We start from the raw sequence: 57,671 nt of genomic DNA, 5'->3' as shown, positions 1-57,671 counted from the left end.
CCACCAGCAGGATCGCCAGGCCGATACCGAAGCAGATCAGCATCAGGGCGATACCTGACAGCAGCAGCATCACGAACAAGCGTTCGCGTTCCTCCTCGAGCTCCAGCACGGCGAGACGCAGACGCGTCTCGCCACTCTCCACCAGGCTCGCGGTCAGACGACGGATGGCGCCAAGTACGCGTTCAACCGGCCCTTGCTCCTGCATCAGCGACGGCCAAGCAGCATGCCGATGACGACACCGGCGGCAGCGCCGATACCGACACTGGTCCACGGGTTGTCGTGCACGTAGCGGTCAGCGCAGTCCGCGGATTCACGCGCGCTGGCGGCCAGACGGTCACCCTGGGCACTCAGTCGGGCACGAGTGGCTTCCAGGCGGGTCTGGGCGCGGGCACGCGCTTCCTTCATGCTCTCGCGGGAATCCTCGGCCGAGGCGTGCAGCAGTTCCTCGACGGTCTGGGAGAGATGACGCAGGTCTTCCTTCAGCTGCTCGGTGTTGGCACCGGTGGCTGAATTGGCTGTGGTCGTATGATCACCGATTTTCTGCATGGCCATGTTGTGTCTCCTTCCCGTGTGTCGAATCAGATTTCGTGAATTGTGAGCGCCAGAGGGCGCGCATGACTCTCGAACTCAGTCTTCCCTGGGGCGCCGCTGGCGGCAGGGCATGACCTTTTCAGGTCGCAGCGATTCCTGCCTGGCTGCGTCTTTTCTGGTCATGAACAAATCCTTGGGGCCACCGGGAACAAACACAAGGGCTGGCAATGCCTGGATGATGATATCGGGGGGAGCCGAGGCGCATTCGTTGATCTGGATCAGGGAGGATGAATCCTGTCTGCACGGCCTGAAACGACGCAACGGGCAGCCTGGGCTGCCCGTTGCGTGGCGAGGGGATCATGGCTCGGCGGCCCGTGAGAGGCGCGCTGGCCGAAGATCAGGTCTCTGGCAGGCCGGCGAAGAAGGTGTTGATCGAGAAGCCCAGCCCCAGGCGATTCACGCTGTGGTCGTAGTCGATGAGGCTCTCGCCATAGCCGTGGTAGTACTGCACGTAGCCGCGCACCTTGCCGAACAGCGGGAAGGAGTAATCCAGCTGGTTGCCGAAATTGCCCTTGGAGGGGTTGCCGCGCACCATCCAGGTGAACTCGTGCTGATCCGCGGTATAGCCCACGGTGATGTCGCCGTAGCCGATGTAGTTGTAGAGGTCCGGATTGTCGTCCTCATCGGACTCCTCCGGCACGCGCCAATGCGGCGTGATCGCCACGGCCCAGTCGCCATTCTGGAACATCATGTCGGCATAGACCCGGTTCCAGCTGCGCGACAGCGGGTCGGAACGCCCGTTGGACTGATGGGCGAAACCGATGCGATTGCGCGTGTTGGTCCAGCCCAGCAGTTCATAGCGATTGTCGAACTGAAGGAAGGCTTCCGGCTCGTAGTTGGTCTCGCGGAACGGCGCCGAGGCATCGGAGTTGTAGGCCTGCCACCAGCTGCGCTGGGTATAGGCGAAGTACAGGTCGCCATTGTCATCGAAGATGTCATTCACCAGCCCGACCTTAAGACTGAGCTGGTACTTCACCTCGGTGTTGTCCACCTCGCCTTCGCGGGTCACCTGGGCGAAGCTGCTCTCATTCGGGGTCGAGTTGTAGGCCCAGGGCAGCAGATAGTTGCGCTTGTAGGCGGTGATGGCCAGGGGATTGCTCTCGGCATCGTCCTCGAGCACCACCCGCTCCTCGGCACGTTTCTGAGCCAGGCTGTCCTGCCCCTGACTCTCCTGACCTTCCACGGAGGCAGGGGCGTCATCACTCGCCGCCAGCTCTGCGCCGCCACGTGCGGGCTGCGTATAGATCGGCGTGCGACGTGGATCGCTCTTGCGTGCCCCTGCACGCGCCTGGGCCGGAGTCATCCCCAGTTCTCGGGGCGTGAAGCGCTGGCCATTGGCCAGTACCACGCGGCCCTGGCTGTCCATGGTGTAGGGCACGTCTGCGCTGGCCAGTGGGGCGCAGGTCAGCAGCGCTGACGCCAGCATTCCGGACAGGCATGCCGCGACTGGCCGAGAGCCGGTGGAGGTAGGGCAGAGAAGCATGGAAATATCCTGTCTGTAACACCGCAAGAGACGAGCAGCGCATTATGGGGCAACGATCATGACAAGTCTGCCATTCTACTGGCTGGCGGGCGTGGGGTGCCAGCTGGCAACCGACGACACCTCTGTCGCCTGCCGCTCACATCCCCATGGTGCGCTTGGCGGGGAGGTGTCGGAGCGATTGCGCCTGACTGAGGCTCAGTTGACAATGCAGGCATCGTGGACCCCGAGAGGTCTGCCTCTGGTAACGATGCGGGTGAGGAGATGGATGTGTCAGGCATGAATTCCTTGAGAGCGACGACGCGATGGATCGTGATGATGCTTGTCGTGCTGCTGTGCGCCTTGCCCGGCATGGCACAGGCCGTCGTGGAGCGCAGCGATGTGCAGGGCCAGCTGGAGGACCTGCAGAGCGTCGAGAAGCCTGACGCGGAGACACGCCAGCGGATCGCGGATCTCAAGGAAACCCTGACGGTACTCGATGATCTCGGTGAGGCCAACAGCAACCTCAAGGATATCAAGGCCGAGGTGAAGACGGCGCCGGGTGATCTGGCCGAGGCCCAGGCAGCGCTGGCGAGCCTGCCTCGCGACAGCACCAGTCAGCTCGACGAAGCGAGTCTCGCCGAGGAATCGGTGGAGGCATTGGATGCGCGCATGACGCGTATCCTGGACGAGCTCCAGAGCCTGCAGGACAAGCTCGCGAGTACCAATCGGCGCCTCATCAATGCCCAGAGTCTGCCGGAGCGCTCTCGTTCGACCCTGGCGGATGCCCAGCAGCAGGTGCAGCGCCTGCAGACCCAGCTCTCCGGCAGCGACAGCCAGGCACTGACCGGCACGGGGCGAGACCTGCTGGAGGCGCGTCTGGCCCTGGCCGAGGCACGTGGCGAGCTCAGTCACACCGAGCTCAACTCCAGTTCGCAGCTGCGAGAGCTGGCGCAGGTACGCAAGACGCTCTACAGCCGGCGTATCGAGACTCTCGAGCAGGACCTCAAGGTGGTGCAGAGCCTGGTCAACGCCAAGCGGCGAGACCAGTCCGAGCAGACCATCGCGGAGGCCACCAGCGGCGAGAATGCCGAGCTGGCCAGCAACCCCATCTTCCAGCAGGTCCTGAGTCGCAACCGTGAACTCAGCAGCCAGCTGCTGGCGATCACGGATCGCGTCAACGCCGTGATCCGCGATGGTCTCGAGGTGCGCACCCAGCTGGACCGCGTCACCCAGGTCGAGCGCACCATGAGCGAGCAGATCGAGGCCATCAAGGGCAGCGTGCTGCTGGCCCGTATCCTGCGTGAGCAACAGAGTCATCTGCCCAAGGTTGACGTGCGTCAGGACCTGAAGGAAGAGATCGCCGATCTGCGCCTCAAGCAGTTCGAACTCAACAAGGTGCGCGAACAGCTCGCGGACATTCCGCACTATCTGCAAAGCGAAGTGCTGAGCGAAAGCGCCGCGCTGGAGCGCCCCGGCGGCAACGCCGATGCCCAGACGGTCAGCTCCGAGCTGCGTCAGGCGCTGACTCGCCAGCTGGAGGCCCGCAAGGAGCTGGTCGACAAGCTCGACAAGGAATATGACAGCCTGCTGGCGCGCGCCATTGATCTGCAGCTCAACCAGCAGCAGTTGCTCGAAGTCTCCGGACGTCTGCGCCAGACCATCGAGGAGCAGCTCTTCTGGGTCGCCAACGGCAAGCCACTGGACCTGGACTGGCTGTCGCGTACTCCACAAATGCTGGCGGACGAGCTCAAGCCCACCGTATGGCGTGGCGTGGTGGCGGGGCTGTCCAAGGGCTTCCAGCTCAATGATCTGTGGGTGGCGCTGCCGGGGCTGCTGTTGCTGATCTTCATCACCTGGAAGCGCTCGCACATCCGATCGCGCCTGGCGGACCTGCATGCCCAGATAGGCCGCCTCAAGCAGGACACCCAGCTGCACACTCCGCGGGCGATCCTGCTCAACGTGATGCTGGCGATCCCCGGTGCACTCGCGCTGGCACTGATCGGCAGCGTGCTGTCGCTGGGGGAGGGCGTCATGCTGTGGGCGCTGGGCCAGGCACTGCTCAAGCTGGCGCTGGCATGGGGGATCTTCGCCATCTTCCGGCGCCTGCTGGTCAAGGATGGCGTGGCCGAGCGTCACTTCCAGTGGCCCGCCAACTACGTGGCCGAGCTGCGCCGCCATCTGTGGTGGCTGGGTTGCGCGCTGCTGCCGGTCATCCTGACTACCAACATCATCAGCGAGGCGGATCTCAATCTGCTGGAGCGCCCGCTGGGTCTGCTGATCCTGTTCTCGGGGCTATGCGCGATGAGCTTCTGTCTCTCGCGGTTGATCCTGGCGCATGTGCCGTTCTTCGGTCTCAAGCTGTTTCGCCTGATTCTGGGGCTGGCCATGGCCATGGTGCCGGTGGCGCTGGGCGTGCTGATCTGCCTGGGGTATGAGTACACGGCACTGCGCCTCAGTGGACGCTTCATCACCACGCTGTTCCTGTTCGGTGCCTGGATTCTGGTCGAGGCCACCGTGGTGCGCGGGCTGGCAGTCGCGGCGCGCCGTCTGGCGTATCGACGTGCCGTGGCGCGTCGGCGAGCCCAGGTGCAGGAAGGCGCGGAGGGCGGCGTCGAGGTGGTCGAGGAGCCGCCGCTGGACATGGAGCAGGTCAATTCCCAGTCGCTGCGCCTGTCGAAGCTGATTCTGGTCATCAGCTTCATGTTCATCTTCTATCTGGTCTGGGCGGATCTGCTCAATGTGCTCAGCTACCTGGACAGCGTCGTGGTCTGGGAGATCGCCGCCTCGGCCGAGGGAGATTCCGCGACCCCCATCTCGCTGGCGGACCTGATCGCGGCGCTGGTCACTCTCGGGGTCGCGGTGATGATGGCGCGCAACCTGCCGGGCCTGCTGGAGGTCTCGATCCTGTCGCGGCTCGAACTCAAGCAGGGGTCGAGCTATGCGATCACCTCGCTGCTGTCCTACGTGATCATGGCGACGGGCTTCGTGATGACACTGGGCAGCATGGGCGTCAGCTGGGACAAGCTGCAGTGGCTGGTGGCGGCGTTGAGTGTCGGCCTGGGCTTCGGTCTGCAGGAGATCTTCGCCAACTTCATCTCGGGCCTGATCATCCTGTTCGAGCGCCCGGTACGCATCGGCGACACCATCACCATCGGCAATCTGCACGGGACGGTCAGTCGTATCCGTATCCGTGCCACCACGGTGACGGATTTCGACCGCAAGGAGATCATCATTCCCAACAAGGTGTTCGTGACCGACCAGCTGATCAACTGGTCACTCTCGGACAACGTGACGCGGGTGGTGCTCAACTTCGGCGTCGCCCATGGCAGTGATCTGGATCTGGCGCACCGCCTGCTGATGCAGGCCGCCCAGGAGAACAGGCGGGTGCTCAAGGACCCGGAGCCTCTGGTGTTCTGTCTGAGCTACAACAAGGACAACTTCGGCTTCGAGCTGCGCATCTACGTCAACGACCTTACCGACCGCCTGTATGCGACAGACGAGATCAATCGCTGGGTCGATGCACGCTTCCGCGAGAACGGTCTCAAGGTGGCCTTCCAGCAGATGGATGTCTGGCTGCATCGTCAGGATGGCACCGAGCGTCTCATCGAGCAGCGAGCGGCCACGGGCGAGCCGCTCAGAGCGGCCAGCGGCTCGCCGGAAAGCGTTGGAGCCGAGACGGGAGACGCACCGTCAAGCAGCGAGCACCGTGAGGGTGGCGCCTTGATCGCTCGTCGCAAGCCGACCACCGGCGTGGGCGGCCGTGAAGATGCCGGGTTGCGCGAATCCGCGCCCGACGCGACGGACGGCGACGGGGGAGATGGCGGCGGCCGTTAGTCGTCGAGCGTGGCCGGTGAGGCCGGTGTTGCTTGAGTCTCAGGTGCAGGCCTGGTTTCAGACTCAGAGTCAGACTCAGACTCAGACGCAGGCTCAGAGCCAGACCTGGGCCCGGGCGCCGGGGCCCGAAACTCCAGCGCCCAGCGGCTCAGGAAGCTGGCCTGCTTGAGCCTGTCGAGGGTGGCGAGCAGGCCGGGGCCTATCTCGATGGGGCGCAGCGCGTTGCCGAGACGTTCACGCAGATCACGCGCGCTGCCGTCACCGCTCACATCGGGATGCAATGCGCCCAGATCGCTGTCATTGGCCACCGCCTGTTGGCCCTCAAGACTCAACCACCAGTCCAGAAATGCCTCGCCGGCATCACCATGCGGTGCCTGGCGCGGCACGAACGCCAGTCGGCGCTGAATCAGCACGTAGTCTTCCGGCACGATCACCAGCAGCTCAGGGTGCGCGCGGGCAAAGGAGATGGCATAGGGCCCGACCAGGTTGTAGGCGATATCCACCTCGCCGTTGGCCAGTGCCTCGAGCATGGCGCCGGTGGTGGTCACCAGCCGTGCATCGGCCTGACCCATGGCGCGCACCAGTGTCCAGTAGCGAGGCGACTGACGGGCATCGGAGACGGCATAGGTGAAGCCGGAGCCGCTGCGACGCGGGTCGTAGGTGATCACGCGACCGCGCAGCAGCTCCCGGCGTGTCTCCAGCAGATGCCAGAGATCCCGATGACTGCGCAGGGCATCGCGAGGGTCGCGCAGTCCTTCGCTGTCGGCCAGACGCTTCAGCGCATCGCGGCGCGCCACCATCACGATGGGCTCGAAGCTCATGGCGAACAGCTCATTGCGCCAGCGTGAGCTCTCGGGCCAGCCTGTCAGGTTCGCGGCTTGCAGCGGGCGTGCATGGCCGCCATTGGCCAGACGGTACTGCAGGCCCATGGCCGAGGAGATCATCAGGTCGGCCCGAGGTGTCAGGGGGGCGGCCAGATAGCGGGCTTCCAGCGCCAGCGCGGAGCGATTGACGTAATGCAGCAGCATCCCGGGGTGTTCGCGGCTGTAACGTTGCAGCAGCGGACGAATCTCGGGCAGATCCAGCGCCGCATGGATCACCAGATCCGCCTCTTCCCCGGACTGGACGGCCTGCGCGGCCACGGGCTCTCCTGCCTTGAGCCAGAGTGCCTGATGCTCATCGAGTTGCGGGTCGAAGCTCGCGGTGTCCTGTGCCGAGCACAACGACGCGACGGCCAGCCCGACGACGGTGAGCACGGCGGCCCAGCAGCGGTGCGTTCTCAACATGCATCCCCCTTGGGGCCGGTCGATGCCTCGCGTGAGGCTGGTGCAGTGGCGGTCACGGGAGGCGGGCAGGGCAGCAGGTGAAAGCTCACGCGCAGTCCCGGCCGAGCGCCATCAGCGGGGGCAGGGTCGGAGGCCTCCAATGACAGCCGGGCATCGTGGTGGCGGGCAATGCCATCGACGATGGCAAGCCCGAGCCCTGCGCCACTCTGCTCGGGTGTCTGGCCGCCTGAGGCATCGGACATCGGCTGGGCGGCCGGGTGCTGGTCTGCCCGGGCATGGCGATGAAAGGGGCGCAGCACCAGCAGACGCCGCTCCGGCGTGATGCCCGGGCCATCATCCTCGACGCTCAGGCGCAGACGGCCTGGCGTGGCCGAGTCACGTGCCGCGTCTTCTCCGCTGGCGGGTATCGCGTGCTCGCGGCTCAGCGTCACGGTCACTACCCGCGCGCCATGCTTGCAGGCGTTGTCGATCAGGTTGGCCAGCGCCTCCTGCAGTTGCCAGTCCACACCCGGCGTCCAGGCGACATGGTCGATGTCCGGCGCGATCTCGAGGCCGAGATCCACACCGGCGCGATCACAGCGCAGGAAATGACGGCTGACCGTGTCGCGCACCAGGCTCGAGAGCTCCAGCGGCACCCGAGGAGGTTGCACTTCCGGATTGTTGAGACGTGTCAGTGACAGCAGCTGATTGGCCAAGTGGGCGGTGTGGCTGGCGGTGGCCTGCATCTGTGCCAGTGCCGCGTGCCAGGCGCTCGGGTCCTGCTGGCGCAGGGCCAGCTCGGCATGCGCGGAGAGACCGGCCAGGGGCGTGCGCAACTGATGGGAGGCATCGCCGATGAAGCGCTCCTGATTGGCACGGACCCGGCGCATGCGGGACAGCAGCTCATTGAGGGCATGCTTGAGTTCCTCAAGCTCGCGCGGCAGCGTCAGCTGCAAGGCCGCCAGGCTGCGCGGGTCGCGTTCGCGGATGGCTCGCCGCAGCCGCGTGAGGGGCGCAAGCGCCATGCGCACGCCCACCAGCACCACCATCAGGGCCAGAATGGCCATGCCTGCCAGGCGCACCAGCGAGCCACGGTACAGCTCCTGGGTCAGCGCATCGCGCCCTTCGCGGGTATGGGCGACACGAATGCTGAAGCGTTGGCCATGACGCGGGTCATCACCCCAGCCACCGAGGCGGGTATCGAGCGTGCCCAGGCGCAGTGCCTGCCCCTGCCAGGCGATGTCGCGAAAGGCCAGTTCGCCACTGCGTCCCGCCATCTCGTCCCGCGTGCCATGTGTGCCGGCCTCGCTTCGTGCATCGGGCAGCCGCGTGTTGCCCGTGACCTGCTCGCCATCGGCGTCCACCAGGCTGTAGAAGACCCGCTCCTGGGCATCGGTGGCCAGCATTTCCAGGGCTGCCGGCGGCAGGTCGAGCCATAGCTGACCATCCTGCCATTTGACCTGCTCGGCGATGGTCACCAGCGAGGCTTCCAGCAGACGATCATAGGCGCGGTCCGCGGCTTCACGCGCGGACAGGAAGGCCTGCACCAGCAACAGGGTACCCAGGGCCAGCAGCGGGATCAGCAGCCAGCTCAGCAGACGACGATAGAGACTGACGGGCTGTTGGGCATCGCGTGGTGGCTGTGGGGATGCCGTGGTCTGGTGAGAGTCGAGCGCGCTCAAGGAGTCCGGCTCTCCGCCGGGGCCTGTTCCAGCAGATAGCCGAGGCCGCGAATGGTGCGCAGACTGACGTCGCTGCCGTCCAGGCGCTTGCGCAGGCGGTGGACATAGACCTCGATGGCGTTGTCGCCGACCGCCTCCTGCTCGCCGAAGGCCTCGCGGGTCAGGCGGGCCTTGTCCACCGGCTCACCGGCGTGCTGGATCAGGCAGCCAAGCAGACGCTGCTCGCGCGGGGGCAGTGACAGCGGTGCCTCGGCCAGCAGGAAGCGACCATTCAGCGGCTCGAAGGCCAGACTGCCCACCACCAGTCGCTGTTCGAGCGCCCGGCCCTGATGCGTGGCCTGGCTGGCCTGATGATTGGCATGACGACGCAGCAGAGCACGCACGCGGGCTTCCAGTTCATCGAGCACGAAGGGTTTGGCGAGGTAGTCGTCGGCACCGAGATCCAGTCCGCGTACGCGATCCTCGATGGCGCCGCGGGCGGTGAGAATCAGGACCGGGGTATGGCGATCGTGCTCACGCAGGGCGGCCAGTATCTCGAGCCCCGAGGCGCCGGGCAGGTTGAGATCCAGCACGACCAGCGCGAAGCCGTGCGGCTGTCCTGGCGAGAGTCGCGCCAGCGCCGCGCTGCCATCGGCCAGGTGCGTGACGTCGAGCCCCTCGCTGATGAAGACACTGTGCAGGGTACTGGAGAGCAGTGCGTCGTCCTCCACCAGCAGCAGTGACGGCGTCTGTCGGGAAGGGGTGGAAGGTGTCGATTGCGTGGGGGTCATCCGGGCTCCGGGAGATGCACGGTATTCCCGTTCAGGTGGCTGCCGAAGGCACCACGATTCACGGTAGGATCATCAGGGCAACAAGCCATGTGGCTAGCGTACCATCACAGGCTCCCCTCGTGCCGCTGACAAGGATGTCGGAATGTCACTCATCTCGTTCGCGCGCGCTGTCAGACAGCGCTTCAGGACTCCATCCGTGGATAACGATCAGTGGAAATCGCTGGCGGTCTCGCTGGCGCTGGGCGTGGCGGGAGGCAGCCTCTTCCAGCTGACCGGCATGCCGCTGGCGTGGATGCTGGGGCCGCTGGTCGCCAATCTGCTCGGTGCCATGGCCGGGCTGACACTCGCCGTGCCGGAGCGATTGCGCAGCCTGTTTCTTGGGGTGCTGGGTCTGACGTTGGGAGCGCGAGTGTCGCCGGAGCTGGTCTCGCACCTTGCCAGCTGGTGGCTGTCGGGGACATTGCTGTTGCTCGGCGTGCTGGCCTCGACACTGGCCTGTGCCGCCTGGTATCGACGCTGCGGCTTCGATGCCACCAGTGCCTGGTTCGCCTCGGTGCCCGGGGTGCTGACGGCGATGGTGATCATCGGGGAGCGCAGTGGCGGCGATGCCCAGCGTATCGCGGTGGCCCAGTCGCTGCGCGTGCTGCTGGTGATACTCATCCTGCCGCCGCTCTACTGGCTGCTGGAGGGAGGCGGTGGAGCGGACGGGGCAGGCGACCCGCCGGTGAGCGGGCTGTGGCTGGTACTGACGCTGCCGTTGCTGTTGCCTCTGGGCAGGCGCCTGCGCTTGCCGAATGCCGCGTTGCTGGGGCCATTGCTGGTGGCGATGGCGTTGTCATTGGCCGAGGTGGTGCGCTTTGCGCCCCCGATATGGGGGACGGATGTGATGCAGCTGGTGCTGGGCTGCGCCATCGGGGCACGTTTCAAGGGGCTGTCGCCCGCTAGACTGGCGGGGCTGATGGGGCAATCGGGTGTCGCGACACTGATCGCGCTTGCGGTACTGGGTGGCTTCGCCGAAGTGATCCATCAGGCAATGGGCGTGCCGCGCGATGTGGCCTTTCTGGCACTGGCACCGGGCGGTATCGGCGAGATGGCACTGCTGGCGGTGGCGCTGGATCTCGATCCCGTCTTCGTCGCCTTTCATCACCTTCTGCGCATGATCGTACTGATGCTGGCGCTACCGCTGATGGTGCGCCATTTCCGGAGGCGTGCGCCGGTACCTGACGGCGAGGCGTGCGATGAGAGGAAGGGGGAGTGAGGCGCTGCGACATCCCCTCTTGTGAGGGCGGCAACACGCTGTTATAGTGTGCGCCTTGATCACGCCAAGTGCTTGAAGTTCAAGCGATTGGCTCGGTAGTTCACCGATTGATCATGTCTGTGGTGGCCCTGTTGGTCCTCCCGCAATGCTAGGCTGCAAACCCCGCCAGGCCCGGAAGGGAGCAACGGTAGTGGCTGACGCGTGTGCCGGGATGTGGCTGATGGGGCCGCCTCCATTTCAGGGCAGCAAAGATCCGCATGCCTGAAATGCCACGTCTACGTGTTCCCCCGCAAGTCCCCTGATCGACTCCTTCGTATGTTGCCATGCCCTGTCGGGCGTCTTGTCGTGTCCGTCTTGTGCCTTTGGCTTCCCTGTTCGGCGCTTATGTTCAATATCCGCGTCCAGCACCCGCGTTCGGCGCTTATGTTCAACACCCGCGTTCGGCATCTATGACCAACACCCGTGTGCGATCCTCATGCTTGATCATCATGTTCGACTGTCATGTTCCGCCGTCGGGCCCGTCATGCGGGCCTGGAGACAGCAATCCCGTTGCACAAGTGGTTACGTGCTTTGAAGCCACTCGGCAAGTCGCTAGAATGAGCGCATTCTCAGCGAGGCCGCGTCATCGGTCTCCGTCTGTCGACTGTCGGTGGTGACGCTTATCCGGGTCGTGCAGGCTTTCCGCTCATGTTTCAGATCACCCAAGGAATGCCTCGCTCAATGAGCTATCAGGTATTGGCGCGCAAGTGGCGCCCGCGCAATTTTCACGAACTGATCGGTCAGGAGCATGTCAGCCGTGCGCTGGTCAATGCCCTCGATCAGGGGCGCCTGCACCATGCCTATCTGTTCACCGGGACTCGCGGTGTCGGCAAGACGACGCTGGCGCGCATTCTCGCCAAGTGTCTGAACTGCGAGGAGGGTGTCAGCTCCAGACCCTGCGGCGTGTGTGGCACCTGTCGCGAGATCGACGAGGGGCGCTTCGTCGACCTGATCGAAGTCGACGCCGCCTCGCGGACCAAGGTCGAGGACACGCGTGAGCTTTTGGACAACGTCCAGTACGCCCCGACCCAGGGACGCTACAAGGTGTACCTCATCGATGAGGTGCACATGCTGTCGACCCACAGTTTCAATGCGCTGCTCAAGACGCTGGAAGAGCCGCCGCCCCACGTGAAATTCCTGCTCGCGACCACCGACCCGCAGAAGCTGCCGGTCACCATCCTGTCGCGCTGTCTGCAGTTCACGCTCAAGAACATGCCGCCGGTCCGCGTGGTCGAGCACCTCACCGACATTCTCGGGCGTGAGGAAGTCAGCTTCGAGGAAGACGCGCTGTGGTTGCTCGGCAAGGCTGCCGATGGCTCGATGCGTGACGCCATGAGTCTGACGGACCAGGCGATCGCCTTTGGGCATGGTCAGGTGCGGCGCGAAGATGTCGCCGCCATGCTGGGCACCCTGGATCACCGTCATGTGCTGGCGCTGCTGGAATGTCTGGCGGATTTGAACGCCGCGAGTCTGCTGGCGGAGGTCGCGACGCTGGCCGAGCAGGGCCCGGATTACGGCGGTGTGCTGGATGACATGGCCTCCGTCTTCCATCGCCTGGCGATCGCCCAGATGGTGCCGAGCGCGCTGGACAACGGCCATGGTGACCGTGATGCACTGCTGGCGCTGGCCAGCCGCTTCACTGGCGAAGACGTGCAGCTCTATTACCAGATCGCCCTGCAGGGGCGCGCCGACATGGCCAGTGCGCCGGATGCCCGCACCGCGCTGGAGATGACGTTGCTGCGCATGCTGGCCTTCCGCCCGCAGGGCGTGCCGCGTCCGGCGCAGACGCCGCTGCCGATGACCGGCCAGCCGGAGGGCGCCGCTCAAGCCCCGGCACCACAGGTGTCCGCGCCGCAGGCTCCTGTTCAACAAGCTCCGGTTCAGCAGGCTCCTGTTCAAGAAGCACCGGTGCAGCAGGCCCCGGCTGCCTCTGTGGCTCCCGCCGCGGCGCAGTCTGCCGCACCGGTGACTGAAGTACAGCCGCCGATGGCCGATGAGCCGCCCCCCTGGGCGACGGAGGACGTTCCTCATGACGCCCGGGATGCCGGCTTTCGCGACCTGACACAAGATGAGCCCCAGACATCGGCCGCGACAGGGTCAGCGCCGGCTGCCGAGTCAGCTCCGGCGATGTCTGCCACGGGGGCGCAAGCGCCGCAGCCGTCGGAGCCGGTGGCTGCGCCCGCACTGGCAGCCGCTGCGCCCAGCTCGGCGATGTCACGCCTGAGCGCCGCCTTTGGTTCGGCGCAACCGGAACCGGAGCCGAAACCGGAGCCGGAACCGGAACCCGCTGAAGCATCAGTACCGGAGCCTGCTGAAACAGCAGCGCTGACGTCTGCTGAATTGTCAGCGCCAGCACAACCAGAGCCTGCTGCGCCGGTCGTGTCTGAGCCGGTCATGCCCAAGCCTGTCGAGGCAGCGGAACCGATGCCGGCAGCGGCTCCCGCGCCGGTTCAGGCATCAGCGCCTGCGCCATCCGATGCGCCGAGTGGTGATGGCCGCTTGAATCACGCGGAGTGGCTGGAGCTATTCCCGGCGCTGGGGCTTGGCGGCATCACACGCAACATCGGTGCGCACTGTCTGGTCGAGCACGATGATGGCACGCACCTCAAGCTGAGGCTGGACCCTGCCCAGTCCGCGATGATGGCGGATGTCCACCGGGAGCGCATTCACAAGGCGCTGGCAGGGCAGGGCGTGGTGCGGGAACTCGAGATCAATGTCGGCCCGCTGCCGGAGGGTCTCGAGACACCTCACAGCCGACGCATTCGACTGCTGGGCGAGCGTCAGCTGCGGGCGGTTGAAGCCTTGCGTGCTGACCCGCATATCCAGTCATTGGAGCAGCAATTGGGCGCGCGCTTGATCGAGGAAAGCGTCAACTCCTTCGAGCCGGACAATTTCTGATCGAGCGTCATCGGTCACCGCGACCGGTGACGCTCCCGGATTCCGGGGGGACGTGCTTGCGGGCATGTGCCTCCACGCCAGCCGTGCCAGATGGCGCGGCTGGCAGACAGCATTTATCGTTAGTTCATGTACAACACGTCATTGATGAGGTGAGCCATGTTTGGTGGAAAAGGCGGTATGGGCAACATCATGAAGCAGGCGCAGGAAATGCAGGAGCGCATGCAGAAGGTCCAGGAAGAAGCGGCCAAGGCCGAAGTCCAGGGCGAAGCCGGTGCCGGCATGGTCAAGATCACCATGAACGGGCGCCATGACGTCTCGCGCGTCGAGGTTGACCCGAGCCTGATGGAAGAGGACAAGGAACTGCTGGAAGACCTGCTGGCCGCTGCCGTCAACGACGCGGTGCGCAAGGTCGAGGTCAATTCCAAGAAGCAGATGGAAGAGGCGACTGCGGGTCTCAACCTTCCGGCCGGCTTCAAGATGCCGTTCTGATGGGATTCTCGCCGCTGGTCGATCAGCTGCTGGATGCCCTGCGCGTGCTGCCGGGCGTCGGTCCGCGTACCGCACAGCGCATGGCGCTGCATCTGCTGGAGCGTGATCGCATGGGGGCCGACCGGCTGGTCGGTGTACTCGGCGAGGCGCTGGAGCGTGTCGGCTATTGCGCGCGCTGCCGGACGCTGACGGAAGAAGAGATCTGTCAGCTGTGCCTGAGTCCTCGGCGTGATGAGCGAGTGCTGTGCGTGGTGGAGTCCCCCGCGGACCAGCTTGCCATCGAAGGGGCGGGTGGCTACGTGGGACGTTACTTCGTGCTGCATGGCCACCTGTCACCGCTGGACGGCATCGGGCCTGAGGACATCGGCCTGGATGCGCTGGAAACCCGCGTGCGCGAGAGTCAGATCGAAGAGCTGGTGCTGGCCACCAACCCGACGGTCGAGGGTGAAGCCACCGCGCACTACATCGCCGAGCAGCTTCGCGATGTGGCGCATGGCGGGCAGCCCCTCAAGCTGACACGGCTGGCCTATGGCGTGCCGATGGGTGGCGAGCTGGAATATGTCGATGGTGGTACGCTGAGTCGTGCCTTCAGCGGCCGATTGCCCTTTACCCTCGGCGAGATCTGAACGTGTCGGGTTCGCCCGGTCGCGTTTCGCCAGCGGCATGTCCTTGACGCAGAGCGTCCGAAAGGCAACAACAGCAGCACGTCTGCGGGCGTGGTGGTCAGGAACCACCACGCCCGCCGTCGTTTCCGCCCGGTGTCTGGCGAGTGCCCGTCACCCTTCATTTATCGCTTGCCCGGGCAAGCCAGTCACCATGAGATATTCTTGCAGATGAGTGATCAATCCGCCGCCACCGCACTGCTGTCAGAGCTAGACTTCGACGCCATCTGGGTCGAGACCCCCGAAGCGCTGGCCGCTGCCTGTGCCGAACTTGAGGGCGCCGACTGGTTGGCGCTGGACACCGAGTTCATCCGTGAGTCCACCTTCTTCCCGATTCCGGCACTGGTGCAGCTGATGGCGGCCCGCGATGGTGAGCTGCCCGGTGCGGATGGCAAGACGCCGCGCATCTTCCTGATCGACCCCACGGTGGTGCCGGCCAGTGACGCGCTCAAGCGTCTGCTGGGTCCTGAGGGGCCGCTCAAGCTGCTGCATGCCTGCGGCGAGGACATGGAAGTCTTCCTGCGCTGGGCGGGCGTGGCGCCGGCACCGCTGATCGATACCCAGATCGCCGAAGGGCTCACGGGTGGCGAGGCCTCCATGGGCTATCAGCGTCTGGTCGAACGTGTGGCCGGCATCACGGTGCCCAAGGAAGAGACGCGCTCCAACTGGCTCAAGCGTCCGCTGAGTCAGGCGCAGTGTGACTATGCCGCTCTGGACGTGCTGTTCCTGCCGCAGGTCTGGGCACAGCAGCGTGAGGCCCTGAATCAGCTGGGTCGCATGGCCTGGCTGGAAGAGGACTGCAGTGCCCCGGGCAGCAGCGGGGGTGCCACGCCGGACCCGGAGTACTGGAAGCGCCATCGCAGCCTGTGGAAGCTCACGCCGCGTGGGCTGGCCGCCTGGCAGTCCCTGTGCGAGTGGCGTGAGGCCCAGATTCGTCTGCGTGACGTGCCGCGCTCGCGCCTGCTGGCGGATGCCCAGCTGTTCGCCATCTGCGAGCGTCTGCCGGTCAATCGTTTCGAACTGGCCAAGGTCGAGGGGCTCCACCCGCCGCAGATCAAGCGCATCGGCGACAGCGTGCTGGAAATTCTCAAGGACGTGGCGATGATCGATGACAGCCAGTTGCCGCGCGTGCCGCCGTCGCCGTTGGCGCCGGAATGGAAGGCGCGCATGAAGCGCCTCAAGCGTGAGGTCAACGCGGTCGCCGAGGCCCAGGACCTCAAGCCGGAGATTCTCGGCAAGCGTCGCGACATGGAAGCGCTGGTGATCGCCGACTACGAAGGTGAGCCGCTGCCGTTGCCGGGTGGCTGGCGCGGCGCGCTGCTGGCCGAGCGCCTCGCCAAGGCGTTCCAGCCGGAATGAGTCAAGGATTGCCTCCGGCATGGCCGGGGGCGATCAGGTAACCAATGTGAGACGTCGTGCGCTCGTGTCCCGTGCGCACGCTGATGCGCGCATGCGCTGCAAGATGACGTGATGGGTGGTCCCGATGACTGATGACAAGATGATCTGCGAGATCTACAAGAGCGCCCGCAAGGACGAGATGTATCTGTACGTCGAGAAGACGCGAGGTCTCAAGGATGTGCCGGAGTCCCTGCTGGAGATCTTCGGCAGGCCTGCGCCGTTGATGACGCTGTTGATCCGTGCCGACAAGCCGCTGGCGCGTGTGGCCAGTACCACGGTGCTGGAGAAGATCCGGGAGCAGGGCTTCTACCTGCAGATGCCGCCGGTCAAGGAAAATCTCCTCAAGGAGATTGGCGTGACGCCGCCGGAAACGCACTACTGACGACTGCCCGTCGTCAGACGAGACCGACTGGACCGACCCTGCTGCCCGGCAGGGCGAGGAGAGCAAGATGAGTGATGTTCCGCAACCTGACGGCGGAAAACGTGAGCGTTTCTGGGAGCGGCATGCGCTTTCGGAGCTGAACACGGCCGAGTGGGAGGCACTGTGTGATGGCTGTGGCCAATGCTGCCTGCTGAAATTCGAGGATGAAGACAGTGGCGACATCGCGGTACTGGATGTCGCCTGTCGCCTGCTGGATGTGCGCAAGGTCAGCTGCCGTGATTACCCCAATCGCGCCACACGCGTGCCGGGCTGCATCCCGCTGGATGTCGAGACGGTAGGCAAGCTGCGCTGGCTGCCGGAAACCTGTGGTTATCGCCGCCTGAATGAAGGCTGTGAGCTGCCAGAATGGCATCCGCTGCTGACCGGGGATGCCAGAAGCGTCAAGCGTGCCGGTGTCGCGGTGTCACGCTTCGCCGTCTCCGAGGCCTCGGTGCGCCAGCAGGATCTGGAAGACCATATCATTGCGATCATCGACCCGGAGAGCTGAGGCGCTGACGTTTTCGCGTCTCCCTGTCTGCCCGTCTTGATCGTGCAAGCGCAGCTCCTTGAGCTGCGCTTTTTCTTTGCCTGTTTTTCTTTGCCTGTTTTTCCTTGTCCGTTTTTCCTTGCCTGGTCTGAGGCAGGTGGGGCCTGGTGGTGTCTGCGTCAGAGCCGCCGTCTGCATGGCAAGGCGGGGGCCGGCTGGCGCAATGGCTGGTTGTAAATAAATGAACGTTCATTTATTTTGTGTGGATTCTCATCCTGAGCAGATCCAGAGGCAGACAGGCCATGCGCCATCGTGATGAACACAAGCAGCAGGCGCTGCTGGAAGCCACTCTGCATGAGGTGGCCGAGCATGGTTTTGCCGTGACCTCCGTGGCACGCATCGCGCGTGCTGCCGGCATGTCCCCCGGAACGCTCTATCTTTACTATCGCGACAAGGACGACTTGCTGGAGGCCACCTTCAGCGAGGTCAGCCGCCGCATCATCGAGGTGGCGCTTGATGCCTTCGAGGCCGAGCCGGACGCGCAGGTATCACGGGGCACATCGCCCGAGATGTCCCCCGCGGCCTGGCAGCTCAAGTCAGCGCTGTGTCGGGTGTGGCACGCCCTGGTGATGCTGGGGCGCCGCCAGCCCGCCTTGTTCCGCTTTCATGATCAGTTTCTTCACTCCTCGCATATGCGGGACGCCTTGAAGGTGGCCAACCAGGAGCGGGCCGCGCCCTTGCTGGAAGCCTTCGCGCAGGGCCAGCGGACTGGCATTCTGAAACAGATCGACATCGCTCTCATCGAGGTGTTCATGTTTCGTTCGATCTACAGCCTGCTGCAGGGCTCGGGCTGTCAGGTGCCGGCCATCAGTGATGCATGCTTCGACCAGGCCTTCGAGATGGCCTGGGACGCGATAGCGCTTCGTCATCCAGCACCGTGAGCCACGGCCGTACGCATTGCCGGACAGATGACAGATCTTCGTTTTGTGCTTTTCCATTCCAATGACTCAAGGGCCTGCTGATGAAACTTCGACCTGGTGCCAAGCCACACCTGCGTACTCCCGCCGCCTGGCGCGGAGGCCTTGCCCTGCAGTTGTTTGCCGGTCTGCTGCTGGCCCTCGGGCTTTCGGCCTGCAGCGAGGCCGAGGCGCCGCTGAAGAAGCAGAAGGTGCATCCGGTCAAGTTGCTGTCATTGTCGGATGAGGGGGGCGGTGTCATACAGCGCTATCCCGGCGTGGTCGAGGCCTCCGAGCGTTCCAATCTCTCGTTCCGGATCGGCGGTGAGCTGCGTGAGCTCAACGTGCAGGCCGGCCAGGAGGTCACGCAGGGTGAGCTGATCGCGCAGCTGGATGATCGTGATGCCCGCAGTCAGCTCAACAACGCCCGTTCCAGCTTCAATCTCGCCCAGGCGACCTACAAGCGCATGAAGTACTCGGTGGAGAAGGGCGCCATCAGCCGTGCACGCTTCGATGAGGCGCAGGCGGAATTCCAGTCGGCACAGGCCCAGTACTCCCAGGCGCAGGACCAGCTCAGCTATACCGAGTTGAAAGCCCCCTATGACGGGGTGATCGCCCGAGTGCCGGTGGACAACTATCAGGTGGTCACGGCGCAGGAAACCATCGCGGTGCTCCAGCAGCCCGGTCAGATCGATGTGACCTTCAATCTGCCGGAACGCCAGGTGCGCGCCATCGACCGTGAGCGTGCCATGGCCGGGCGTCAGGAGGATGCAGCGCTGGCCTGGGTACGCTTCGGGCGCGGTGAACAGCGCTATCCGGCGCGCTACAAGGAGCATGACACCAGCGCCAGTGAGGGCTCGCTGAGCTATCAGGTCACCCTGACCCTGCCGGAGCCTCAGGACATCACCGTGCTGTCCGGCATGAGCGCGACGGTCGAGCTGGACATGCAGCAGCTGACGGGGGCCACCGGGGGGCAATGGCGTGTGCCGGTGGAAGCGGTGGTGATGCGCGATGCCGACCCGCAGCAGGCCGTAGTGTGGCGTTATGTGGAAGACGGCTCTGCTGCCGCCGAGACGTCTCCGGACGTCGAGGACAAGGACAAGGCAGGGCAGGGGATGGTGGAAGCCGTGCCCGTCGAGGTGCTTCAGGCCACGGGCGAGGGGCTGGTGATCACGGGGGAGTTGAATGCCGGTGATCGTCTGGTGACCGCGGGTGCCAGCCGCATGCAAGCCGGGGAGCCTGTGCGCCCCTGGGTCAAGGAAGCGGGGCTCTGATCCATGGTCGATTACTTCCTGAGACACAAGGTCATCAGCTGGATGGTCACGCTGTTGCTGTCGGTGGGCGGCGTGGTGTCATTCTTCAATCTTGGCCAGCTGGAGTTTCCCGAGTTCACCATCCGCAATGCGGTGGTGATCACCCAATATCCGGGCGCCACCCCCAAGCAGGTGGAGGAGGAGGTCACGCTGCCGCTGGAGAAGGCCATCCAGCAGATTCCCAATCTCAAGCGTGTCAGTTCGGTCAACAGTTCAGGCCTTTCGCAGATCACGCTGGAACTCGAGAGCAGCGTGCGCGCAGGCGAGATGCAGCAGTACTGGGATCTGTTGCGGCGCAAGATCAATGATGCCCAGTCGAGCCTGCCACCCGGCAGCTCCTCCTCGGTGGTCAATGATGACTTCGGTGACGTGTTCGGTCTGCTCTACAACCTGAGTGGCGAGGGCTACTCGGCGCATGATCTCGAGGATCAGGCCGATTTCCTGCAACGCGAACTGACGCTGGTGGAGGGCGTGAAGAAGGTCTCCATCGTCGGCGCGCGCAGCGAGCAGGTGATCGTGGCGCTGGACCGTGATCGCATGCAGGCGCTGAACATCTCGCCGGACCAGCTCTCCAATCTGCTCAATGCCCAGAACGTGGTCGGCAATGCCGGTCGTATCCGTCAGAACGGCCTGTCGCTGGAATTGCAGCCGGGCGGGGAGTTCCAGAGCGTGCAGGATCTGGAGCGCCTCGTGGTCGGTCGCCCCGGCAATGGCGGCCTGATCCGCCTCGGGGATATCGCCTCCGTCAGCCGCGAGTACACCGAATCGCCATCACGTCTCTATCACACCGATGGCGAGACCGCTCTGTCGCTGGGGATCTCGTTTGCCTCCGGCGTCAATGTGGTGGAGGTCGGCGAGCGAGTCGACCAGCGTCTGGGGGAGCTTGAATCGCGCATGCCGTTGGGCATGGAGCTGACCACCGTCTATCACCAGCCGCAGGTGGTGGATGAGGCGGTCTCCGGCTTCCTGCTCAATCTGGCCGAGGCCGTCGGTATCGTGATCCTGGTGCTGCTGCTGTTCATGGGCGTCAAGAGCGGGGTGCTGATGGGGCTGGTGCTGCTGATCACCATCCTCGGCACCTTCGTGATGATGTCGATCCATGGCATCGAGCTGCAGAAGATCTCGCTGGGCGCGCTGATCATCGCGCTGGGCATGCTGGTGGACAACGCCATCGTGGTCACGGAAGGCATGCTGATCGGCCTCAAGCGTGGCAAGACCAAGCGTCAGGCTGCCTTCGAGGTGGTCAACCAGAATCGCCTGCCGCTGCTGGGGGCCACGGTGATCGCGATCACCGCCTTCGCGCCCATCGGTCTGTCGCCGGATGCGACCGGGGAATTCGTCGGCTCGCTGTTCTGGGTGCTGTGTTACTCGTTGCTGTTGAGCTGGATCACCGCCCTGACGCTGACCCCGTTCTTCTTCGACATGTTCTTCCGCGAAGCGCGTGAGACATCGGGCAACGACAAGGACGGCACCGAGCATGAAGACCCTTACCGGGGCGTGGTCTTCCGTGGCTTCCGTACCCTGCTGGGCTGGGCGATCCGTCTGCGCTGGCTGACCCTGGGCGGGGCGCTGGCACTGCTGGTCGTGGCCGTGATGAGCTTTGGCCAGATCAAGAATGCCTTCTTCCCGGATGCCTCGACACCGCTGTTCTTCGTTGATGTCTGGATGCCGGAAGGCACCGATGTGCTGGAGACCGAACGGCATGTCTCGCGTCTGGAGCAGCAGGTGCTGAAGATGGAGCGCGTCAACCATGTCACCAGCGTGACCGGGGGTGGTGCCCAGCGCTTCACCCTGACCTACTCGCCGGAAGACAGCTACGCGAGCTTCGGTCAGCTGATCGTCGAGACCGAGGACCGCGACAGCCGCGAAGCGCGCATGGAGGAGGTGATACGCCTGTTGCGCGCCGAGTATCCGCAGGTGGAATACAAGGTGCAGGCCTTGCAGGTCGGCCCGTCCGCCAAGGCCAGTCTCGAGGCGCGCCTCTACGGCGAGGACCCGGCGGTACTGCGCCAGCTGGCCGCCGAAGTGCGTGACGTCTTCGAGCAGGAGCCGCTGGCAGACAGCATTCGCCTGTCGTGGCGCAATCGCGTCAATCGCATCGAACCCGAGTTCCTGGATGATCAGGCGCGGCGTGTCGGCGTGACGCGAGATGCATTGCATGAGGCATTGCTGATCAACAGTGATGGCGAGAGCGTCGGCGTCTATCGCGAGGGCTCCGAACTGATCCCGATCCTGTTGCGCGGTGAGGAGCGCCAGCGCTTTGATCTCGACACCCTGGCCAGTCTCAACGTCTGGAGCGACGAACAGGAAACCTACGTGCCGGCGGGAGCGGTGATGGGCCCGCTCAAGGCCGAACTGCGCGACCCCCTGATCAAGCGGCGCAATCGCGAGCGCATGCTGGCGGTCTACGCGGAGCCGATGCCACTGTCCGGCGAGACGGCCGCCAGTGTATTGAGTCGCATCCGACCCAAGGTCGAGGCCATCGAGCTGCCGGAGGGATATCATCTGGAGTGGGGCGGTGAATACGAGACGTCCACCGATGCGCAGAAGGCGCTGTTCTCCTCGCTGCCGATGGGGCTGTTGGGGATGTTCGTGATCACGGTGCTGCTGTTCTCCAACCTGCGCCAGGCGCTGGCCATCTGGTCCATCGTGCCGCTGACGCTGATCGGTATCGTCAGCGGGTTGATCGTGTTCGGGGCGCCGTTCACCTTCATGGCACTGCTGGGCACCCTGAGCCTGGTCGGCATGGTGCTCAAGAACGCCATCGTGCTGGTGGAGGAGATCAACGTGCAGCTGACCGAACAGGAGGACCGCTTCCAGGCGGTGATGCTGGCGGCGGTCAGCCGCGTGCGGCCGGTTTCGATGGCGGCGATCACGACCATGCTGGGCATGATTCCGCTGTTCTCGGATGCCTTCTTCTCGAGCATGGCGGTGGCGATCGTCTTCGGTCTGGGCGTCGCGACGCTGCTGACGCTGGTCGTGCTGCCGGTGGCCTACTGTGCACTGTTCCGTATTCCGGCAGGCAAGCACGAGGCGGCGTAGTCTCGCCCCCCATGGCCATCCTCCCGGGAGGGTGCCATGCCGTGATGCCAAGCACTGATGGCAAGCACTGATGCCAAGCACTGATGGCAAGCACTGAGGCATGCCGTGCGCCCGATGACAGCGCCTGTCGTCGGGCGCACTGCCGTTGGCGAGTCAGCGGTGTTCTCACGCGTCATCGCGTTGCAGTCGATCCCGCATGGGGGCATCGCCAACAGCGCCTTTCCGTTACACTATGCGCCGCCAGTGGTGTGTTTAGGGTCCGCTGCTGGCCCGTCGTCATCAAAACCTGTCGAGTCGTGAGGTGTGCCTTGGTCGAACCCCTGAGTGCCTGGTGGGGGCAGCAGCTGGTGTTGTGCGGTTGGCGTTTCAGTGCGACACCCGAAGCGGTGTGGACATCCGAGGAGGCGCGTGCGCGCCTCAAGGCGCTGGAAGTGCCGGATGCCGGCGAGCTGGGCTGGCGCTTGCTGGAAGCGTTCCCCAGTGACATGCCCGACTCGCTGCGTCAGCTGGAAGCGCTGGAGCTGCTGGCGTTGGCGCGGACGGCTGGCTGGCTGTCCGAGGCGCGCACGCGTGCCTGGCTGGTGCGACTGCTCATGGCCATCGCATCACGTTTCACCTCGCTGGATGACTGGCTCAAGGCGCTGGCGCATTCGCGCAGCGATGCTGGCTGGACACGCGGCGATGACGGCTTCTTCGAGGCCAGTCTCGCGCTGTCCCGGCTGGAGCAGGAAGAGGCGGGCGTCACCTGGCCGCGTCTGCTGGAGGCGCTGGAAGGCCGTCAGCCGGTACCCGCCACCGAGCTGTGGCCGCAGGGTGAGCGTGACCGGGTGTGGATGGCGCGCGCCATCTTTGCGCCCTGGGTCGGCGGGACGACACTGACGTCGACGGATGACGGCCTCTGCGAGGCGAGTGACAGCGGTTTCGATGCGCAGGGTCACTGGCCCGACGTGCAACGCTGGCTGCGTGATACCTGGGCGATCCGCACTCGTGACGAATTGATCCGTCTGCTGTTGTGGCTGGCCTCGCAAGGGCATCGCTACGGCTGGGACATCGACAGCGCGCGCATGCTGTCGGCCAGTCAGGATGAGCGTGACAAGTGGCTCGACGAGCTGGAGTCTGACGCCGCCTCCGAGGAGGCCGAGCGCAAGGCTCAGGGGCTCGCCGGCACCCCGGCACATGCGGCGGCCAGTGCGGAGCTGGCGGCCGCTGCGGGTCTCGAACAGGGCCCGTCGCCCGTGGCCTACGGGGAGCTGCTGCTCCAGTATCTGGATCGTGGTGAGCCACTGGAATTTGCCGCCTGGGACTGGCTGCGGCTGGTGGATCTGGCCTTTGCCGGTCTGTGTGCCGGCTGGTTGAGTCGTGAGGAGGGCGAGGACTTCGCCGCGCATGGTATCGACCTGCTGGTGCGTCGCTACGCGGATTGGCAGGGCGTGGCGCGCGCCTATCAACGCGGACGCAGCCTGTTCGAGGGGGCGGATCTCACCGGCTCCACCGACAGTGACTGGCGGCCATTGATGGCCTCACCGGTGACGCCGCTGCGCTGCGAGCTGCACGCGTTGCTGCCGGAGGCCATCCGGGATCGCTCCCGCACCGCCATGCGTCAATGGCGCAGCGACAGCCGCCACTGGGTGCTGGCCATTGCCAGCATTCGAGAGCCGGACCTGCTCTATCGTCAGGGGCTGCCTGCGGATGTGGCGGACGCGCGGCGTGAAGAGGCGCGTCAGTACCTCAACGAGACGCTGGCCCTGGATACCCGCGATGGCGTGGCCGGCATGGCGCGTTTCTGGCTGCCGGCGCAGGCCCATCACCTCAATCAGCTGGCGGCCGATGCCGCACGGGGTGGGCTGCCTGATCCTCAGACGCCCTTCGGACGCGCCGATACCGCCGAGCTGGAACGGCGACAGCGGCTGGCAGTCTGTCATCGTCATCCTGCCAGCATCGTGATGGCGGAGAAGTACGCGTTCTATCTGCTGATGGTGCAGGACAGCCGCGATTTCGATGCCGGTGAGCTGGCGCAATGTGCCGAGCGCCTGCGCAGCGCACTGTGCCGCTTCTATCCGGACGCCGTCCGGCTGCTGGAAGCCTGGACGGTATGGGAATCCGCGGTCCCGGAACTTGAGGACCACCCGCTGGTCAACGAGATCCGCTGGCATCTCGAGGACCCCGGCAGCCTGTTCCACTGGCTCGACTGGCGCGCCAGTGACTGGCAGGAGCCCGGCGAGCGCCCCAGTCTGGATCGTTTCACGGCGCTGGCACTCAGTGGCCCGCTCAATTCGCCCTGCTGGGGCGAGCCGATGGTCGAGCATGGCCGGGGAGTCGAGGAACTGACCGGCTGGCTGGAAGGTCATTATGGTCTGGCCAACGCCGAGATGCTGATCGGCTTCCTCGATTTCCTGCGTGATGCCGGGGATCGGGACGAATATCAGATCAATTACGGCCCCTATACCCTCAATCGTGCGCGTCTGGACAACGAGATCGATGTGCTCGAGAGCGGTGAACGCGGCGAGGATGAGCAGGTGCACCTCGATCGCCTGCGCCGTGTGCGTGACAACGAGGCCCGCTGCAATGAGCTGGACATGGCAGCCTGGGACATCGCGCAGCTGGTGGATCTGGCGATTGCCGGCCGTCAGCTGGGATGGCTGGATGCGGCCACCTTCACGGCCTATCTGGACAGCGCCCATGCGATGGCGCGAGCACACTACGGCAGCTGGAAGGAATATGCGCGCGGGCTGTTCGCCGGCTATGCCTTCTTCATGGGCGATACCGATCAGCGTGACAGCTTCCTGCGCGGCTTCCGTGATGTATTGATCCAGTGGCTGACGGCGGCGCCGCCATTGGCCGGTCCCTGGGCCAGTCTGGATTTCCCGGGCGCGCGTCCGGGGCATTGGCCGGCGCTGCATCTGGATACCCTGAGCGGCGATGCTCGTCTGCTGCATTGAGTATTTTCTGATGCTTTAGTCTATCTTGTGAGGCGATGGCATACGGATTGCGGCAATATGCACTACCCTGCTGCGAACGGCATTCAATTGCGTCACAGGTCTCAGGGCATGCCGTTGATCCTGTTGATTCACGTTTCAGGCATGCAGGCATCTCGTGATGACGGGATTCCTGCCGGCTTTCTGTCTTGTCATGCATCACCTGTTATCGCCGTCCGCAAGTGCTGATCACGTTTTGTCTCATGGCACCGGGCCCACGACGAGGAATGTTGGATGCGTCACACGTTATTGTGTTGTCTTTTACTGTTGCCGCTAGGTGTGGCGGGGTGTGCCAGCCATTCACAGCCTCCGAGTGACATGGCCTATTACGATGTCGATCTGCCGGAATTGCCCAAGCTCAAGCGTTACCGTCAGCAGGCCGGCCAACCGCAGGGCCCGGCAGAGCCGCAGCTGGCATCGGGTCCCAGTATCCGGGAAGTGTTGCTGGAAGAGCATGATCGCTGGGCGGGAACGCCCTATCGCCTGGGTGGCACCAACTCACGGGGCATCGATTGTTCCGCGCTGATGCAGCATGTGTTCAGTGACGGTTTCGGGATCGAACTGCCACGTACCACCCGTGATCAGGTCAAGCGGGGCAAGCGTATCGACAAGTCGCAATTGAAGCCGGGGGATCTGGTGTTCTTCCGCCCCTCACGTCGTTACAACCATGTGGGCGTGTATGTGGGCAACGGCTATTTCCTGCATGCCTCCACGTCACGTGGCGTGAAGCTGTCGCGGCTGGACAATGTCTACTGGTCGCAGCACTACTGGCAGTCGCGGCGGCCCATGCCCCACGAGGCCATGCAGATGAAACTGGCCATGCGCAGTCAATGACGACACTCGCATGATGGACAACACCCGGCCCTGGCCGGGTGTTGTCGTTTTCGGCCCGCGAATTCTCGAGCCCCGCCATGTCCGGCAGCCCGCCTCATGGGCTTTCGCGTACCACGGAATGTTCGATCACGAAGTCGACGAAGGCCTGTTCGGCCCGCGACAGCCCGCGCTCACGTCGCCAGGCCAGCGACAGGTCCAGCCAGGCGGGTTCACTGAAGGAGATGGCGGTGAGGTTGTTTTCCTCACGGTCATCCTCCACCACGCGCTTGAGGAAGGTGGTGATACCGAAGCCGCGTGACACGATCGCCTTGTTGAGCGCGATCAGGTTGGATTCGAAGGCGATACTGGGAATCAGGCCGTGCTGGCTTGCCAGACGTTCGATGAAATCGCGATGGAAATAACCGCGCTTGAAGACGACCAGCTCTTCAGCGAAGAACGCTTCGAGGCTGATGTGCTCCCGTGTCGCCAGCGGGTGGTCGTTGGGCAGGCAGACCACCATCTCTTCGCGCAGGAAGTGCTGGCTGACCAGCCCGCTGGTGGCGCTGCCGGGGTGTTCCTCGACGATGACGCCCAGATCCAGCTCGCCATTGTCGATCATCTTGCGAAGACTCAGGGTGCCGCCCTCGATCACGCTCAAGGTGATATCAGGGTGGCGCGCCTTGAAGGCCATCAACAGGGGCGGGAAATAGTAGGACCCCAGCATCGAGGACACGCCGATGCGTACCTCACCTTTGACCAGGCCATCCAGTTCGGCCATGGCCAGGGCCGCTCGCTGCGCCTGTTGCAGCAGAGAGCGTGCATGCACGAGCAATGTCTCACCGGCGGGTGTCAGACTCACGCCCTTGGTGCCACGTATCAGCAGCGGCTGGCCCAGCCGGGTCTCCAGGTTGGCGATCGACTGACTGACGGCCGACTGGGCCAGTTGCAGCGCCATGGCGGCGGCGGTGAAGCTGCCGCGCTCCGTGACACTCACGAAGATCTCCAGTGCCCGCAGATCGAAGGGCAGTTTCATGTCGCGCTCTTCATGTCTGACGCCATCCTCATCCGTCTCCCTTGTCCCCGACCCTGACCGGCGTCCCTTGCGGCCATCACGCCGTCCAGTCCCCTGGACGTCATTCACCATGCGCAGGCGGTCTGACGGCGTGAGGCCTGCAGGCCAGTGGGTCAGGCTCATGGGTATCACTTTTGCTGATGGCTGGCATCATGTCGAGCTATTTTACTGATGGTGTTCGAGGGCGCAGACTCACGCCATCCCCATGATTGACTGCAGGTACCTGATGGCTTCATCGCTGAGTGCGTCTTCCACCGCCCCATCCGCCTCGGGGCATCACGACACTGCCGGGCAGCCAGTGCTGCCGTCTCCTCTCAAGGCGCACGGCCGTGATTGGCGACGCATGACCCAGGCGTTGTGTCTGGGCTCCTTCGTCGTCTTCATCAATCTCTATGTGGTGCAGCCGATGCTACCGCTGCTGGCGACCGACCTTGGCCTGAGCTCGCTGCAGGCGAGTCTGTCGTTGTCGGTGACCACCCTCACGCTGGCATTGGCGTTGCTGGTCTTCGGCCCGTTATCGGATGCACTGGGACGGCGACGTCTGCTGCTCTGGACATTGGCCGGGGGGGTGGCCTGCTCGGGACTTGCCTTGCTGGCTGAAGGTTTCTGGTCGCTGTTGGCAGTACGTGCGTTGCAGGGCTTTCTGCTCGGGGGCTTGCCGGCGGTCGCGGTCGCCTACATGAGCGATGAGATGGAACAGCCGGCGTTGATGGCTGCGGTGGGGCTCTATATCAGTGCCAATTCGCTCGGCGGCATCAGTGGGCGGGTCGCTGGAGGATTCGTGGCCGAGCACTGGGGCTGGCAGATGAGTTTCGCGGTGATTGGCGGTATCAGCCTGTTGCTGCTGGCGGCGCTGTGGCAGTTGCTGCCGCGTCAGCGACGTTTCGTGGCACAGCCCTTCCATCCGGCCAGCATGCTGGCAGGGCTGGGGCGCCATCTGCGCAATCCGCGGCTGTGGCCGGTGTTTCTGCTCGGTGGACTCAACTTCTTCATCTTCGTGAATCTCTACAGCTACATGACCTTTCGCCTGAGCGCGGCCCCCTGGTCTCTGGGGAGCCAGTGGTTGGGATTGCTGTTTCTGACCTATCTGGCAGGCACCTTCGGTGCCTCGCAGTCCGGCCGGTTGGCACAGCGTCTGGCCGCCGGGCGTGGGCAGTCACTCGTGCAGGGAGCGCAGCGACAGGAGGAGCAGGATGGTGCGCAACGCCGCGGCCAGGCACTGACCATGATGCTGGGCACCGCGCTCTTGATTCTCGGCACTCTGGTCACGCTGAGCCATTCGTTGATCGGCATGCTGGCCGGCCTGAGCCTGAATGCCTTCGGCTTCTTCCTGGCGCATGCCACCGCGTCGGCCTGGGTCGGGCGCAATGCCGAAGGGGCGCGGGCCAGCGCCAGCGCGCTCTACCTGACGGCTTACTATCTCGGGGCGAGCCTGGGCGGCTTCTGGCTGGAGCCCTTCTGGCAGCAGGCAGGGTGGCCAGGGGTGGTGGTGGGTGGCGTCAGCGTTCTGCTTGTCACCCTGGGGTTGGCGATGCTGTGCTGGCGACGGGCTACGCCGCAGCATTGATATCCACCGTGAGATTCTTGCCTGACACGCAAACGGCTCGCCAGATGGCGAGCCGTTTGCGTGTCAGTGGCAGGCGAGTCGATCCGACGGTGAGGCTCAGTGCGCCGGGGCGTCATCTCCCCAGATTTCCTCGAGACGGTCATCACGGCCACAGCCCGCGCGATAGAAGCGATAGCGCACTGGGTTCTTCTGGTAGAAGTCCTGGTGATATTGCTCGGCGGCATACCAGGGGCCCGCTGCCTCGATCTCGGTGGCGATGCCTTCGGGGAATCTGTCCTTCAAGTCGTCGAGGCTCGCCTGGGCGGCGTCTTGCTGTGCTTCATCCACCGGATAGATGCCACTGCGGTATTGGGTGCCGGCATCGCAGAACTGACGATCCACCGCGATCGGATCGATGTTGTGCCAGAAGACCTCCAGCAGGGTGTCATAGCTGACCTTTTCAGGGTCATAGACCACCTTGACCGCCTCCGTATGGCCAGTCTTGCCGGCCGAGACCTGCTTATAGGTGGGATTGTCCGTCTCGCCTGCCGTGTAGCCGGACGTCGTCGAGATCACGCCGTCAAGCTTGTCGAAGGGGCCTTCCATGCACCAGAAGCAGCCACCGGCGAAGATGGCGACCTCCTGGCCTTGAGTGACACCCTCGGCGACGCCTCTGGGCGCCTGTTCCGGGTCAAAGGCATTGGCGTGGCCGGCAATCAGCAGACCGCCAAGTAGGCTGGCAAGCGGTGTGAGACGTTTGAGCGCAGAGGAGGGGAATCGCGTGTATCGGGTCATGGTGTCTCCGGGAAAGGCGTCGTTCCTTCGAAGTGAGAACACGGAAATCTCCATGTCTCGATGGGCCGCGAGGTGGCTTGCCTTGCCATTCCCTCACTGCCTGTATCAGGGCTCTACGCGAATCAACGCGGGATGGATGCGAAGATGTCGTATGAAACGGTACTGTTACCGTGATCATGATGAGGTCGTTCGCGTCATCATGACCTGATGAGTGCATCCAGTCAGCAACGCGTCTCGTAAGGACACGGTACATCCCAATGACATGCCCATGACGGCAGGAATCGAAAAGGAAATCGCCAGTGAATAAACGCAAGTTACTGCTTCTGGGCGCCATCGTCGCTGCCATCGTGGTCTTCTTTGCCAGTGGGGCACAGGACTACTTCACTCTGCAGAGCCTCAAGGCCAGTCAGTCGGAATTTCAGGCACTCTTCGAGGAATCGCCGTTCAAGGTCGCGGGTACCTTCTTCGTCGTCTACGTGGCGATGGCGGCACTCTCGCTGCCGGGTGCGGCATTGCTCACCCTGCTGGGCGGCGCCCTGTTCGGGTTTGGCTGGGGTCTGTTGTTGATCTCCTTCGCCAGTACCATCGGTGCCACCCTGGCCTTCCTCATCTCCCGCACGCTGTTGCGCGAAAGCATCGAGAAGCGCTTCCGTCGTCAGCTGGAATCCCTGAATCGCGGGGTCGAGCGTGAAGGCGGCTTCTATCTGTTCACTCTGCGTCTGGTGCCGGTCTTCCCGTTCTTCATCGTCAATCTGGTGATGGGCCTGACCCGCATGCGTGTGGTCACCTTCTATGTGGCAAGCCAGCTGGGCATGCTCGCCGGTACCGCCATCTACGTGAATGCCGGTCGCGAGCTGGGTCAGCTGGAGTCGCTGTCCGGCATCCTCTCGCCGGGGCTGATCGCCTCCTTCATCGCGCTGGGCCTCTTCCCGCTGATCGCCAAGAAGATCGTCGGCGTGCTGCGCAAGCGCAAGCAGCAGGCGGCCTTCGACAAGCCGAAGACCTTTGACTACGACATGGTCGTCATCGGTGCCGGTTCCGCCGGGCTGGTGACCAGCTATATCGCCTCCGCCGTCAATGCGCGTGTCGCGCTGATCGAGCGTCACAAGATGGGCGGTGACTGCCTCAACACCGGCTGCGTCCCCTCCAAGGCGCTGATTCGTGCCGGGCGTGCGGCTCATGAGATTCGTCAGTCCCAGCGCTTCGGGATCACCGCCAATGAGCCGGAAATCGACTTCGCCAAGGTGATGGGGCATGTGCAGGACGTGGTCGAGAGTGTCGAACCGCATGACAGCATCGAGCGTTACGAGAGTCTGGGCGTGGAAGTCCACACCGGCAATGCCAGACTCAGGACGCCCTGGGAAGTGGAAGTCGATGGTCGCGTGCTGACCACGCGCAACGTGGTGATCGCCACCGGTGCCCGCCCGCGTGTTCCTGCGATCCCCGGTATCGAGCTGATCACGCCGCTGACCTCTGACAATCTGTGGGATCTCAGGGTGCAGCCCAAGCGTCTGGTGGTGCTGGGCTCCGGCCCGATCGGCATGGAGCTGGGGCAGAGTTTCGCGCGCCTGGGCAGTCACGTCACCATCATCGAGGGTGCCCCGCGGGTGATGCCGCGTGAAGACGAGGAAGTCAGCGCGCTGATGCACGAGCAGCTGGCCGGTGAGGGCGTCGACCTGCGCATCAATTCCACCGCCACGCGCATCGAGGTGCTCAAGGACAAGGACAGTCAGCCGATGCGCCATCTGGTCGTGAGTTCTCCCGACGGCGAGGAGAGCTGGATCGAGTTCGACGAGCTGCTGGTGGCCATCGGACGCGAAGCCAACGTCGAAGGCTTCGGTCTGGAAGAGCTGGGCATCGCGGTCTCCGAGCGCGGCACCATCGATGTCTCCGAGTCGCTGCAGACGCTGCAGCCGAACATCTGGGCGTGTGGCGATGTCGCTGGCCCCTACCAGTTCACCCATGCGGCAGGTCATCAGGCATGGCACGCCGCGGTCAATGCACTGTTCGGCGGCCTGAAGACCTTCAAGGTCGATTACCGCATCATGCCGATGGTCACCTACACCGAGCCGGAAGTGGCGCGGGTCGGCCTCAACGAGACCGAAGCCAAGGCGCAGGGCTATGACTATGAAGTGACCCATTACGAGATGGGCGAGAGTGACCGTGCCCTGGCCGAGCGTGCGACGGAAGGCTTCGTCAAGGTGCTCACCGAGAAGGGGCGCGATCGTATCCTGGGCGTGACACTGGTCGGTGCCTATGCGGGGGAATGGCTGGCGGAATTCACCATGGCGATGAAGCATGGCATCGGTCTCAACAAGATCCTGTCCACCATCCATCCGTATCCGACACTGTCCGAGGCCAACAAGGCGGCAGCAGGCATGTGGAAGAACGCCCACAAGCCGGAAGGCGTGCTCAAGGTGCTGGATCGTTACTTCACCTGGCGCCGCAATGGACGCTTCGAGCCGACCAAGACACGCCAGGCGGATGACGCCACCCCTCCCGTGACGGTCGACAAGCACTGATCCTTTCCCATGCCGCGAACCTGCTCGTTCAGGGTCGCGGCATCTTGCTATCAGGAGAAACCTCCATGGCTACGACATGTCTGCCGGGGCGACGTCGCGCACTGGCATTGATGGGTGGGTCACTGGTGTTGATGGCCGGCATGAGTGCCATGCCCTGGGCCACGTCACTGGCGTACGCCGCCGATGCCGCCAAGGGGCGGGCAGTGCCGATGCTGGCTGCACTGGAGTGGAACGTGATCGCCGACAAGGCACGCGGTCAGCGCATCGACTTCCACGCCTGGGGCGGGAGTGAAGCCACCAACGCCTATCTGCGCGCCCAGGCAGAGATCGCGGCACGTGAGCACGGTATCGAGGTGCGTCATGTCAAGATTGCCGATACCGCCGAGAGTGTCTCGACCTTGCTGGCCGAGAAGGCGGCGGGGCGCAGTGATGGCAGTATCGATGTCATCTGGATCAACGGCGAGAACTTCCGCGCGCTCAAGCAGGCCGAGCTGGTGTGGGGACCCTTCGTCGAACGCCTGCCCAACAGCGAGTATCTGCTCGAGGAGATCGGTGCGCGTGACTTCGGGCTCGCCACCGAGGGAATGGAGGCGCCATGGGGGCGTGCCCAGCTGATCTTCATGTACGACAGTGCCTTGCTGGAATCGCCGCCACGTTCGATGCAGGCGCTGCTGGACGTGGCGAAGGCCAACCCCGGGCGCGTGACCTATCCGCAGCCACCGAGCTTTCATGGCACCACCTTTCTCAAGCAGGCGTTGCTTGAGTTGATGCCGGGTGAGCAGCGTGAGCTGCTGGCTGCGCCGGTGGCGAGTGATGCTCTGTTCGCTGAGGTGACCGCACCGCTGTGGGACTATCTCGATGCACTGCATCCGCTGATGTGGGCGCAGGGCGAGCGACAGCCAGCCGGCGCCGAGGAGCAGATGAAACTGCTGGCTCAGCGCAGTGTCTGGATCGCGCTGACCTTCGTGCCCCAGGAAGTGGCCAATGCCCGTCAGGAAGGGCGGCTGCCACCGACCATTGAGCCGTATATCCATGACGGCGGCACTCTCGGCAATGTGCACTATCTGGCGATTCCGGCCAGTGCGCCTCACAAGGCGGCCGCATTGGTGTGGGTCAATCAGTTGATGTCCGCCGAGGCACAGGCTGCCAAGGCGGACCCCTCACGCTGGGGTGACGAGACGGTGCTGGACGTGACGCGCCTGCCGGCGGCACAGCGCGCTGCCTTCGACGCCTTGCCGGAGCTTGCGGGTGGCATGTCGCCCGAAGCGCTGGGCACGCCGCTGAGCGAGCCGCATCCCAGTTGGACCGATGCACTGGAGGCCGAGTGGGCGCGACGCTATCGCAACTGACGCAATGGCTTGCCGAGCGCTGGCGTGCTGAGCGCCCGGCGGGTCGCCTGGCATTGACACCGGCTCGCCTGCTGCGCTGGGCGGTATTGCTGTTGTTGCTCGGCCCCACGGCGCTGGGACTGGCAGGACTGGTCGCACCGGCCCTCGGGCTGTGGCCGGCGCTTGGCTTCGAGGAGGTCTCGGCGATCGCCTGGCAGCGCTGGTGGGCCTTGCCGGGACTGGCCGACGGACTGCGTCTGACCCTGGTCAGCGGGATCGGCGGCACGCTGCTGGCGGTACTGCTGACCATGGGCTGGCTGGCCGCGGCCGCCGGTACCCGTTTCGGCGAGCGCCTCGAACGCCTGCTGGCACCGGTGCTGGCGATGCCGCATCTGGCGCTGGCTCTGGGGCTCTTGTGGCTGGCCGCCCCCAGCGGCGTGCTGATGCGACTGCTGCTGGCACCCTTCGAGGTGCTGGTCCCCCCGCAATACCCTCTGCCGGACGCGCATGGCATCACGCTGGCGCTGGGACTGGCACTCAAGGAAGCGCCGTTTCTGATGCTGATGGCCCAGACGGCGCTCTCGCGTCTGCCGGTCACCGCGCAACTGCAGGCGGGCCAGGCGCTCGGCTACAGCATCTCCCAGCTGCGCTGGCGAATTCTGATGCCGCAGGTGATGAGGGCCATCGCCCTGCCCATCGGTGCCGTGCTGGCTTATTCGCTGGCGGTGGTGGATGTCGCTCAGGTACTGGGGCCGACACGTGCGCCGACCCTGGCGGTGCGTCTGGTCGAACTGTGGCGTGACAGTGACCCGAGCTCACGTCTACCGGCCAGTGTCGGGGCACTCCTGCTGGCACTGCTGGTCATCGTGGTGATGGCGCTGGGTGCCGCTGTGGGACGTTATCTGTTGAATCGCCATCGTGACTGGGTGCTCGACAACCCTGCACCTCGGGCGGCGGTACGCCCGGGGCGCAAGGGGCAGCGCGGGCGCGTGATCCGCGTCCTGCTCGGCACGGTGACGGCAGTCTCGCTGCTGGCCTTTGCCGTGATCGCCGTTCAATCGCTGGCCAGAAGCTGGTTCTTCCCGTCACTGCTGCCGGCTCGCTGGGGGCTGGAAAGCTGGCAACAGGCGCTTTCAGGACTGGGTGGAGCCTTCAGCAACAGCCTGTGGCTCGCCGTGCTGGTCGCCACCCTGGCGGTGATGCTCAGTGTGGCGGTCTTCGAGCGTGAGCGTGAGGTGGGTCGCCTGCGAGGCTTCGTGGTGTGCCTCTACCTGCCGTTGCTGCTGCCTCAGGCAAGCTTCCTGTTCGGTTTCCAGGTCGGCTGGCTGAGCCTCGGCGCGGATCCGGGCTGGGTGGGGGTGGTGATCGGCCATCTTCTGTTCGCCTTGCCCTATGCCTGGCTGACGCTGGCCGGCCCCTGGGTCCGCTTCGACGTGCGCCTCGAGCAGGCAGCACGACTGCTGGGGCGCTCGCGGCTTGAGGTGCTGATCGGCATCCGGCTGCGCTTGATGCTCAGGCCTCTGGCCATCAGCTGGGCAGTGGCCTTCGCGGTCAGCATCGCGCAGTACGTGCCGACGGTGGTGCTGGGCGGTGGACGCGTCCCCACCCTGACCACCGAGACGCTGGCGCTGGCCACGGGGGCGGATCCTCGCCTGACGGCGGTCGCGGCCTGCCTGCAGGCCTGTCTGCCGTTGCTGATCTTCCTGCTGGCGAGAGCCGTGCCTGCCGGGCGCGCGCTGGCACCGATACGTGGCTGACGCCTGACACCTTCCCCATTCAATCATTCTGGAGTCGATGAAGCATGCTGGACAAGTGGACCTCACGCTGGGTACAGCCACCCTTGAAACGCCTGGCACGTAGCGCAGCGGAACGCGGTCTGCATCCTGACCAACTGACGCTGGCTGGCTTCGTCATCGGCATGCTGGCATTGCCGCTGCTGGCCTATGGGCAATTCGGGTTGGCACTGATCGCGATCCTGATCAATCGGGTAGTGGATGGGCTGGATGGTGCCCTGGCGCGTCATGCGGGCTTGAGCTCGGACGCCGGCGGCTTTCTGGATATCTGTCTTGATTTCCTGTTCTACGCCGCCGTCGTGGTGGGCTTTGCACTGGCAGACCCGGCCACCAATGCCATGCCGGCCGTGGCGTTGCTGTTCGCCTTCGTGGGCACGGGATCCAGCTTTCTGGCCTTTGCCATCATGGCGGCCAAGCACCAGCTGGAGCGACCCAATTTCACCCGCAAGGCCTTCTATTATCTGGATGGCCTGACAGAAGGCACCGAGACGATCGGCTTCTTCGTGCTGGCCTGTCTGATGCCGCAACATTTCGCATGGCTGGCGTGGGTCTTCGCGGCGGCATGCATCCTGACCACGCTGACGCGCGTATGGGGAGGGTATGTCACCTTGCGGGCCCAGGACCGCAGCGAGCAGCACGGCACCGACCCGGACTGATACGTGCCAAGCGCGGTACCTGGCCCTGCAGGTGACTCGTCCCGTCATCTTTTTTCATCGCGTTGTTCAAGCGCTCCGGAGTCTTGCCAATGAAAACCACTTCCCGTCAGTTGTCTTGCTTCCTCCCCATGCTCGCGGCAGTCGCCTCCAGTGGCCTGCTGGCGGCGGCGATGCCCTCCGCGGCGCTGGCGGCTGACCAGACCTTCACGCCGGCCGAGATTCTCGCCTGGGGCGAGAAGACCTTCGAAGGCCAGACCGCGTATCGCGTGGTGGAGCGCGAAGGCCGGCCCGCTCTCGAGGCGCGTGCTCAGGGCCAGGCGTCCGCGCGCTATCTGGAGCAGGATATCTCGCTCGAGGAGACGCCCTATCTGAAATGGTGCTGGCAGGTGGACAGCATCTATCCGGGCGTGAACGAGAAGACCAAGGGAGGGGATGACTACCCGGCGCGCCTCTATGTGGTCAACAAGACCGGCATCCTGCCGTGGCAGGTAGAGGCCATCAATTACGTCTGGTCCAGCAATGAGGCGAAGGACAGTCATTGGGACAATGCCTTCACTGACCGCGCCGTGCTGCTGGCGGTGGAGTCCGGTGATAAGAAGGTGGGGCAGTGGGTCGCCGAGGTACGCGACCTGCGTGCCGACTACTCGGCGCTGTTCGGTAGCACGCCAGACGAGATAGCCGGGCTTGCGTTGATGGCTGACGGTGACAATGCCGGAGGCGACGCCACGGCGCTGTTCCGTGGGCTGAGCCTTTCCAGTGATGCCACGCCGCCCAGCTGCGGCGCCTGATCTGCAGAGCGAATCCCCGGGAAGCCTCATCACAGACAGCATCATCAGAACCGGGCTTCAGAACCGGGCCTGAGAACCTGGTTTCAGACATGAAAAAGCCCCGCGACCGAGAATTCGGTGGCGGGGCTTCAGGTTCAGGCGTCACACATTCTCGTGTGAAGCACTCATCGGGCGACAGGGCCACCCGATGAGGGAAGGGGCGGAGCTTAGTGCTCCACGCCACCTTCACCGTGAACGTGGCCGTGTTCCAGCTCTTCGGCGGACGCTTCGCGCACGTTGGTGATCTCGACGTCGAAGTTCAGGGTCTCACCGGCCAGCGGGTGATTGCCATCGACAGTGACGGTGTCGCCTTCGACCTTGGTGACGGTGACCATCAGCGGGCCACCCTGGGTCTGTGCCTGGAACTGCATGCCGGCTTCGATCTCTTCGACGCCCTGGAAGGCTTCACGCGGCACTTCCTGCACCAGCGCTTCCTGGACATCACCGTAACCTTCTTCCGGAGAGACAGCGACTTTCAGCTTGTCGCCGGAAGTCTTGCCATCGAGTTCCTTCTCGAGGCCCGGAACGATGTTGCCGGCACCGTGGATGTAGGCCAGCGGCTCACGGCCTTCGGAGCTATCCAGCACTTCACCTTCGTTGTTGGTGAGGGTGTAGTGGAAGGATACGACGGCATTCTGGGCGATTTGCATGTTGAGGGCCTTTCGATAGGTATATGAACGGTCAATGGTAACGTGACCCTGAGGTGGCTGTCAGGGGGCTACGAGGAAAAATCCCGCGTATCGCGTGGCTTGCAGCTTGTTGAACAGCCATCCTGCAGGGCATGTCATCCACGTCACCGTGTCTTGAAATACTAGGTGACGCCCTGAAGGAGGCTTTTCAACCCGGTCCCCGAATTTTTTCTTGCCTGTTGCCCCGGGTGAGACTATACGCCTGCGCGAGCTTCCAGGGCGGGAAGGCGACGGGCATGGAGGAGAGAGGGGCTTGAGGGAAGATTGAGGGAAGAAGGAAAGGGGGAGGAACAGGAGAGAAGAAAGAGGAGAACACGAGAGAAGAAAGGGGGAGCTGGCCGCGCTTCGCTGTACGAGGCAGGGCAACTTCAGGCGCCAATCACGGTCTCATGACCAATGACCGACAATGGTTGGTGCTGTCCGCTTGCGAGGGCATCGGGGGGCCGTTACTCTGCCTGTTCAGACCGCGAATTCTGACGCGGGCCTTTCGTTACCGGCTCCGCTCGCAAGGTCTGCCCCGTGGCCGCTGGCGGGAAACGACAATCACATGTTCCATGCGACCCTATCTTTCAGGAGAGAATTTCGATGACCGTGACACTGATCTGGCTGGTGAGCTTCGCCGCGCTCTTCATGCTGTGCTTGAACCGTTGGGAGGGCTCGCTGGGTGCCACCGTCAAGCGCATCCTGCCGGATGCCCTGAGCATCGACAGCGGTGATCGCTATGTCTGGGGCGCAGCGCTTGCCGTGCTGGGCGCTACTTTCATCGTCAACCCCATTTCCATGCTGATGGCGCTGATCATGCTGGCACTGATCGCCTTCATCGGCGGCAAGCTGATCTGCTGGGGCATGAGCAAGGTCAAGATGCACTGATCTGCCTTTATCATCCCGGGAGGCTTCAGTCCGCGTGTGACGCGCTGATCCGTTGCCTCCCACGGACACACGAAGGCCGGGCATCTGCCCGGCCTTCGTGTGTCTGGCACGCCTGTTCTCACCGTCGGTCTCTGGTCTTCACAGCCAGGTGGAGAGCGTGATGGAGCCGAACTGATCGCTTTCCTGTTGGGTCTCGAATTCGTGCGTGCGCCAGACATTGACGAAGGCGAGCTGCCAGCGCTGCCAGCTCAGGGCAAAGCCGAGCTGGACATCTCCTACCAGCGGGCGACGGTCCACCGAGTCACTGTCCTCAAAGCTGTTGCCGTCCAGCAGCATGTTGCGCGCCACGGCACGGCCTTCCAGATTGGCGAACAGATACCAGGCGAATTCACCATCCGGCTCGAAATACTGACGCCCGCTCTGGGAGGGAGCGACGGTCGGGATGCCGTAGCTGCGTGACAGTCCCTGGCCGATGCGCACACCGCCCCCCACGCCGGCGTAGGTATACAGGTTGCCCAGCGCCATCGAGGCAGAGGGGCCGTACTCCATTTCCAGGCCCCCCAGGCTTGCCGGCAGCCACAGCTGGCTCTGCCAGCCGGCATTGACCACGGCTTCATTGTGAAGCTGATGGTCCCAGCCCTGTGGGTCATCACTGCCGGTGATCTCGTGGACTCCCTTCTGCGCCTTCTCGGCACCTGAGGCGGGACCGACGATACCGAGATCCAGATTGAAGGTATCGACCCGTCGCCAACCCTCTCCCTCTTCACCGGCGAACAGCGAAAGGCCACCGAACAGATAGCCCGCATAGGGGCGGTCATCCTCGTTTGGTTGCTCGCGAGTGATGTCGTTGGGGGTATAGATCTGCTGTCCGAAGCGATAGGCCGTGGCATCCAGGCGTGCAGCGCTGAAACCGGGCACCCAGTCGGCGAAGGCGCGAGACCAATGCTGATCCGGTGTCGCGAAGGTATAGCTCAGCGCAAACCCATTGGTGTAGTGGCCGTCATCGCCGGAGGCGAGAAGGTCATTCTCGACCTTGAGAGACAGCACGCCACCCTCGTCCTCGTCGGCTTCCACGATGGGGGCCAGCGCCACCGCGCCGAGCATGATCAGCGCCAGCCCCAGCCGTCGCGTGGAGAAGGCGGGAGCCATCTGCGGGACATGGCGGGTGACGATAGCCGTACACGGACTCTCATCACCAGAACAGCGGTGTCCGTGGGAGGAACAGGTCAAGGATGACGCGCTGCAAGGCGTCTGGCGGGCGCTCTGAGGAGAATCTGTAGGACGGGCAGTGACGGGACGCATCGCAACTCCTGGGACGAAAAGTTGTACACAGAGTCTAGTTAAGCTGCATGTGTATAACTTTGCACAAAAAATCACGATTTCATAGCCTGTTAATCAATAGATGACCAATGGATCACTCCGTACGGCGCGCCGCTCATGCGTGAGGAAGAGAAAGAGAGAGCAAGGGCAAGAGAAAGAGAAAGAGAGAGGAAAATATCGATACGCCAGCGTCAGGCGCGTGCGAGGGGCCAGGCAAGCGCATGAATACCGGGAAGGCGAGGGCAGCAAGCAAAGCCGCAAAACGGCAGGAGCCTCTTGAGTGCAGAGAGGCCTGCAACAGAAGTCGTTCAGGGAGGCAAGACACTGAATGGCTGGCACCCGGCAAGGGCACCAGCCATCAAGAGGATCAATACGGGGCGACGCTCAGGTTGGCGCCGTAGCCGACCAGGCGGACACGCTGGCCAACCGAGAAGGCGGTATCGGCCTTCTGGACGACGATGAGGCTGTCGCCAGCATCGCGACGCACCTCGATCTCGTAGGCGTCGATCTGGTCGACGTTGTCGGCGATCGACTTGCCCGCGACGCTACCGCCGATGGCACCGGCGGCGGTCGCGATCGCGCGGCCGGAACCGCCACCGATCTGGCTGCCGAGCAGGCCGCCGACGACGGCGCCACCCAGGCCGCCAAGCACGCCACTGCCTTCATCCTGTGCCTGGATCTGCACCGGGCGCAGCGAGGTGATGGTGCCGTAGCTGACGGACTGCGCGCGCTTGGCCTGATCGCCGGTGTAGACGTTGCCGGAATAGATATCGCTGTTCGCGCAGCCACCCAGTGTCAGCAGGCCAATGGCGATCACTGGCAACCAGCGTGCCGAGCGTTTCGCGTCAGGACGTCGTTGTGAGTGGGTCGGGAAGCTCATGATGTATTTCCTCGCAGGAAGCGGTGCAACATTCGGTTGTGATGAGGTCATGGGGTGTGGAGGCCGATGACGACGGATGAGAGAAGCTGGCTGGCACGTCCGTTGGCCGCCACCGTGTCGTTGCGCTGTCGAGGGACGAAACAAGGCACCCCGTGACAGTGCGAGAACACTGTTTCCTAACAGTATAGACCACGCCGCCATTCTCGGGTTCCCCTGCACGCCATCCCGGGCGGGAGCACCCGTGCCACTGTTGCGTCGCGCCCCATGCACCGAATTCTGGAACGACGAAGACACGCAAGCCCGCGTGAACGGGCTTGCGTGTCTTCGGATGGTGACCCTCGGTCAAGTCTCTGTCTCGCCGAGGGTTGTCTGCTGTCTGCAGGGAAGTGCTGGGATCAGAACTGGTCTTCCTCGGTAGAGCCGGTGAGGGCGGTGACGGAGGAGTTGCCACCCTGGATGACATTGGTCATGTCATCGAAGTAGCCGGTGCCGACTTCCTGCTGGTGTGCCACGAAGGTGTAGCCCTTCTCGGCGGCGGCAAATTCGGCTTCCTGTACCTTCTCGACGTAGTGCTTCATGCCTTCGCCCTGGGCATAGTCGTAGGCGAGATCGAACATGTTGAACCACATGTTGTGGATGCCGGCCAGGGTGATGAACTGGTACTTGTAGCCCATGTCCGAGAGTTCCTGCTGGAACTTGGCGATGGTGGCGTCGTCGAGGTTCTTCTTCCAGTTGAAGGAAGGCGAGCAGTTGTAGGCCAGCAGCTGATCCGGGTATTCCTTCTTGATCGCTTCCGCGAAGCGGCGTGCTTCCTCGAGGTCCGGCTTGGCCGTCTCGCACCAGATCAGGTCGGCGTAGGGCGCGTAGGCCAGACCGCGTGCGATGGCCTGATCCAGGCCGGCATTGACGCGATAGAAGCCTTCGTCGGAGCGCTCGCCGGTCAGGAACGGCTTGTCGTAGTCGTCGACGTCAGAGGTGATCAGGTCAGCGGCGTTGGCATCGGTACGCGCGATGACCAGCGTCGGCACGCCGGCCACGTCAGCGGCCAGACGCGCGGCGACCAGCTTCTGCACCGCTTCCTGGGTCGGCACCAGCACCTTGCCCCCCATGTGACCACATTTCTTGACCGACGCCAGCTGGTCCTCGAAGTGCACGCCGGAGGCGCCCGCGCGGATCATGGCGGTCATCAGCTCATAGCCGTTGAGTACGCCACCGAAGCCTGCCTCGGCATCCGCGACGATGGGCGCGAAGTAGTCGACGAAGCCGGCATCGCCCGGATTGGCCCCTTTCTGCCATTGGATCTGGTCGGCGCGACGGAAGGTGTTGTTGATGCGCTTGACCACGGTCGGCACGGAATCCACCGGGTAAAGGGACTGATCCGGGTACATGGCCTCGCTGGTATTGTTGTCAGCGGCGACCTGCCAGCCGGACAGGTAGATGGCTTCGATACCGGCCTTCACCTGTTGCATGGCCTGGCCACCGGTCAGAGCGCCAAGACAGTTGACGTAGCCCTTCTTGGCATCACCATTGACCAGTTTCCAGAGCTTTTCGGCACCACGCGTCGCCAGGGTGTTGGCTTCCTGGACGGAGCCGCGCAGGCGCACCACATCCTCTGCGGAATACGGGCGTGTCACGCCTTCCCAACGTGCATTTTCGGCCCAGTCCTTTTCCAGCGCTGCAATCTGTTCGGCACGTGATTGAGTCATGGTGCATCTCCTGATGGCTTCGTCGCAGGGCCTCGAGGGCGCCTGGCATGTCGTGGTGTCTTGTGTCTGTTGCCGTGTCATCTGGTGAATCAGGGCGGGACCTGGTCAGAGACTGGCGTGCGGAAATGTCGTGAGACCCTCCGGGCTGCCTGCCGCTCATCGCCGCCAAGCGCTATCCATCATTTGTCATTGTCATCGTGGGATAGCGAGATCATCGTTTGTTGTTGTGGGTCTTGAAGTCGTGTCGGTCAGGCGAGTTCTCTCGAGCAGTACCTGATGGCAGCCCTCGCGCATCTCAGGATGAGGCTGCAGAGTCAGACGCTCGAGCCAGGGCTGCAGGAAGTAGAGGCTGGCCTCCAGGACTGGCACCGTGCAGTTCGCAAGTCTTGCCGTGACGCGGGGAGGGCGGCCATCCGGCGCTCTGAGGCGCGCGATGAGCTCCCCCCAGCAGAGCGCCTCTCGCACACTGCCGATGTGAGCGATATCGAGCCCGGCATGGCGTTCGCCGCGATGCCGCGCGGCGGCCAGCGTCCAGAAGGCCAGCGGGAGGGGGCGTCCGGCGATCATGAGCCCCTTCACGGCTTGCTCAAGCCCGGGTAGCGCGAGGCGTGAATCAGCCGCCAGTCCGTCACCCTGACGTGCCACCTGCCAGGTATCGTCGCGCAATCCCGGCTCCGGTCCCGTCGACGCCGGCTGCGAGGTCCCATCGAATCGTTGCCATTGCCAGTCGTTGCCTGCGAGGTGCCAGCGCTTGTCACGGCTCAGATGACAGATCGTCTGTGCCTGTGCAGCGGTCGGTTCTGGTGGAACGCTGGACAGGAGGTCGATCATCGGGCGAGCCAGTCTGGCGAGGCGTGCCTGCATCTCTCGGGAGTGCCACAGCTCACTCTGGGCTTCCTCCAGTGGCTTCCCCGTGATGCCACTGGTGGCGCTGCGTCCCGGCACATGGCTGCTGACGTTGGCCATGGCGCTCCCGCTGGATGTGGCAAGCGTTGCAGAGGGTATGCCATGCATGGGGAGGCCTCCTGATTGGCGATGCCGCAATGCAGCGTGATGGGGATGACTCCTAGCATCGCTGTGAATCATCGCGTTGTCTTTCATTCCTTGGTCGTATTAAAACGACCGTTTCATACCGTTTCAACGCTGAGGATAATTCGCATGACAAACGAGTGTTTTAATATTTTCAATATCATCATCATGTCAGGTTTCATGGGCCTTGGGGAATGATGACTTGGTCACGTTTCACGTTGTAGCCAGACTACAAGATATTTGAAGGCATAAAAAAACCGGCCCCCACAGGGTGCCGGTTTCTGGTGACAAAACGTCGCTTTTCAGTTGAGAATCAAGCGCATGCTGCGGTGCGGTATCCCGGCATCGATGAATTCCTCACCGAAGGCCGTGAAGCCCAGGCGTTGATAGAATTCCAGAGCGTGGATCTGGGCATCGAGCAGTACCTCTGCGTGACCCGCCTGGCGAGCGGCATGAATGGCCGCCTCCATCAGGCGTAGACCAAGCCCCAGCCCCCGTGCCTGGGAGAGCACGGCGACGCGACCGACATGGCCATCCGGCAGCAGGCGAGCGGTCCCGACGGCACGCCCTTCAAGGCGTGCCAGGAAATGGACGCACTGCTCGTCGCGGCCGTCCCATTCCTCGTCCTGCGGGACCTGCTGCTCTTCGATGAAGACCACGCGACGGATCTCGCTGGCCTCATCGGCGAGGGTCTGCCAGTCACCGCGTTCCAGACTGATCATGGCGTCACTCATGCGTCATCTTCCTCCTCGTCCTCTTCGTCCTGCAGGTCGCATTCCAGAATCAGACTGCCGCGATTGACCAGCGCCGTGAGCAGGCTGACCACGGCCTTGCGATCAAGGTCGGCCGTCGTGTAGTCAAGCAACACCGCCGTCAGGCGTTCGCTGGAGGCCAGCGCTTCCGCGAGCGCCGGGGTCGCGGGGACGCCATCGCCATCGACGAACAGGGTGCTGGTGTCATTCTCACCGTGACGGAAGGCGAAGCGCGAGCCCAGCGAGCGCACCAGTACGCCTTCATCTTCCAGATACTCGACCAGCTCATGCGTCTTGAGCGCCGGCTCACGGGCGGCGAGCTGCTCCAGATACTTGGGCTGGGTCATGTAGCGACCGAACCACTGGGCCAGCTGGGCCGGGTTGTCCAACGTGCTGAGCAACAGTTCGCGTACGCGCTCGAGCGAGGCGTCGTCCAGCTCGCCGGCATTGGCGACCGGTGCCATGCCCTGGTCACGGTAGCGCAGCGATTCCGGCAGGCTGGCGCCCAGGTAATCGGCATAGGAGGTGACGACTTCATCGGCGGAAGGGGCACGGAAGCCGACCGAGATGGTCATGCAGTCATCGGACTGGCTGACGCCGTGGTGGGCCAGACGCGGCGGCACGTAGAGCATGTCGCCCGGCTCCAGCACCCAATCCTCGCCCGGTGTGACCTCGAAGTGCTTGAGGATGCGCAGGTCGATGCCATCGATGATCTCGGCGTCATCACCGTGCATGCCGCCCAGCTGCCAGTGACGCTGGCCTTGCGCCTGGAGCAGGAAGACATCGTAGTTGTCCAGGTGCGGGCCGACGCTGCCGCCGGTGGGCGCGTAGCTGATCATGATGTCATCGAGGCGCCAGCGCGGCAGGAAGGTGAAGGGCTCGAAGAGGGCAGCGACGTCCGGGACGTAATGGTCCACTGCCTGCACCAGCAGGCTCCACTGGCTGTCGTCCTTGGCGTCGAGACGCGCGAAGGTGGCGTCATCGAAAGGCCCGTGGCTGACCTGCCAGGCCTTGTCGGGACCATGCTCTTCCACCAGGCGTGCCTCGATGCCGTCCTCGCAGGCCAGTCCCGCCAGTTCATCGGCTTCCAGCGGCGTCTCGAAATCCGCGAAGGCGCCGCGAATCAGCAGCGGCTTCTGCTGCCAGTAGTCGCGCAGGAATTCGCGGATGCTCAGGCCGCCCAACAGTGCCAGTGGCGTGTCGGTGTCGTGGGGGGCGGGGGATGTGCTCATGCAGAACCTCTCGAACGTGAGCCGCGGCCCTTGGTGGGCCTGCGTGTCTCGCGATGACGTCGGTGAAGCCGCTTCCGGTTGGCTGGCGGCAATGCGATCCATGCCGGCCCGCGTGGGGCGTGACATGTCGTGCGCACTGACGTGGATACGTCAGTGGTCGTGAATTCATGGTCGTGAATACATGGTCGTGCAACGAGCGCCGCATGCAGCGCGTCGCCTGATGCCTGCTGTCTGATGTGTAATACGTGATACGTGATACGTGATACGTGATACGTGATACGTGATACGTGATGCGTAATGCATGACGCCGGAGCAGAGGCCCCGGCGTCATCTGACATGCAGTGCGCAATGTCGCTTAGAGCGCCTTGGCCTGTGCAATGGCGTTGCCGATGTAGCTGGCCGGGCTCAGAGCCTTCAGCTCGGACTTGACGTCTTCCGGCAGTTCCAGCGTCTCGATGAAGGCGGCGAAACCGGCCTGGTCGATGCGCTTGCCACGGGTCAGCTCCTTGAGCTTCTCGTAGGGCTTCTCGATGCCGTAACGACGCATGACGGTCTGGATAGGCTCGGCCAGCACTTCCCAGCTGTTGTCCAGATCCGCGTTCAGGCGTTCCGGGTTGGCTTCCAGCTTGCTGATGCCCTTCAGGGTCGCCTGGTAGGCGATCAGGCCCTGTGCCAGACCGGTACCGAGATTGCGCAGCACGGTGGAGTCGGTCAGGTCACGCTGCCAGCGGGAGATCGGCAGCTTCTGCGCCAGATGGCCCAGCACGGCGTTGGCGATGCCCAGATTGCCTTCGGAGTTCTCGAAGTCGATCGGGTTGACCTTGTGCGGCATGGTGGAGGAGCCGATCTCGCCGGCCACGGTGCGCTGCTTGAAGTACCCCAGCGAGATGTAGCCCCAGACATCACGATCGAAGTCGATCAGGATGGTGTTGAAGCGGCAGACGGCATCGAACAGCTCGGCGATGTAGTCGTGCGGCTCGATCTGGGTGGTGTACGGGTTGAAGGTCAGGCCGAGGCTCTCGACGAAGGTTTCGGCATTGGCCGCCCAGTCGATGGCCGGGTAGGTGGTCAGGTGGGCGTTGTAGTTGCCCACGGCACCGTTGATCTTGCCGAGCATCTCGATGCGTTCGATCTGGGCCAGCTGACGGCGCAGACGCGCGGCGACGTTGGCCATTTCCTTGCCCAGGGTGGTCGGGCTGGCAGTCTGGCCGTGGGTACGCGACAGCATCGGCTGTTCGGCGTGCTGGTGGGCCAGTGCGACGATGGCCTCGGTCACTTCACGCATCTGCGGCAGCAGCACGTTGTCCAGACCGCCACGCAGCATCAGGGCGTGAGACAGGTTGTTGATGTCTTCACTGGTGCAGGCGAAGTGGATGAATTCGGTGACGGCGTTGAGCTCAGCGTTGCCCTCGACCTTCTCCTTCAGGAAGTACTCGACCGCCTTCACGTCGTGATTGGTGGTGCGTTCGATGTCCTTGATGCGCTGGGCATCCTCGACACTGAAGTCGCTGACGATGGCGTCCAGCACGGCGTTGGCTTCCTTCGAGAAAGCCGGCACTTCAGCGATCTCGGCGTGGGCGGCCAGGCGCTGCAGCCAGCGCACCTCGACGGTGACACGGGCACGGATCAGGCCGAATTCACTGAAGTGCTCGCGCAGGGCCTCGGTCTTGGCGCCATAACGGCCATCGACAGGAGACAGAGCGGTGAGGGCGGACAGCTGCATGATGAGAATCTTCCGATGGTGGCAGGACAGGACGTGCTGCCAGTTCAAGTGTCTCGGAACCCGCTTGACGGGTTCCAGCGTTGTTGAAGCGAATTCGGGGTGCGCGCGGTGTTGCCTGGCGGGCGTGCAGCCGGCCAGGCGAGCCGGCATCAGTCCAGCTGGCGCAGGGATTTCTTGAGCGCGGAGCGCTGGAAGATCAGCTTCCAGCGACGGCCGCCCTGCTGGTCCCACAGCAGCGCGAAGCGTACGCCGGCCAGCAGGGCGCAACGGATGCGCTCTGGCATCATGCGTTGCTGCAGCAGACCGGGATCGCCCTGCACCACGATCCGGTAACGGAAGGTGGAGAGGGTCTGCTGGTAGAGCTCGCCGAGGCTTGCGATCACGTTCTCGTGGGTCGGCCCGAAGTGCTCGGCCTGGCCCTGGATACGCGTCAGGCCTGCCCCCAGCTTGTCCAGCATGTCCGGGTCCTGCTTGAGCTTGCTCATCAGCATCACCAGCGAGAAGCCATAGCGCATCACCACAGGGGAGACCTGACGCCGATCCATCACCGCACTCACGGTGTCGATGCCCAGGCGCAGGCGGTTGTGATGCCCGCCGTAGATGGCCTCGAAGCTTTCCGGGTTGGTGTCCAGAGTGGCGTTGACCAGGGTTTCCCAGGCGCGCTCATCGCACTGGCCATGACGGGCGAGCTCATCGACCAGCGCGGCCGCCTGGAAGACGCCCGCCAGCGAAAGCGCCTGGCGGGTGGTGGTATCAGTGACGGGACGGATCGGCACGCTGGTCATTGCGCGGCAGACTCCTCGGGGCCAGAGAGCGGGGCGGCGGCCATGCTGCTGGCCGCTGCCGGAAGTTTCCAGGCGGCATCGATCACGCCGCCACCCAGACAGATGTCGCCAAGATAGAAGACGGCTGACTGACCGGGCGTGACGGCACGTTGTGGCTCATCGAAGCGTACCTCGACACGCTGGCCGTCATTGACGATCAAGGTCGCGGCCTGATCTTCCTGACGGTAGCGATTCTTGCAGCGGATACGCAGTTCGCCGTTGGCATCGGCCGCGGGCGGCTCGCCCGCCACCCAGTCGACGGACTCGGTGCTCAGGACCTGGGTGTAGAGCAGCTCGTGGTGCTTGCCCTGCACGGCGATCAGCACGTTGCGCTCCAGATCCTTGGCACAGACGAACCAGGGAGCGTCCGGATGGTTGCGCAGTCCGCCGATGCCCAGGCCCTGGCGCTGGCCGAGGGTGTAGTACATCAGGCCCATGTGCTCGCCGATGACCTCGCCGTCAGGTGTCTCGATCTTGCCCGGCTGGGCCGGCAGGTACTGCTTGAGGAAGTCGGCGAAGCGTCGCTCACCGATGAAGCAGATACCGGTGGAATCCTTCTTGCGCGCGGTGACAAGCTCATGCCTTTCGGCGATGGCCCGCACTTCGTGCTTCTCCAGTTCTCCCACCGGGAACAGGGTGCGCGCGATGGCGGACTCCGGCACGGCGTGCAGGAAGTAGCTCTGGTCCTTGTTGGTGTCCAGGCCCTTGAGCAGGCGCGCACGACCGTCACGCACGCCGCCACGCACGTAGTGGCCGGTGGCGATCAGCTCGGCACCCAGCATCTCGGCATACTCGAGGAAGACCTTGAACTTGATCTCCCGATTGCAAAGGATGTCGGGATTCGGTGTGCGACCGGCCTTGTACTCGGCCAGGAAGTGCTCGAAGACATTGTCCCAGTACTCCGCGGCGAAGTTGGCGGTATGCAGCTTGATGCCGAGCTTGTCGCACACGGCCTGGGCATCGGCCAGGTCTTCGATGGCGGTGCAGTATTCGCTGCCGTCATCTTCGTCCCAGTTCTTCATGAACAGGCCTTCGACCTGGTAGCCCTGCTCCATCAACAACAGGGCAGAGACAGAGGAGTCGACACCGCCGGACATGCCGACGATGACCTTGGTTCCGGTACCGGTTTCAGCGGTCATCAGTTCTCTCGTCACCCGCGTGGCCGCGAGTCGTCACAAACAGGGGAGGCGGCGGATACGTCATTCTGGCACCGCTTGATTGACCGCGATTATACCTGAAGGCGTGGGTGGGATTCACCCCGCCTGCAGCCTCTGACGCACGGCAGGTGCCTGAGCGGTCACGAGGGCGCGTGTCAATCGTGGATGACGTCGAGCGGGAAGCGCTTGCCACGCAGGCTGTCGCGGATACGGCGGGTCACCAGCGGGCTGCGCAGACGCCCCATGGCCTCCAGCTGCTCGATTTCCTCGAGAGTCAGCCAGTGGGTCCTGACGATGTCAGGGTCGAGTGGCGTGTTCAGGTGCTCCAGCGCCGCTGCCTCGAAGCCATGCGAGTGGAAATGGGTGCCATCCTCGGCAACGTGCACGTACAGGCCAAGATAGCCAGTCAGCAGGATACGCCAGGCCGTTTCCTCACGTACCTCGCGCTGCACGCCATCAATGATGCGCTCGTGGGGCTCGAGGTGGCCGGCCGGCTGGTTGAACAGCGTCGCGGGGCCGCCCTTGTCCTCTTCGACGATCAGGTAGCGCCCGGCGCGTTCCACGACACAGGCAACGGTGGCATTCGGGGTCCAGCGTGCAGCCATCAGGATTTTCTTCCTTTCTTGTGGGAGGGGGGGCGCGAGGAGGAGGGACGCGAAGATCCGCCGCTGCGTTTGCCTGCGGCTGCCTTGCCCGACGCTGGCTTGCCGTCGGCATGGTGGCCGGCCTGCCTGTCGGACTGTCGAGGCTTGCGTTTGTCGGCACCCCTGGTGCGCTGCTTCGGCCCCGAGCCGTTCTTGCGCTCCCCGGAGCCGCCGCCAGCGTTCCTGCCACGAGCGGGCGGGCGCGCCTGGCGTGGCGGCACGGGCATCTCGACCTCCTCGCTGCGCCACTCGCCGGGTGCCAGGCCATCGAGCTTCCAGGGGCCGATGGCGGCTCGGACAAGGCGCAGTGTCGGCAGACCGACATGTGCGGTCATCCGGCGTACCTGTCGATTGCGACCCTCGCTGATGATGATCTCGAGCCAGTGGGTGGGAATGCTGGCACGAAAGCGCACGGGAGGTTGCCTTTCTGGCAACGCCGGTGGGTCGATGAGCCTGACCTTGGCCGGTCGGGTCATGCCATCCTTGAGCTCCACGCCGGCTCTCAGCGCGGCGATGGCCTGCTCATCAGGGGCACCTTCCACCTGCACCCAGTAAGTCTTGGGTTGCTTCTTCTTCGGATGTGCGATCTGGTGGGAGAGCGCGCCATCACTGGTGAGCAGCAGCAATCCTTCCGAATCGTAATCGAGGCGTCCGGCGGCATAGACATCCGGCACGTCGATGAAGTCCGCGAGGGTCTGACGGCCCTGATCGCGGTCGGTGAACTGCGTCAGAACGCGGTAGGGCTTGTGTAGCAGATATATGAGAGACATGGTTTAGACTTTTGTCGCGGCTGCCGTATAAGCCTACTGTGAGAAGCGGCACGGGTGCTATACTCGCGCCTCCACTGAATCCATGACAGGGGAGTTATCAATGGGGTTCCAGAAGATTGTCGTCCCGGAAGGCGGTGCCAAGATCACCGCAAATTCCGACAATACCCTCAACGTTCCGAATAATCCGATCATCCCGTTCATCGAAGGCGATGGTATCGGCGTGGACGTGACTCCGGCCATGAAGATTGCCATCGACGCTGCTGTCGAAAAGGCCTATGGCGGTGAGCGCAAGATTCACTGGATGGAAGTCTACGCCGGTGAAAAAGCCACTCACGTCTATGACGCTGACACCTGGCTGCCGGAAGAGACTCTCGAGGCTGTCAAGGATTACGTCGTTTCCATCAAGGGTCCGCTGACCACTCCGGTGGGCGGTGGTATTCGCTCCCTGAACGTCGCGCTGCGTCAGAAGCTTGACCTGTACACCTGCCTGCGCCCGGTGCGCTGGTTCACGGGTGTGCCGAGTCCGGTCAAGAAGCCGGCCGACGTCGACATGGTCATCTTCCGCGAAAACTCCGAAGACATCTACGCAGGTGTCGAATGGAAAGCGGGAACGCCGGAAGCCGACAAGGTCATCAAGTTCCTGCGCGAAGAGATGGGTGTCACCAACATCCGCTTCCCGCAGAACTGCGGTATCGGCGTCAAGCCGGTGTCCGAAGAAGGTACCAAGCGTCTGGTCCGTCAGGCTGTCCAGTACACCATCGACAACGACCGTGAGTCGCTGACCCTGGTGCACAAGGGCAACATCATGAAGTTCACCGAAGGTGCCTTCAAGGACTGGGGCTACGAAATCGTCAAGGACGAGTTCGGCGGCGAGCTGCTGGATGGCGGCCCGTGGATGACCTTCAAGAACCCGAACAACGGCAAGGACATCGTGGTCAAGGACGTCATCGCTGACGCCATGCTCCAGCAGATCCTGCTGCGTCCGGCGGAATACGATGTCATCGCTACCCTGAACCTGAACGGCGACTACCTGTCCGACGCTCTGGCGGCGGAAGTGGGTGGTATCGGTATCGCGCCGGGTGCCAACCTGTCCGACACCGTCGCCATGTTCGAAGCGACTCACGGTACTGCACCGAAGTACGCCGGTCAGGACAAGGTCAACCCGGGCTCCGTCATCCTCTCCGCCGAGATGATGCTGCGTCACATGGGTTGGGTCGAAGCCGCGGATCTCGTGCTGAAAGGCGTCGAGAAGGCCATCGCCAAGGGCGAAGTCACCTATGACTTCCATCGCCTGATGGACGATGCCAAGCTGCTCAAGTGCTCCGAGTTCGGTCAGGCTGTCGCTGACAACATGGATGCCTGAGATCCGACACTTGTCTGACAGGGACTGACGTTCCGTTTCAGGCAGTGCAGGGTTTTCAGAAGAAGGCCCCCGGACGTGTCCGGGGGCCTTCTTGCGTCTTGAGATGTCGTTTCGTCTTTCAGGAGACGACATTCCGGCGCGCTTTGCGCCCGCTCGTGAGCACACTTGAGCGCAGGGCGCTTGCATCATGCGCGACATGCCCTCATCTTTTCCTTATCCCATCAACGTCAATGCCCGGCGATGGAAGTGGCCTTCCGTCGTGGCGCGTTGAGGCAATCAGCTTCGCCACTGCTTGTGTTCACCGGATCAGCCCCTTATGTTCAAGACAGACACATCGTGCAGCAGCTTCTCTTTCTCGCAGCTGTTGCGGATCAGGAATCAGGCTCCCTCGGCACAGGAGCCGTCGCACCAGGAGGATCAGGATGGCGATCTGGCGTTCGCTACCGCTGAGCCCGAACTGGCGCCACCGCCCATGTACAAGGTCGTTCTGCACAATGATGACTTCACGCCGATGGATTTCGTCGTGGAGGTGCTGACCACCTTCTTCAACAAGGATCAGGAGCAGGCAGTACAGATCATGCTCGCTGTCCATCATCAGGGAAAAGGAACCTGTGGCATCTTCAGCCGCGACATCGCGGAAACGAAATGCCACCAAGTGAATCAATATGCTCGAGAGTGCCAGCATCCGCTGCTGTGCGACATCGACCGGGCGGAGTGATCCGTCCAAGACGCGGCCTAGAGGGGACTTGCCATGTTGAGCAAAGAACTTGAACTGACCCTGAACACGGCCTTCACCGTGGCACGTTCCAAGCGCCACGAATTCATGACCGTGGAACACCTCCTGCTGGCACTGCTCGACAATGCCTCCGCTTCGGACGTCTTGCGCGCCTGTGGCGCCAATCTGGACAAGTTGCGAGTCGACCTTCAGGACTTCATCAACTCCACCACCCCGCTGATCCCGGAAGAGCAGGAAGACCGCGAGACGCAGCCGACGCTGGGCTTCCAGCGCGTGCTTCAGCGTGCTGTCTTCCATGTCCAATCCTCCGGCAAGAGTGAAGTGACCGGCGCCAACGTGCTGGTGGCCATCTTCTCCGAGCAGGAAAGCCAGGCGGTCTACTTCCTCAAGCAGCAGAATGTCGCGCGGGTCGATGCGGTCAACTACATCGCCCACGGCATTTCCAAGGTGGCGGGTCACACCCAGGCGCCTCAGGCGTCGGTCGAGAGCGAGGAAGGCGAGGAGAGCAGCAGCGAGAGCGGCAACAGCCCGCTGACCAACTACGCCACCAACCTCAACGACCAGGCACGTCTGGGCAAGATCGATCCGCTGATCGGCCGTGATGAAGAACTTGAGCGCGTGGTGCAGATTCTGGTGCGCCGTCGCAAGAACAACCCGCTGCTGGTCGGCGAGGCCGGTGTCGGCAAGACCGCCATCGCGGAAGGTCTCGCCAAGCGAATCGTCGAGGAAGACGTCCCGGAAGTCATCAAGGAAGCCGTCGTCTACTCGCTGGATCTCGGCGCGCTGCTGGCGGGTACCAAGTACCGCGGTGATTTCGAGAAGCGCCTCAAGGCTCTGCTGGCGGAGCTGCGCAAGGAACCGAACTCGATCCTGTTCATCGACGAGATCCACACCGTCATCGGGGCGGGAGCGGCGTCCGGTGGCGTGATGGATGCCTCCAATCTGCTCAAGCCACTGCTGTCTTCCGGTGAGCTGCGTTGTATCGGTTCCACCACCTTCCAGGAATTCCGCGGCATCTTCGAGAAGGACCGTGCGCTGGCACGTCGCTTCCAGAAGGTCGATGTCATGGAGCCGTCGGTGGACGACACCATTCGCATCCTCAAGGGGCTGCGAGGTCGCTTCGAGGAGCACCATGCCCTCAAGTACACCGATGCGGCGCTCGAGACGGCAGTGCGACTGGCGGATCGCTACATCAACGATCGTCAGCTGCCTGACAAGGCCATCGACGTGATCGATGAAGCCGGTGCTCACCAGCGTCTGCTGCCCGAGAGCATCCGTGTCGATACCATCGATACCGAGCAGGTCGAGGCGATCGTGGCGTCCATCGCGCGCATTCCGCCGAAGACGGTCTCCAGCTCCGACAAGAAGCTGCTGTCCAATCTCGAGCGTGATCTCAAGATGCTGGTGTTCGGTCAGGACGATGCCATCACCGGTCTTTCGGCAGCCATCAAGCTGTCGCGTGCCGGACTCAAGGCGCCGGACAAGCCGGTGGGCAGCTTCCTGTTCGCGGGGCCGACAGGTGTCGGCAAGACCGAGGTCGCGCGTCAGCTGGCAGCGTTGATGGGGATCGAGCTGGTGCGCTTCGACATGTCCGAGTACATGGAGCGTCACACTGTCTCGCGCCTGATCGGGGCACCGCCGGGCTATGTCGGTTATGACCAGGGCGGGCTTCTGACCGAAGCCATCACCAAGCAGCCGCATTGTGTGCTGTTGCTGGATGAGATCGAGAAGGCACACCCGGAAGTCTTCAACCTGCTGCTGCAGGTGATGGACCACGGCCGCCTGACCGACAACAACGGTCGCGAAGCGGACTTCCGCAACGTCATCCTGGTGATGACCTCCAATGCAGGGGCCGAGCAGGTGGCGCGTCGCTCCATCGGCTTCAAGCATCAGGATCACTCCACCGATGCGATGGAAGTCATCCGCAAGACCTTCTCGCCGGAATTCCGCAACCGTCTGGATGGCATCATCCAGTTCGGCGCGCTGGATCTCGCCGTGGTGCGCAATGTGGTCGACAAGTTCCTGGTCGAACTGCAGGCACAGCTTGATGAGAAGCGCGTGCAGCTGGACGTGGCGGATGAAGCGCGAGACCTGCTGGCGACTCTGGGCTATGACCCGGCAATGGGGGCTCGTCCGATGGCGCGCGTCATTCAGGAGAAGCTCAAGAAGCCGTTGGCCGAGATGATCCTGTTCGGTGATCTGTCGGAGTCCGGTGGTATCGTGCATGTCACGGTCGATAACGGCGAACTGCACCTGGAGACCGAGGCTGAAATGGCCTGAGGGTCGCCGCGTCTCGTGATGTATTGATGCCCCGCAGCATCATCACAATGAACGGTCAGTGCTCAGGCACTGGCCGTTTTCTTTTGCCTGAAAAGCGAGCCAGCGCAGTGATTCCGCTCCGCCGAGGGTCAAATGCCGACAGCAGGGTCCATGGCGGAAAGGACGGCCGATGGTGCAGACAAGAGAGTCAAGAGAGGCAAGAGAAGCAAGAGGGCAGGGAAGAAGAGGGGGTGAGGACGGATTACGCAGAAGGGGAAAGGTGAAAGGCGCCCACGCCAAGGCTTCTGCCGCAAGGGCAGCGTGTCATGGCAGGGGCGGGGGCATGGATGAGCCGCTTGTCCTCATGGGATGGGAGCGAAGGCCAGACGGGCGTTCGGGCTCAGGACGCATCCACGGGGCAAAGCGGCATCATCGGAATACTCTGGCGCGCACCATCGAGACGCGCCTTCAATGTCACGAGGAGTCGTGTCACGAAGGGCTGGTGGTGCGCTGTTCCGGGTCCGAGCGGGGGGATCAGGCAGGAAAGGCTTCCATGTCTGAAATGCCAGGACGGCCGGTTCAGCCAGCCGGTGTCACAGGGAGCATTGGCAAGTGGGGTGAGGGCAGATCTTGATTTGCCATGCCCCCGCAGCCTGATGCTCGATGTCGAGTGACCGGCAAGGCAGTCAGACCGTGCTCAGCGCGAACGGTAGACGATACGGCCCTTGGACAGGTCGTAGGGAGTCAGCTCAACCTTGACCTTGTCACCGGTCAGGATGCGGATGTAGTTCTTGCGCATCTTGCCAGAGATGTGTGCGGTCACGATGTGGCCGTTTTCCAGTTCTACACGGAAAGTGGTGTTCGGAAGGGTGTCGACGATGACGCCTTCCATTTCAATATGATCTTCACGCGCCATATAGGCTGATCCTCATCTGATACAGGGAGTAATGCGGTGGGTTCCGAGCCATCCGCGCACAGAAAAGTGCCGGATTCGGGACTTCGATAGGCGATATTGTGCCGCAAGGGCGGCAGCAAGGCAAAGTCGAAGCGAGATTGTACGCTCCTTGAGCGCTCGTGGGCAGGCCGCAGGAGCGATAAAATCGTATCCAGTGCCACCGACAGGTTCCGCCGGTGGCAGGGGCTGCCCCTGTCCACTCTCGAGCTCCCCTTTCGAATCCCCTCTCGAGAACCCGCTGCACCGAGGTTGGGCAGCGGCACTGCCATGAGGTTCCCCATCCTTTCAGGGGCGGGAAGGCGAAGGCGGGCCCTAGGCGTCGCGCTGCAGGCTGTCACCAGTCTTGATGAGGCTCAGGGGGAGGTGAGTATCATGGAAGCTGAAGGGGATCCGGCGACGCCAATGGCTGCCATCCAGGTATTCCAACGGTTGGAAATGCTGCTTGTAGTTCATCTTGCGGCAATCCCGTATCCAGTAGCCCAGATAAAGATGCGCCAGAGCCTCCCGGCGCGCCTGCTCTATCTGCCACAGTACGGCGTAGGTGCCGAGGGAGCGCGACTGGAAGGCTTCATCGGGGTCGTAGAAGGTGTAGATGGCGGACAGCCCATGGCTCATGCGATCCATGGCCGCGACCGCCACCAGCCTGCCATCGAGCCGGAAGCTGATCAGGCGTGCATATTCATCGCGTGACGTCAGAAAGGTACGGTATTGCTCGTGGCTTGGCGGGAACATGTCGCCATCGGCGTGACGGCTACGGATATAGTGCGCATACAGACGATAGTGTTCGGGATCGAACAGTGCCGGGCCTTCCTCGATGGTGAGGTCGGCATTGCGCCTGAGCAATTTCTTCTGGGTACGGTTGGGCGTGAAGTCGGCGATGGGGACTCGTACCGAGATGCAGGCGCGGCAATCGCCGCAGTGCGGTCGATAGAGGTGTGAGCCACTGCGACGAAAGCCGAGCAGAGCCAGAGCATCATAGACGCCGGAGTTGGGCGCTTCCTGTGGGTCGAGGAACAGCGTGGTCGCCTGGCGTCCTTCCAGGTAGCTGCAGGCATGGGGCACGGTCAGGAAGAAGCGCAGATCGCGTTGCGGTTGTTTGGGGGTATTGCTGCTCACCTTCGCTTCATCTCCCTCACTGCATCAGTGTGGACGCCGGCAGCCCATCGTCGGTGATGACCTGCGCCAGGATGGCGGTATCGTTCCAAGGACCTGATGACCTTCACCTTGCGATATGGCTCACAGGTCTTGATTGCCGTGTTTCAAGGGCTCGGTTGTCAGTGACCACTTGCCCTCATGCCCTTCGCCAGTGGCATACTGGTCAAGATAGCTGATGAATTCGCTGCGAGCGATGCTGCAAGCCCCAAGGCTCTCCAGGTGCGGGGTGTGCATCTGGCAATCGATCAGCGGAAAGCCGCGTGCTTCAAGTTCACGGCACAACACGACCAGTGCCATCTTCGAGGCATCCGTGGTGCGAGAGAACATGGACTCACCGAAGAAGACCCGGCCACAGGCCACGCCATACAGGCCGCCTACCAGGCTGTCACCCTGCCAGACCTCGACGCTGTGGGCGTGACCCATGGCATGCAGAGCGATGTAGGCCTGCTGCATTTCTGGCAATATCCATGTGCCGGCCTGCCCCTCACGGGAAATGCTGGCACAGGCATCGATGACGCCGGTAAAGTCGCGGTCGATGCTGAAGTGGAACCCGCCATTGCGCAGGCGTTTGGCCAGACTGCGACGTACGCGCACCTCCTCGGGTCTCAGCACCATGCGCGGGTCTGGCGACCACCACAGTATCGGGTCACCCGGGCTGAACCAGGGAAAGATCCCGCGAGGGTAGGCCGCCAGCAACCACTCGGGGCTGAGGT

Annotated in this window: 45 protein-coding genes, 1 other RNA gene and 1 pseudogene (2 of these 47 cut by a window edge); 24 read left to right on the top strand and 23 right to left on the bottom strand. The window is 63.6% G+C overall.

What is annotated here, in order from left to right:
* The 3 genes from HXS66_RS07560 to HXS66_RS07550 form a co-directional block, all read right to left on the bottom strand.
* A protein-coding gene (locus HXS66_RS07560) for a phage holin family protein (RefSeq protein WP_043333873.1) crosses the window boundary here: on the bottom strand, positions 1–205 show its start. It extends 218 nt beyond the left edge of the window; the window shows 205 of its 423 coding nt (coding positions 1–205); its start codon is at positions 203–205; its stop codon lies beyond the left edge, outside the window.
* On the bottom strand, positions 205–546 hold the full coding sequence (locus tag HXS66_RS07555; RefSeq protein ID WP_065392495.1) for a YqjD family protein: 342 nt from the start codon (positions 544–546) through the stop codon (positions 205–207). The genes HXS66_RS07560 and HXS66_RS07555 overlap by 1 nt, the downstream gene beginning before the upstream one ends.
* Positions 547–928: 382 nt before the next feature.
* Positions 929–2,074, bottom strand: coding sequence for a phospholipase A (locus tag HXS66_RS07550; RefSeq protein ID WP_254696555.1), 1,146 nt, complete (start codon positions 2,072–2,074; stop codon positions 929–931).
* Between the two features lie 276 nt (positions 2,075–2,350).
* Here HXS66_RS07550 and mscK point away from each other — a divergent pair, with 276 nt between their 5' ends.
* Complete coding sequence (gene mscK / locus HXS66_RS07545; protein WP_254696554.1) at positions 2,351–5,887, top strand: mechanosensitive channel MscK; 3,537 nt, start codon at positions 2,351–2,353, stop codon at positions 5,885–5,887.
* Here the strand turns inward: mscK and HXS66_RS07540 are convergent.
* From HXS66_RS07540 to HXS66_RS07530, 3 genes are read right to left on the bottom strand one after another with little or no spacing between them, the layout of a single operon-like run.
* Positions 5,884–7,173, bottom strand: a complete 1,290-nt coding sequence (locus tag HXS66_RS07540) for an ABC transporter substrate-binding protein (protein WP_176503203.1) — start codon at positions 7,171–7,173, stop codon at positions 5,884–5,886. The genes mscK and HXS66_RS07540 overlap by 4 nt on opposite strands.
* Positions 7,167–8,834: a sensor histidine kinase gene (locus HXS66_RS07535; protein WP_176503202.1), complete on the bottom strand. Its 1,668-nt coding sequence runs from the start codon at positions 8,832–8,834 to the stop codon at positions 7,167–7,169. Before HXS66_RS07535 ends, HXS66_RS07540 begins: the two co-directional genes overlap by 7 nt.
* Complete coding sequence (locus tag HXS66_RS07530) at positions 8,831–9,604, bottom strand: response regulator transcription factor (protein WP_136938854.1); 774 nt, start codon at positions 9,602–9,604, stop codon at positions 8,831–8,833. The genes HXS66_RS07535 and HXS66_RS07530 overlap by 4 nt, the downstream gene beginning before the upstream one ends.
* A gap of 196 nt (positions 9,605–9,800) precedes the next feature.
* Here HXS66_RS07530 and HXS66_RS07525 point away from each other — a divergent pair, with 196 nt between their 5' ends.
* The 13 genes from HXS66_RS07525 (at position 9,801) to HXS66_RS07465 (ending at position 26,376) form a co-directional block, all read left to right on the top strand.
* Positions 9,801–10,862: an AbrB family transcriptional regulator gene (locus HXS66_RS07525; RefSeq protein ID WP_255303149.1), complete on the top strand. Its 1,062-nt coding sequence runs from the start codon at positions 9,801–9,803 to the stop codon at positions 10,860–10,862.
* Positions 10,863–10,991: 129 nt separating this feature from the next.
* Positions 10,992–11,088, top strand: an RNA gene (gene ffs / locus HXS66_RS07520) — signal recognition particle sRNA small type.
* Between the two features lie 494 nt (positions 11,089–11,582).
* A complete protein-coding gene (gene dnaX, locus HXS66_RS07515; RefSeq protein ID WP_176503200.1) occupies positions 11,583–13,799 on the top strand; it encodes a DNA polymerase III subunit gamma/tau in 2,217 nt (738 codons plus the stop codon).
* Positions 13,800–13,955: 156 nt separating this feature from the next.
* Positions 13,956–14,288: a YbaB/EbfC family nucleoid-associated protein gene (locus tag HXS66_RS07510; protein WP_077375440.1), complete on the top strand. Its 333-nt coding sequence runs from the start codon at positions 13,956–13,958 to the stop codon at positions 14,286–14,288.
* A complete protein-coding gene (gene recR / locus HXS66_RS07505) occupies positions 14,288–14,914 on the top strand; it encodes a recombination mediator RecR (protein WP_077375437.1) in 627 nt (208 codons plus the stop codon). The genes HXS66_RS07510 and recR overlap by 1 nt, the downstream gene beginning before the upstream one ends.
* A gap of 207 nt (positions 14,915–15,121) precedes the next feature.
* On the top strand, positions 15,122–16,309 hold the full coding sequence (gene rnd / locus HXS66_RS07500; protein WP_084207963.1) for a ribonuclease D: 1,188 nt from the start codon (positions 15,122–15,124) through the stop codon (positions 16,307–16,309).
* A 124-nt stretch (positions 16,310–16,433) separates the two neighbouring features.
* On the top strand, positions 16,434–16,730 hold the full coding sequence (locus HXS66_RS07495; protein WP_077375431.1) for a YcgL domain-containing protein: 297 nt from the start codon (positions 16,434–16,436) through the stop codon (positions 16,728–16,730).
* 67 nt (positions 16,731–16,797) lie between these two features.
* Entirely contained in the window at positions 16,798–17,277 is a 480-nt protein-coding gene (locus HXS66_RS07490) for a YcgN family cysteine cluster protein (RefSeq protein ID WP_176503199.1), read from the top strand.
* Positions 17,278–17,558: 281 nt separating this feature from the next.
* Entirely contained in the window at positions 17,559–18,197 is a 639-nt protein-coding gene (locus HXS66_RS07485) for a TetR/AcrR family transcriptional regulator (protein WP_176503198.1), read from the top strand.
* An 80-nt stretch (positions 18,198–18,277) separates the two neighbouring features.
* Positions 18,278–19,486 carry an efflux RND transporter periplasmic adaptor subunit gene (locus HXS66_RS07480; protein WP_176503197.1) on the top strand — a complete coding sequence of 403 codons (1,209 nt, stop codon included), beginning with the start codon at positions 18,278–18,280 and terminating at the stop codon, positions 19,484–19,486.
* Between the two features lie 3 nt (positions 19,487–19,489).
* The gene (locus HXS66_RS07475) at positions 19,490–22,567 is read left to right on the top strand and encodes an efflux RND transporter permease subunit (protein ID WP_136938850.1); all 3,078 of its coding nucleotides are present in this window, start codon (positions 19,490–19,492) and stop codon (positions 22,565–22,567) included.
* Between the two features lie 308 nt (positions 22,568–22,875).
* Entirely contained in the window at positions 22,876–25,506 is a 2,631-nt protein-coding gene (locus HXS66_RS07470) for a YbeU/YbeR family protein (protein WP_176503196.1), read from the top strand.
* A 354-nt stretch (positions 25,507–25,860) separates the two neighbouring features.
* Positions 25,861–26,376: a C40 family peptidase gene (locus tag HXS66_RS07465; protein ID WP_205632728.1), complete on the top strand. Its 516-nt coding sequence runs from the start codon at positions 25,861–25,863 to the stop codon at positions 26,374–26,376.
* A 94-nt stretch (positions 26,377–26,470) separates the two neighbouring features.
* Here HXS66_RS07465 and HXS66_RS07460 read toward each other — a convergent pair whose 3' ends face one another.
* Positions 26,471–27,388, bottom strand: a complete 918-nt coding sequence (locus HXS66_RS07460; protein WP_176503195.1) for a LysR family transcriptional regulator — start codon at positions 27,386–27,388, stop codon at positions 26,471–26,473.
* A 265-nt stretch (positions 27,389–27,653) separates the two neighbouring features.
* On the opposite strand from HXS66_RS07460, the gene HXS66_RS07455 reads away from it, so the two are divergent.
* The gene (locus HXS66_RS07455) at positions 27,654–28,994 is read left to right on the top strand and encodes an MFS transporter (protein ID WP_176503194.1); all 1,341 of its coding nucleotides are present in this window, start codon (positions 27,654–27,656) and stop codon (positions 28,992–28,994) included.
* Between the two features lie 96 nt (positions 28,995–29,090).
* On the opposite strand, the gene msrA is transcribed toward HXS66_RS07455, so the two are convergent.
* Positions 29,091–29,768 (bottom strand): peptide-methionine (S)-S-oxide reductase MsrA, encoded by a 678-nt coding sequence (gene msrA, locus HXS66_RS07450; RefSeq protein WP_176503193.1) that lies wholly within the window; start codon positions 29,766–29,768, stop codon positions 29,091–29,093.
* Between the two features lie 299 nt (positions 29,769–30,067).
* On the opposite strand from msrA, the gene HXS66_RS07445 reads away from it, so the two are divergent.
* From HXS66_RS07445 to HXS66_RS07425, 5 genes are all read left to right on the top strand, one after another.
* Positions 30,068–32,290 carry an FAD-dependent oxidoreductase gene (locus HXS66_RS07445; RefSeq protein WP_077375383.1) on the top strand — a complete coding sequence of 741 codons (2,223 nt, stop codon included), beginning with the start codon at positions 30,068–30,070 and terminating at the stop codon, positions 32,288–32,290.
* A gap of 65 nt (positions 32,291–32,355) precedes the next feature.
* Positions 32,356–33,639, top strand: a complete 1,284-nt coding sequence (locus tag HXS66_RS07440; protein ID WP_255303148.1) for an ABC transporter substrate-binding protein — start codon at positions 32,356–32,358, stop codon at positions 33,637–33,639.
* Complete coding sequence (locus HXS66_RS07435) at positions 33,615–35,375, top strand: ABC transporter permease (RefSeq protein ID WP_176503192.1); 1,761 nt, start codon at positions 33,615–33,617, stop codon at positions 35,373–35,375. Before HXS66_RS07440 ends, HXS66_RS07435 begins: the two co-directional genes overlap by 25 nt.
* Before the next feature lie 44 nt (positions 35,376–35,419).
* Positions 35,420–36,067, top strand: coding sequence for a CDP-alcohol phosphatidyltransferase family protein (locus tag HXS66_RS07430; RefSeq protein WP_176503191.1), 648 nt, complete (start codon positions 35,420–35,422; stop codon positions 36,065–36,067).
* Between the two features lie 89 nt (positions 36,068–36,156).
* Positions 36,157–36,855: a DUF3047 domain-containing protein gene (locus tag HXS66_RS07425; protein WP_255303145.1), complete on the top strand. Its 699-nt coding sequence runs from the start codon at positions 36,157–36,159 to the stop codon at positions 36,853–36,855.
* A gap of 206 nt (positions 36,856–37,061) precedes the next feature.
* Here HXS66_RS07425 and HXS66_RS07420 read toward each other — a convergent pair whose 3' ends face one another.
* On the bottom strand, positions 37,062–37,544 hold the full coding sequence (locus tag HXS66_RS07420; RefSeq protein WP_065392558.1) for a peptidylprolyl isomerase: 483 nt from the start codon (positions 37,542–37,544) through the stop codon (positions 37,062–37,064).
* A 624-nt stretch (positions 37,545–38,168) separates the two neighbouring features.
* Here HXS66_RS07420 and HXS66_RS07415 point away from each other — a divergent pair.
* Entirely contained in the window at positions 38,169–38,453 is a 285-nt protein-coding gene (locus tag HXS66_RS07415) for a hypothetical protein (RefSeq protein WP_077375371.1), read from the top strand.
* A gap of 138 nt (positions 38,454–38,591) precedes the next feature.
* On the opposite strand, the gene HXS66_RS07410 is transcribed toward HXS66_RS07415, so the two are convergent.
* The 11 genes and pseudogenes from HXS66_RS07410 to HXS66_RS07360 form a co-directional block, all read right to left on the bottom strand.
* On the bottom strand, positions 38,592–39,602 hold the full coding sequence (locus HXS66_RS07410; protein ID WP_217622059.1) for a lipid A deacylase LpxR family protein: 1,011 nt from the start codon (positions 39,600–39,602) through the stop codon (positions 38,592–38,594).
* 538 nt (positions 39,603–40,140) lie between these two features.
* Positions 40,141–40,653, bottom strand: a complete 513-nt coding sequence (locus HXS66_RS07405) for a glycine zipper 2TM domain-containing protein (RefSeq protein ID WP_077375365.1) — start codon at positions 40,651–40,653, stop codon at positions 40,141–40,143.
* 395 nt (positions 40,654–41,048) lie between these two features.
* Positions 41,049–42,359 (bottom strand): isocitrate lyase, encoded by a 1,311-nt coding sequence (aceA, locus tag HXS66_RS07400; RefSeq protein WP_077375362.1) that lies wholly within the window; start codon positions 42,357–42,359, stop codon positions 41,049–41,051.
* 192 nt (positions 42,360–42,551) lie between these two features.
* On the bottom strand, positions 42,552–43,325 hold the full coding sequence (locus tag HXS66_RS07395; RefSeq protein WP_176503190.1) for a hypothetical protein: 774 nt from the start codon (positions 43,323–43,325) through the stop codon (positions 42,552–42,554).
* Between the two features lie 365 nt (positions 43,326–43,690).
* A complete protein-coding gene (locus HXS66_RS07390; protein WP_077375356.1) occupies positions 43,691–44,122 on the bottom strand; it encodes a GNAT family N-acetyltransferase in 432 nt (143 codons plus the stop codon).
* On the bottom strand, positions 44,119–45,372 hold the full coding sequence (locus HXS66_RS07385; RefSeq protein ID WP_077375354.1) for a cupin domain-containing protein: 1,254 nt from the start codon (positions 45,370–45,372) through the stop codon (positions 44,119–44,121). Before HXS66_RS07385 ends, HXS66_RS07390 begins: the two co-directional genes overlap by 4 nt.
* Before the next feature lie 355 nt (positions 45,373–45,727).
* A complete protein-coding gene (purB, locus tag HXS66_RS07380) occupies positions 45,728–47,095 on the bottom strand; it encodes an adenylosuccinate lyase (RefSeq protein WP_176503189.1) in 1,368 nt (455 codons plus the stop codon).
* A gap of 149 nt (positions 47,096–47,244) precedes the next feature.
* A complete protein-coding gene (gene hflD / locus HXS66_RS07375; RefSeq protein WP_077375348.1) occupies positions 47,245–47,880 on the bottom strand; it encodes a high frequency lysogenization protein HflD in 636 nt (211 codons plus the stop codon).
* Positions 47,877–49,058, bottom strand: coding sequence for a tRNA 2-thiouridine(34) synthase MnmA (mnmA, locus tag HXS66_RS07370; protein ID WP_077375345.1), 1,182 nt, complete (start codon positions 49,056–49,058; stop codon positions 47,877–47,879). Before mnmA ends, hflD begins: the two co-directional genes overlap by 4 nt.
* A 173-nt stretch (positions 49,059–49,231) precedes the next feature.
* Positions 49,232–49,681, bottom strand: a complete 450-nt coding sequence (locus tag HXS66_RS07365) for an NUDIX domain-containing protein (RefSeq protein WP_136938838.1) — start codon at positions 49,679–49,681, stop codon at positions 49,232–49,234.
* A gap of 221 nt (positions 49,682–49,902) precedes the next feature.
* Positions 49,903–50,490, bottom strand: a pseudogene (locus HXS66_RS07360) (pseudouridine synthase); the annotation flags it as partial.
* 100 nt (positions 50,491–50,590) lie between these two features.
* Between HXS66_RS07360 and icd the strand changes: the two are divergent.
* The 3 genes from icd (at position 50,591) to clpA (ending at position 54,869) form a co-directional block, all read left to right on the top strand.
* On the top strand, positions 50,591–51,853 hold the full coding sequence (gene icd / locus HXS66_RS07355) for an NADP-dependent isocitrate dehydrogenase (RefSeq protein ID WP_065392420.1): 1,263 nt from the start codon (positions 50,591–50,593) through the stop codon (positions 51,851–51,853).
* Positions 51,854–52,169: 316 nt separating this feature from the next.
* Positions 52,170–52,571 (top strand): ATP-dependent Clp protease adapter ClpS, encoded by a 402-nt coding sequence (gene clpS / locus HXS66_RS07350; RefSeq protein ID WP_077375336.1) that lies wholly within the window; start codon positions 52,170–52,172, stop codon positions 52,569–52,571.
* A gap of 33 nt (positions 52,572–52,604) precedes the next feature.
* Positions 52,605–54,869 carry an ATP-dependent Clp protease ATP-binding subunit ClpA gene (gene clpA, locus HXS66_RS07345; RefSeq protein WP_077375333.1) on the top strand — a complete coding sequence of 755 codons (2,265 nt, stop codon included), beginning with the start codon at positions 52,605–52,607 and terminating at the stop codon, positions 54,867–54,869.
* Positions 54,870–55,545: 676 nt separating this feature from the next.
* Here the strand turns inward: clpA and infA are convergent.
* The 3 genes from infA to aat all read right to left on the bottom strand — a co-directional run.
* Positions 55,546–55,764 carry a translation initiation factor IF-1 gene (infA, locus tag HXS66_RS07340; protein WP_024953359.1) on the bottom strand — a complete coding sequence of 73 codons (219 nt, stop codon included), beginning with the start codon at positions 55,762–55,764 and terminating at the stop codon, positions 55,546–55,548.
* A gap of 351 nt (positions 55,765–56,115) precedes the next feature.
* Complete coding sequence (locus HXS66_RS07335; protein ID WP_176503187.1) at positions 56,116–56,919, bottom strand: arginyltransferase; 804 nt, start codon at positions 56,917–56,919, stop codon at positions 56,116–56,118.
* Positions 56,920–57,039: 120 nt separating this feature from the next.
* Positions 57,040–57,671, bottom strand: partial view of a leucyl/phenylalanyl-tRNA--protein transferase gene (gene aat, locus HXS66_RS07330; RefSeq protein ID WP_077375328.1) — the 3' portion only. Its footprint extends 91 nt past the window's final position; the window shows 632 of its 723 coding nt (coding positions 92–723); its start codon lies off the right edge, out of view — the gene reads right to left on this strand; the stop codon is at positions 57,040–57,042.

Source organism: Cobetia sp. 5-11-6-3 (assembly GCF_013374055.1).
GTDB classification, from domain to species: Bacteria; Pseudomonadota; Gammaproteobacteria; order Pseudomonadales; family Halomonadaceae; genus Cobetia; species Cobetia marina.
Note: the sequence above shows the minus strand (reverse complement) of the source record. Positions and strands in the feature narration are given on the sequence as shown.

Bases quoted from the DNA above. Each gene is read 5' to 3' on its own strand.
- HXS66_RS07465 (WP_205632728.1), top strand. From the start codon at position 25,861: ATGGCCTATTACGATGTCGATCTGCCGGAATTGCCCAAGCTCAAGCGT.
- HXS66_RS07390 (WP_077375356.1), bottom strand. From the start codon at position 44,122: ATGAGTGACGCCATGATCAGTCTGGAACGCGGTGACTGGCAGACCCTC.
- mscK (WP_254696554.1), top strand. From the start codon at position 2,351: ATGAATTCCTTGAGAGCGACGACGCGATGGATCGTGATGATGCTTGTC.
- clpS (WP_077375336.1), top strand. From the start codon at position 52,170: ATGTTCAAGACAGACACATCGTGCAGCAGCTTCTCTTTCTCGCAGCTG.
- HXS66_RS07490 (WP_176503199.1), top strand. From the start codon at position 16,798: ATGAGTGATGTTCCGCAACCTGACGGCGGAAAACGTGAGCGTTTCTGG.
- HXS66_RS07455 (WP_176503194.1), top strand. From the start codon at position 27,654: ATGGCTTCATCGCTGAGTGCGTCTTCCACCGCCCCATCCGCCTCGGGG.
- HXS66_RS07555 (WP_065392495.1), bottom strand. From the start codon at position 546: ATGCAGAAAATCGGTGATCATACGACCACAGCCAATTCAGCCACCGGT.
- recR (WP_077375437.1), top strand. From the start codon at position 14,288: ATGGGATTCTCGCCGCTGGTCGATCAGCTGCTGGATGCCCTGCGCGTG.
- HXS66_RS07385 (WP_077375354.1), bottom strand. From the start codon at position 45,372: ATGAGCACATCCCCCGCCCCCCACGACACCGACACGCCACTGGCACTG.
- HXS66_RS07410 (WP_217622059.1), bottom strand. From the start codon at position 39,602: ATGGCTCCCGCCTTCTCCACGCGACGGCTGGGGCTGGCGCTGATCATG.
- HXS66_RS07405 (WP_077375365.1), bottom strand. From the start codon at position 40,653: ATGAGCTTCCCGACCCACTCACAACGACGTCCTGACGCGAAACGCTCG.
- HXS66_RS07485 (WP_176503198.1), top strand. From the start codon at position 17,559: ATGCGCCATCGTGATGAACACAAGCAGCAGGCGCTGCTGGAAGCCACT.
- HXS66_RS07415 (WP_077375371.1), top strand. From the start codon at position 38,169: ATGACCGTGACACTGATCTGGCTGGTGAGCTTCGCCGCGCTCTTCATG.
- mnmA (WP_077375345.1), bottom strand. From the start codon at position 49,058: ATGACCGCTGAAACCGGTACCGGAACCAAGGTCATCGTCGGCATGTCC.
- HXS66_RS07395 (WP_176503190.1), bottom strand. From the start codon at position 43,325: ATGGCCAACGTCAGCAGCCATGTGCCGGGACGCAGCGCCACCAGTGGC.
- HXS66_RS07420 (WP_065392558.1), bottom strand. From the start codon at position 37,544: ATGCAAATCGCCCAGAATGCCGTCGTATCCTTCCACTACACCCTCACC.
- HXS66_RS07510 (WP_077375440.1), top strand. From the start codon at position 13,956: ATGTTTGGTGGAAAAGGCGGTATGGGCAACATCATGAAGCAGGCGCAG.
- HXS66_RS07430 (WP_176503191.1), top strand. From the start codon at position 35,420: ATGCTGGACAAGTGGACCTCACGCTGGGTACAGCCACCCTTGAAACGC.
- HXS66_RS07440 (WP_255303148.1), top strand. From the start codon at position 32,356: ATGGCTACGACATGTCTGCCGGGGCGACGTCGCGCACTGGCATTGATG.
- HXS66_RS07480 (WP_176503197.1), top strand. From the start codon at position 18,278: ATGAAACTTCGACCTGGTGCCAAGCCACACCTGCGTACTCCCGCCGCC.
- HXS66_RS07540 (WP_176503203.1), bottom strand. From the start codon at position 7,173: ATGTTGAGAACGCACCGCTGCTGGGCCGCCGTGCTCACCGTCGTCGGG.
- rnd (WP_084207963.1), top strand. From the start codon at position 15,122: ATGAGTGATCAATCCGCCGCCACCGCACTGCTGTCAGAGCTAGACTTC.
- dnaX (WP_176503200.1), top strand. From the start codon at position 11,583: ATGAGCTATCAGGTATTGGCGCGCAAGTGGCGCCCGCGCAATTTTCAC.
- infA (WP_024953359.1), bottom strand. From the start codon at position 55,764: ATGGCGCGTGAAGATCATATTGAAATGGAAGGCGTCATCGTCGACACC.
- HXS66_RS07460 (WP_176503195.1), bottom strand. From the start codon at position 27,388: ATGAAACTGCCCTTCGATCTGCGGGCACTGGAGATCTTCGTGAGTGTC.
- HXS66_RS07530 (WP_136938854.1), bottom strand. From the start codon at position 9,604: ATGACCCCCACGCAATCGACACCTTCCACCCCTTCCCGACAGACGCCG.
- hflD (WP_077375348.1), bottom strand. From the start codon at position 47,880: ATGACCAGCGTGCCGATCCGTCCCGTCACTGATACCACCACCCGCCAG.
- HXS66_RS07495 (WP_077375431.1), top strand. From the start codon at position 16,434: ATGACTGATGACAAGATGATCTGCGAGATCTACAAGAGCGCCCGCAAG.
- icd (WP_065392420.1), top strand. From the start codon at position 50,591: ATGGGGTTCCAGAAGATTGTCGTCCCGGAAGGCGGTGCCAAGATCACC.
- HXS66_RS07475 (WP_136938850.1), top strand. From the start codon at position 19,490: ATGGTCGATTACTTCCTGAGACACAAGGTCATCAGCTGGATGGTCACG.
- aceA (WP_077375362.1), bottom strand. From the start codon at position 42,359: ATGACTCAATCACGTGCCGAACAGATTGCAGCGCTGGAAAAGGACTGG.
- clpA (WP_077375333.1), top strand. From the start codon at position 52,605: ATGTTGAGCAAAGAACTTGAACTGACCCTGAACACGGCCTTCACCGTG.
- HXS66_RS07365 (WP_136938838.1), bottom strand. From the start codon at position 49,681: ATGGCTGCACGCTGGACCCCGAATGCCACCGTTGCCTGTGTCGTGGAA.
- HXS66_RS07550 (WP_254696555.1), bottom strand. From the start codon at position 2,074: ATGCTTCTCTGCCCTACCTCCACCGGCTCTCGGCCAGTCGCGGCATGC.
- purB (WP_176503189.1), bottom strand. From the start codon at position 47,095: ATGCAGCTGTCCGCCCTCACCGCTCTGTCTCCTGTCGATGGCCGTTAT.
- msrA (WP_176503193.1), bottom strand. From the start codon at position 29,768: ATGACCCGATACACGCGATTCCCCTCCTCTGCGCTCAAACGTCTCACA.
- HXS66_RS07425 (WP_255303145.1), top strand. From the start codon at position 36,157: ATGAAAACCACTTCCCGTCAGTTGTCTTGCTTCCTCCCCATGCTCGCG.